Origin of the sequence: Rufibacter hautae (assembly GCF_008271695.1) — a bacterium.
Classification (GTDB): Bacteria; Bacteroidota; Bacteroidia; order Cytophagales; family Hymenobacteraceae; genus Nibribacter; species Nibribacter hautae.
Map to the genome: position 1 here is coordinate 634,386 of NZ_VKKY01000001.1, position 42,109 is coordinate 676,494.

Annotated in this window: 27 protein-coding genes (1 of these 27 running past the window's edge); 13 read left to right on the forward strand and 14 right to left on the reverse strand. The window is 48.9% G+C overall.

The window, feature by feature from the left end; translation table 11 throughout:
• The 10 genes from FOA19_RS02545 to FOA19_RS02590 form a co-directional block, all read right to left on the reverse strand.
• Positions 1 to 892 carry the 5' portion of a glycoside hydrolase family 2 TIM barrel-domain containing protein gene (locus FOA19_RS02545; protein WP_149089224.1) on the reverse strand. Its footprint begins 2,264 nt before the window's first position, so the window shows 892 of its 3,156 coding nt (coding positions 1-892); it begins with the start codon at positions 890 to 892; its stop codon lies beyond the left edge, outside the window.
• A gap of 126 nt (positions 893 to 1,018) precedes the next feature.
• Positions 1,019 to 3,496, reverse strand: a complete 2,478-nt coding sequence (locus tag FOA19_RS02550; RefSeq protein WP_223808698.1) for a sugar-binding domain-containing protein — start codon at positions 3,494 to 3,496, stop codon at positions 1,019 to 1,021.
• Positions 3,497 to 3,611: 115 nt separating this feature from the next.
• Positions 3,612 to 5,180 (reverse strand): glycoside hydrolase, encoded by a 1,569-nt coding sequence (locus FOA19_RS02555; RefSeq protein ID WP_223808699.1) that lies wholly within the window; start codon positions 5,178 to 5,180, stop codon positions 3,612 to 3,614.
• Between the two features lie 124 nt (positions 5,181 to 5,304).
• Positions 5,305 to 6,990: a RagB/SusD family nutrient uptake outer membrane protein gene (locus tag FOA19_RS02560; RefSeq protein ID WP_149089226.1), complete on the reverse strand. Its 1,686-nt coding sequence runs from the start codon at positions 6,988 to 6,990 to the stop codon at positions 5,305 to 5,307.
• A 13-nt stretch (positions 6,991 to 7,003) separates the two neighbouring features.
• Positions 7,004 to 10,087: a SusC/RagA family TonB-linked outer membrane protein gene (locus FOA19_RS02565; RefSeq protein ID WP_149089227.1), complete on the reverse strand. Its 3,084-nt coding sequence runs from the start codon at positions 10,085 to 10,087 to the stop codon at positions 7,004 to 7,006.
• Positions 10,088 to 10,293: 206 nt separating this feature from the next.
• The gene (locus FOA19_RS02570) at positions 10,294 to 14,454 is read right to left on the reverse strand and encodes a hybrid sensor histidine kinase/response regulator transcription factor (RefSeq protein ID WP_190300258.1); all 4,161 of its coding nucleotides are present in this window, start codon (positions 14,452 to 14,454) and stop codon (positions 10,294 to 10,296) included.
• 313 nt (positions 14,455 to 14,767) lie between these two features.
• A complete protein-coding gene (locus FOA19_RS02575) occupies positions 14,768 to 15,907 on the reverse strand; it encodes a DUF2264 domain-containing protein (protein ID WP_239025649.1) in 1,140 nt (379 codons plus the stop codon).
• A gap of 789 nt (positions 15,908 to 16,696) precedes the next feature.
• Positions 16,697 to 17,911 carry a DUF4861 domain-containing protein gene (locus FOA19_RS02580; RefSeq protein ID WP_149089229.1) on the reverse strand — a complete coding sequence of 405 codons (1,215 nt, stop codon included), beginning with the start codon at positions 17,909 to 17,911 and terminating at the stop codon, positions 16,697 to 16,699.
• Between the two features lie 324 nt (positions 17,912 to 18,235).
• Positions 18,236 to 19,213, reverse strand: a complete 978-nt coding sequence (locus FOA19_RS02585) for a glycosyltransferase family 2 protein (RefSeq protein ID WP_149089230.1) — start codon at positions 19,211 to 19,213, stop codon at positions 18,236 to 18,238.
• Between the two features lie 43 nt (positions 19,214 to 19,256).
• Positions 19,257 to 20,267, reverse strand: coding sequence for a glycosyltransferase family 2 protein (locus FOA19_RS02590; RefSeq protein ID WP_149089231.1), 1,011 nt, complete (start codon positions 20,265 to 20,267; stop codon positions 19,257 to 19,259).
• Between the two features lie 968 nt (positions 20,268 to 21,235).
• On the opposite strand from FOA19_RS02590, the gene FOA19_RS02595 reads away from it, so the two are divergent.
• From FOA19_RS02595 to FOA19_RS02655, 13 genes are all read left to right on the forward strand, one after another.
• Complete coding sequence (locus FOA19_RS02595) at positions 21,236 to 22,045, forward strand: polysaccharide biosynthesis/export family protein (RefSeq protein WP_149089232.1); 810 nt, start codon at positions 21,236 to 21,238, stop codon at positions 22,043 to 22,045.
• Positions 22,046 to 22,377: 332 nt separating this feature from the next.
• On the forward strand, positions 22,378 to 24,441 hold the full coding sequence (locus tag FOA19_RS02600) for a GumC family protein (protein ID WP_223808700.1): 2,064 nt from the start codon (positions 22,378 to 22,380) through the stop codon (positions 24,439 to 24,441).
• Positions 24,442 to 24,681: 240 nt separating this feature from the next.
• Positions 24,682 to 25,614, forward strand: a complete 933-nt coding sequence (locus tag FOA19_RS02605; protein WP_223808701.1) for an exostosin domain-containing protein — start codon at positions 24,682 to 24,684, stop codon at positions 25,612 to 25,614.
• Between the two features lie 77 nt (positions 25,615 to 25,691).
• Positions 25,692 to 26,987, forward strand: coding sequence for an MATE family efflux transporter (locus FOA19_RS02610; RefSeq protein WP_149089235.1), 1,296 nt, complete (start codon positions 25,692 to 25,694; stop codon positions 26,985 to 26,987).
• A gap of 445 nt (positions 26,988 to 27,432) precedes the next feature.
• Complete coding sequence (locus FOA19_RS02615) at positions 27,433 to 27,852, forward strand: hypothetical protein (protein WP_149089236.1); 420 nt, start codon at positions 27,433 to 27,435, stop codon at positions 27,850 to 27,852.
• A 176-nt stretch (positions 27,853 to 28,028) separates the two neighbouring features.
• Complete coding sequence (locus FOA19_RS02620) at positions 28,029 to 29,111, forward strand: glycosyltransferase family protein (RefSeq protein WP_190300261.1); 1,083 nt, start codon at positions 28,029 to 28,031, stop codon at positions 29,109 to 29,111.
• Positions 29,112 to 29,166: 55 nt separating this feature from the next.
• Positions 29,167 to 30,027 carry a glycosyltransferase gene (locus tag FOA19_RS02625; RefSeq protein WP_190300262.1) on the forward strand — a complete coding sequence of 287 codons (861 nt, stop codon included), beginning with the start codon at positions 29,167 to 29,169 and terminating at the stop codon, positions 30,025 to 30,027.
• Positions 30,028 to 30,115: 88 nt separating this feature from the next.
• The gene (locus tag FOA19_RS02630) at positions 30,116 to 31,144 is read left to right on the forward strand and encodes a polysaccharide pyruvyl transferase family protein (RefSeq protein ID WP_149089239.1); all 1,029 of its coding nucleotides are present in this window, start codon (positions 30,116 to 30,118) and stop codon (positions 31,142 to 31,144) included.
• Between the two features lie 33 nt (positions 31,145 to 31,177).
• Positions 31,178 to 32,257: a glycosyltransferase family 4 protein gene (locus tag FOA19_RS02635; protein ID WP_149089240.1), complete on the forward strand. Its 1,080-nt coding sequence runs from the start codon at positions 31,178 to 31,180 to the stop codon at positions 32,255 to 32,257.
• An 84-nt stretch (positions 32,258 to 32,341) separates the two neighbouring features.
• Positions 32,342 to 33,508, forward strand: coding sequence for a glycosyltransferase family 4 protein (locus FOA19_RS02640; protein ID WP_149089241.1), 1,167 nt, complete (start codon positions 32,342 to 32,344; stop codon positions 33,506 to 33,508).
• A gap of 15 nt (positions 33,509 to 33,523) precedes the next feature.
• A complete protein-coding gene (locus tag FOA19_RS02645; protein WP_223808702.1) occupies positions 33,524 to 34,897 on the forward strand; it encodes a hypothetical protein in 1,374 nt (457 codons plus the stop codon).
• A 156-nt stretch (positions 34,898 to 35,053) separates the two neighbouring features.
• Positions 35,054 to 36,172: a glycosyltransferase family 4 protein gene (locus FOA19_RS02650; protein ID WP_223808703.1), complete on the forward strand. Its 1,119-nt coding sequence runs from the start codon at positions 35,054 to 35,056 to the stop codon at positions 36,170 to 36,172.
• 171 nt (positions 36,173 to 36,343) lie between these two features.
• Positions 36,344 to 37,624, forward strand: a complete 1,281-nt coding sequence (locus FOA19_RS02655; RefSeq protein ID WP_149089243.1) for a glycosyltransferase — start codon at positions 36,344 to 36,346, stop codon at positions 37,622 to 37,624.
• A gap of 158 nt (positions 37,625 to 37,782) precedes the next feature.
• Here the strand turns inward: FOA19_RS02655 and FOA19_RS02660 are convergent, their stop codons facing one another.
• From FOA19_RS02660 to FOA19_RS23265, 4 genes are all read right to left on the reverse strand, one after another.
• On the reverse strand, positions 37,783 to 39,102 hold the full coding sequence (locus FOA19_RS02660; RefSeq protein ID WP_149089244.1) for a WcaI family glycosyltransferase: 1,320 nt from the start codon (positions 39,100 to 39,102) through the stop codon (positions 37,783 to 37,785).
• 129 nt (positions 39,103 to 39,231) lie between these two features.
• The gene (locus FOA19_RS02665; RefSeq protein WP_149089245.1) at positions 39,232 to 40,143 is read right to left on the reverse strand and encodes a glycosyltransferase family 2 protein; all 912 of its coding nucleotides are present in this window, start codon (positions 40,141 to 40,143) and stop codon (positions 39,232 to 39,234) included.
• 46 nt (positions 40,144 to 40,189) lie between these two features.
• A complete protein-coding gene (locus tag FOA19_RS02670) occupies positions 40,190 to 40,768 on the reverse strand; it encodes a WcaF family extracellular polysaccharide biosynthesis acetyltransferase (protein WP_149089246.1) in 579 nt (192 codons plus the stop codon).
• Between the two features lie 623 nt (positions 40,769 to 41,391).
• A partial coding sequence (locus tag FOA19_RS23265) for a malectin domain-containing carbohydrate-binding protein (protein ID WP_190300263.1) occupies positions 41,392 to 42,109 on the reverse strand: 718 nt, incomplete at its 5' end.

Sequence of the window (42,109 nt, forward strand, 5' to 3'; positions counted from 1 at the left end):
CCTTCGTGCTGATGCTCTTTTCCTGGGAGAACGTTTTAGCGTTGTTTTTGTCAAACAGCTCCAAAAGCACGGTAGCCTTGTCAGCGGTTTTGCCGGAGAACTTGCGCAGGTCCACCTCGGCGGAGAACAGGCCGTTTTTGTAGGTGTTGTCCAGATCGGGCTTCAGGAAGAAATCCCAGACGGTGAGTTTGGGCAGGGCCTGCAGGTACACGTTCCGCTCTAGGCCGCTCAGGCGCCAGAAATCCTGGTCTTCCAGGTAGCTGCCGTCGTGCCAGCGGAACACCTGCACCGCCAGTTGGTTTTCACCGGGTTGCAGGAACCGGGTCACGTTGAACTCGGCCGGGGACTTGGCGGCTTTGGTCATACCCACCTCTTTGCCGTTCACAAACACGCGGGCGTAGCCAGAGATGGACCCGAAGTTCAGCATCACTTCCTGGCCGTTCCAGGCGGCGGGCACACTGAAGTTGCGGCGGTACGTGCCAACCGGATTATAGACCTGGTCTATGTACGGCGGCTTCGGAGGGAAAGGGTACCGCAGGTTGGTGTAGATGGGAATGTCAAACCCCTGCAGTTCCCAGTTGGAAGGCACCTGGATGTTGGCCCATTTGCTGTCATCGAAGCCTGGTTTATAGAAATCCATAGGCCGTTCGGCCACCGATTTCACCACCGAGAATTTCCAGGTTCCGTTGAGGGACTGATGGTAGGGAGACGTGCTATAATCGTTTTTACGGGCGTCTGCGGCGTTGGCGTACAGCATGAAATCCACGTGGGGTTTCTCCTTGTTCCGCTCGTACACCTTGGGGTTTTCCCATTCGTTGACCGCCTGCCGTGCCACCGCAAACTGTGACAGGAAGAGGAGACAAAGCGTGAGTAACTTTCGTGTGCGTATCATGGGCAATTTAGTAAAAATGAGTTGTAAATGGGTGCTTCTATGGTTGAGGCATCTCTTTTGCAGAGCCCCTCCCCGGCTGTTAAATGACAGACTTATTAGCCTCAATTTCGCAATCCTTCAAGGGGTTTATTTCACCGATGCTGAACCGGCTTCCCCTGCCATCCCGTTTTGGGCCTGTTTTACCGTAAACTCTACCGTTTGAGGCGTTAATCCGGGCGACTTGATGGTTACTTTGACCTTGCCGGGTTTCTGGTCTGCCTGCACGTAGGCCAGCAGTTTCCCGCGCAGCACTTTCCGCTTCTCAGACTGGTAATTCTCCAGGCCCGAATGGCTGCCGTTTTCCAGACCCAGAATCTTGGCAGGACCTTCCACCGTGAAGGTCAGTTCATTATCGGCGCCGTACACCAGGTTGCCTTTACTGTCTACCACGTTGATCTCCACGTGCGCCACTCCTTTGCCATTCAAGGTTTTCTTGTCGGCTTTGGCCTGGATGGCGGCGGGTGCTGCGGCGGTAACCAACACGTCCCGGCTTACCTCTTTCCCGTTTTTGTAGGCTTTGGCCATCAGCTCGCCGGGCGCATAGACCAGGTCCCAGTAAAGGGAGCGTTGCGGGCTTTGGGCCAAGGCCTTTCTCCCCAGCGATTTGCCATTCAGGAAGAGTTCTGCCTCCTCGGCGTTGGTGAAGCAGCTCACCCGTACGCTATCGTTGGCTTTCCAATTCCAGGTGGGGTCTGCCCTTCGGTGGCTCCAAATGCTTTTGTCCTCGGTCTTGGGCACGGGCGAGGTACCAATGTACACCATGGGTTTGTCTGCCCACAGGCTTTGTCGGAAGTAATACTCGGGTTTCTTGAACCCGGCCAGGTCCAGCAGACCGGCGCCGTTGCTGCGGCTGGGCCATTTGCCGGCCTCGCCCATGTAGTCGATGCCGGTCCAGAGGTACTGCGCCGAGATGTAGGCATTGGTGTCCACGGCGGCCCACGCATTCAGGCGCATGCCGTTCTCGCTGCCGTAAATGATCCGGTCCGGGTATTTGGCGTGGTCCTCTGCATAGCGTTGCTCCTGGTAGTTGTAGCCTACAATATCCAACACTTTGGGGTAATCTGTGTAATTAGACATCACCACCCCGGCCAGCGCCGCGGTGATAGGCCGGGAAGTATCATGTTTTTTCGCGACCTCCACCAAATGCCTAGACAACTCACTCAATCTGCTGGCGGGCGGATTATTGGGCTGGTAGCCTCTGCCGTAGATCTGCGGGTTGTTGCCCGTGCTGAGCACCTCATGGGAATACGGGTCATTGGGGTAATCAATCTCGTTCCCGATGCTCCACATGATGATGGATGGCCGGTTGCGGTTGCGCAGGATCATATCTGCTAAGTCACGGTCGGCCCATTCTTTGAAGTGCTGGTGGTACCCGTCTTTGCCTGGCGTGCCTACGTTCCAACCGGCAATCCACTTGTTTTTACCGGTCTCCCATTCGTCGAAAGCCTCGTCCTGCACCAGGAAGCCCAGTTTGTCGCAGAGGTCATAGATGTAGTCGGCGTGGGGGTTATGGCTCATGCGCAGGGAATTGACGCCCCCTTCTTTCAGGGTGATGAGCCTTCTTTCCCAAACTTCCTCGGGTACGGCCGTGCCCAGAGCTCCGGCATCGTCATGGATGCAGACGCCTTTCAGTTTCATGTTCTTCCCGTTCAGGAAGAAGCCTTTGTTCGCATCAAAAGCAACGCTTCTGAAGCCCACCTGCTCCACCGTTTCATCGGTCTTTTTGCCATTCACGAACAAAGACACCCGCAACTGATACAGATTAGGCTGCTCCACCGACCAAAGCTTGGGATTGTTCACCTGGAAGGACAAGGCTGCTTCGGCATCTTTTCCGCCGGTGACGCTTACCTGTTTCTGGGCCTGCTTTACCAGTTTGCCTCCCTTGTCCAGCAACTCGGCTTTGACCTGGATATCCGCGGCTTTAGCAGAAGCATTCGTCACCGATACTTTCACGTTAGACAAAGCCTTGGCCGCCGATACCTCCGGGGTGGTGAAGGCCACTCCCCACAGGCTGATGTGCACGGGCTCCACCGCCACGAGGTAGACATTCCGGTTGATGCCCGAGCCGGTATACCACCGGGAATCGGCGAACTGGGTATGGTCCACTTTCACCGCTACCACGTTGTTTCCGGTCTTGTTCAGGTGCTTGGTGATCTCGTACTGGAAGGGCGTGAACCCGTTGGGGCGTTTGCCCAAAGGTTGGCCGTTGATCCAGACCTCGCTGTTCTTGTAGACTCCGTCAAAGTACAGGAAAAGTTGTTTGTTCTGCTGGGCGGCGGGCACCTTGAAGGTCTTCCGGTACCAGCCTATGCCGCCTGGCAAGTAGCCGGTGGCACTCGCCCACTCCTGGCTGAAGGGGCCTTCAATGCTCCAGTCATGCGGCAGGTCCAAGGTGCGCCATTGGGCATCAGAGAAACTGACGGCATCGGCTTTGGCTACGTCGCCTTTTTGGAATTTCCAGTTATCGTTGAAAAGCGCCTTGCTGCGCGGCTGTTGCGCGAATACCTGCGAGGTATAGCCCAATAACAGCATGGTGAGGAAGGCGAGTAAACTTCTATTTCTCATTTATTAGGGGAATTAAATGATTCAATTGTTTTTAGTTATCTCTTTGGTTTTGAGCGATTTCTCAAGAGCCGTTTTGGGGCTGTTTTCCTGAAAAAAGGCCTAAAACCATTTCCTGTCAAAGTTGCACATCGGCCACGAAGGTGATGATGGAACGGGGGGCCAGGGTGATGTTGTCCTGCTTGTCAATGCTGGTTCCCGGGGTCAGGCTTTCCTTCTCAGAAGTGACATAGGGCTTGAGGTTAGTAAGGGTAGCGCCTTTCAGCTGCATGTTCATCTGCACCGGGAAAATGCTGGGGTTGATGGCCACCAGCACCAGTTTCTTTTGGTCGGTGTCCAGGTAGGCCGAAGCCATTAACGCGTCATTCCCTTTGCCGTTTCCGGCCACCTGCAGGTCCACACGCTCGGCTCCAGGGCGGATAAATCGGCTGTAATTGCCCAGGGCCCACAGCATCTTGCTCTGGTAGTAATTGCCGTCGGTTTTGTTCTGGTCAATGTAAATGAGGCCATCTTTGTAGTTGTAGGGCGAAATGGCCAGCCACCACTGCCAGGCTGTGGCATTGGCTACTACCAGATCGTTGTGGATGACGCGGGCCAGGTAAATGGCCGGATCAATGCCCAAGGCGCGTTTGTTGCCGTCTATCTCACCGGCATTATCGCCCAGGATGCAGTACTCAGACTGCCAGAACTCCAGACCCGGCACAGAGGCTACTTTGTCGGCCAATCGCTTCCGGTTGGCGATGGCCTGGTCATTGGGGGAAGTGGTAAAATAGCTGTGCCCGGAGATCACCTTGCTTACATGCGGCAAGTCTGCCACGTAATGCGGAGAGCTCTTGGAGAAGAAAGCGTCAATCTGGTTTCCCCGGTTGGGTTTATCGGCTTGCTGGTAGAGGTAATCTATTTTGCCGGCCTCAGCAATATCTATTTTAGTAGGCAGGTTTCTTCTGGCCAGCGAGGTGTTCAGCGCCCGGACAATGCCGGCTATCTCCTCGTTCATGAAGGGAGTTCCCTCCTGCCCGCCATCGCTCCAGTCCCACTGCGGCTCATTCACCGGGCTGATGTAATTCATGGTAATACCATGCACCCGTTGCACGCCCTGGATCACATCGGCGAGGTAATCAGAAAATGCCTCGAATTTGGTAGGGTCAAGATTAGGGGTACCGTTGGAGGCGTACGCCTTCCCGTTGCGGGTGAGGTTTACAGTAGGACTATTGGGAAACCCAAGGAACTTGCTGACACCGCGGGCCTGGGCGGCTTTCAAGAACCAGACCTGCCCGGCCTGGCGCTGCCAGTTATAGCTTCCGTCACTTTCCAGGAAAGACTCGGCGCGGCGCCACTCATCTTTGATTCCGCTTCCCTCTCCCTGCTGGGTGCTGCCGGCGCCCATGTTAAACCGCCACATAGACAAACCTATGCCTTTGGGCTGGCCGTTGGCGTCTGCGTCTGTACTGAACAGCAAGTCAGCGATGGCGTTCTTCTTGTTTTCGGGCCAATTTCCCACAAACTGGCAGGACCAGGCGTCTGACGCGGCAAAGTTGTCTATCTTCTGGAACCGCTTGGTCACGTCTATGGTGGCCGTTACTTTCACCGTGGCGGCAGTAGACGGGTCATCCCCGGCCCCGGTGGAACCATCGTCGGTGCAGCCCAGGAAGGCGAAGAGAGCGAAGAGGAAGCAAGATGTAGTCAAGGCAGATTTATTTAAGACCCGGGGTATAGCTTTCAGCATAGTAAATTCCTTTTGGTTTGCACCATGAGCGTAAAGACTCCCATGGCGCCACGCACGTGCACCATGGGAGATCTCTGCATAAGGCTTAGTAACCTGGGTTTTGTTCTAACTTGTTTCCAGAGGCTTGTATCTCTGCCCTTGGGATAGGCAGCCAGTAATGCTTGGCCTGGAAACTACGACCTTCCAGGGCTACCTTCCGGTTGTACACGAAATTGGTTCCCTGTCTGGTGATCTCCATTCCGTAGGCCGGAACATTCTCGGTTTGCTCCGCGATCATCCAGCGGCGCACATCGTAGAAGCGGTGCTCCTCAAACGCTAACTCCACCTGGCGCTCATTGCGGATGCGCTGGCGCATTTCAGCTTGGGAAAGCCCCGCGGGAAGAGGTGGCATGTTTACGGCCTGGCGCTGACGGATCATGTTGATGGCCGCATAAACCGTTGCATCCGGACCAACCGCTTCGTTTTGGGCCTCGGCGTAGTTCAGCAGGATTTCAGCGTAGCGGAAATAAATCCAGGGCTGTCTTCCGGCCACGTTCCAGGGGTTCTGGATAGGGTTTGTCTCATCCATGAACTTCTTGAGGTAATAACCGGTCTGGGACGTGTTCCAGTTAGACGGACCATCCTTGCTGTCTTTTCCGCCCGGGGTGAAAGTCTCTACCGCGCGTCCTCTGTACTGCGCTCCATTGTACAGGATGGTGGCATAGAAACGAGGGTCTCTGTCTGCATACGGGTTCTGCGGATTGTACCCAGAGGTTGGGTCTGTAATCATCATCCCGTTGGACATCTCATACGCGTCTACCAGGTTCTGCAGCGGCGCATTTCCTCCCCAACCGTCATACCCATTGGGTCCGTTAGCAATCTCCAGGGCCGTATGGCGCGAATTGAGGTTGTAATAACGGGCGAAGATGATTTCATCACTGTTCCCTGCCTCATCTATGAACATGTTGGCATACTTGGGGTCTATGGTGAACAGATTCAGATCCATCACGTCCTTAGCGGCATTCGCCGCCTGCTGCCAGGTTACCGTAGTTCCGTTCTGGGTATACAGGGGGCTGGCGGCGTAGAGCATCAAGCGGGATTTCAGGGCCAAGGCCGCGCCTTTGGTGGCTCTGCCTTTCTGCCAGCTGTTGCTGTACTCTGCCGGCAAGGCGGCGGCGGCCTCGTCTAACTGCGCCGCAGCATAAGCGATGCTCTCCTGAAGGGGAGCACGCTGGAACAGGGCCGGATCTGTGAAATCCTCGCCCAACTGCGATACCTTATCTCCTACCAGCACCACCTTGCCGTAATTACGGATCAGGTCATGGTACCGGAATGCCCTGATGAACTTCAGCTCCGCCACCAAAAGGTCCTTGTGCGACTGGCTCATGGGCACCTTGTCAATATTGGTCAGGGCATAATTCACTTCTCTTATGCTGCGGTAACTTCTACCCCATAAAGAAACTGTGATACCGGTATTCTCGGGGGCAAGCTGCCCGCGCTGCACCAGCCAGGTGTTGTCATCACTGCGGTAGATAGACTCATCGGTCAGCGAGGACCACAAGGCATATTCCCAGCCCCTTCCAAAGCCTGGAGGCGCTCCGTCTGCTTCTTTGTCCTGTAACCTGGCACCTAGATAGCGGTTGATCACGAAAGACTCAAAAAGCACCGAGTCCCCGATGATGGCTTCGTCAGATACCCTGTCTGTAGGCGTCACTTCCAGGAAATCTTCTTTACAAGAGGTAAAGCTCATTGCCAAGCCTAAGGCAACAGCCGTAAATATTTTCAGTTTCATACTATTGCTGGAATTAGAATTTGACATTTACCCCAAGGTTGATGATTCTTTGCTGCGGGTAGAATTGCGCGTTCCCTGAGCTGGTTTCGGGGTCAAAATCTTTCACCTTGGTGAAAGTGGCTAGGTTAAAGGCATTGGCATACACCCGCACCCCCTCAATCTTGATTTTGGACAGTAGCGTAGAAGGCAGGTTGTAGCCTAACTCCACGTTCTTGATCCGTAGGAAAGCAGTGTTGTACAGCCAGAAGTCACTTGGGAAAAGTCCGCCACTCACCGCAGAGCCGGTACGGGTGTCTACCCGGGGGTAAGATCCGTTTTGGTTGGTAGGGCTCCATCTGTTGTCTGCCCAGGTACTGAAGAAGTTACCGCTGAGTCCTACGTCTGGCAACACATACTGTCTCACTTTGGCCTGTCCCTGGAAGAGGATAGAGAAGTCAAAGGCTTTGTACTCTGCCCCTAGGTTCAAACCATAGGTGATCTGCGGAATATTGCCCAGATCGGTTCTTACCATATCATCGGCTGTGATCTTGCCATCTTGGTTATAATCTTCATAGATCAAATCGCCAAGTTTGGCTCCGGATGGATGCGGATATTTGTCTAGGTCTTCCTGCGTCCGGAAGATGCCAATGGAACGGTACAGTAAAGAGGTATTCAGCGGACCACCGGTTTGTCTCTGATAATCAAGGATGCTTGGCGCTTCGTCCATGAATACGATCTTATTCTTGGCGTAAGTGATGTTCCCGGAGATGTTGTATCTGAAGTCACCAGCGCCTTGGTCAAATCCTAAGGTGGCCTCTATCCCGTTGTTATTCACCTGCCCGATGTTCTCAGAAGGCACCAGCGCATCTGAACCCCAAGGGTTCACGATACCGGTTACAAAGGGCACCGAAGCGTTTCTGTTGGCCAGGATATCTTTCCGTTTCTGCTGGAAATAGATAAACTCAAAGTTGAAGTTGTTCAGGAAAATACCGCTCACCCCGATGTCTGTTTTCTGGGCAACCTCCCAGGTGATGTTCGGGTTAGCCAGTTTCACCAGGTTCAGGCCAGGGTACACCTCATTGCCAATCACGTACCGGTTATCAAAGGTGTAGTTGTTCATGAACTGGTTAGAGCCCACGTTGTCGTTTCCTAGTTCACCGTAAGAAGCTCTTAGCTTCAATTCATTCATGAACGGCAAGCTGTTCTTGAACCAATTTTCTTCAGAGATTCTCCAGCCCACGGAAATACCTGGGAAATAACCCCAGCGGCTGTTGGTTGGGAAGTTAGCGGAGCCATCGGCGCGCATCTGCACTTCTGCCAGGTACTTCTCTTTGTAGTTGTAGGCAATCCGGCCCAGGTAACTTCTTCTGGAAAATACCCAGCTCCAGCCGGCGTTGCTTCTGTCATTAGGTCCGGTACCGCCTTGAGAAAGTTCAGGAGTCAGGATAGTAGGGAAGTTTCTACGGCCGGCCTCTAAATGCTCCAGGGTGTTCTTGCTTTGCTCATAGCCCACAAAGGCGTTGATGCCGTGGTCGCCGAAGTGGCGCTCAAAATTCAGTTTGATGTTGGCCGTAAGCAGGTTCGTATTCTCCTGGATTTGGGACAGGGAAGCTTTAGGCTCACCCACGGTGACAGGCTTGTACGTGTCGTTGCCTTCATAAGAATACACCAGGTAAGGCTTCACAAAAGATTTGGTAAAGCTCTGGCCTCTGTCTGCAGAGTAGAAACCGTCTACTGATAGTCCCTCCAGGAAGCCGAAGTCATAACGGCCTCTCAGGATTCCGTTGAAGATAAGACGCTGGTTTTTGTTTAGGCCAGCGGCATCGGTCACAATCATGACCGGGTTTATACCGCCTTCTACCCCTTGCGAGGGCAAACCGTTAGGGTAGCGGGCCGGGATGAACGGATAGGCGCGGTACGTCTGCCAGAAGATTCCGCCGGCGCCAAACTGAGGAAATTGTCTGTCTTCCTGACGGCCTGACAAAGACAACCCCACACTGAACCGGTCTGTGATGTTGGCATCCAGGTTGGTTCTGAAGTTGTACTGGTTGTATTTGGTAGCTCCGTCTTTGTAAAGGGCATCCTGGTACAGGGTACCCAAAGAAGCGAAGTACTTCACATTCTCGGTTCCGCCGTTTACAGAAAGACTCTGTCTGTTTTGCAGGGCATAAGGATCTAGGACCTCATCTAACCAGTTGGTGTTAGGGTAATTCAACGGATCTGATCCATTCCGGAAAAGCTCAATCTCCTCGGGCGTGTAGCGTTGGTTCAACCCACCGGCAGTGTTGTTGTAGTAGTCAATCTCATTCAGGATAGAGGCATACGTAGCGGCATCGGCGAACTTAGGCAACCGGGTTGGGGAGGAGAATCCTTGGTTGAAGCTGTAAGAAACGGTTGGTTTGCCGGTGGTTCCTCTTTTGGTAGTTACCAGGATAACGCCGTTTGCAGCCCGGTTTCCGTAAACTGCCGCCGAAGCGTCTTTCAGCACCGTGATGCTTTCAATGTCATTCGGGTCCAGGCGGTCCAAACCGCCAATCTGGCCAGGAACGCCGTCTACCACAATCAGTACATCGTTGTTACCAGTGGTGGCCAAGCCCCTTACCCTAACTTCGGCACCATCGTACCCGGGCTCACCGCCCCTGTTGTTGATGACCACCCCAGAAACGCGACCTGCCAGTGCGTTGGACACGTTTGGCTGAGGGCTTTTGTTGATGGCGGCTCCGCCTACCTCAGAAATGGAACCGGTCACGGTGGCTTTCTTCTGCACGCCATAGCCTACTACCACTACCTCGTCCAGCGCCTTCGCATCGGTACTCAGAGAAACATCAATGGTTGTGCGGTTGTTGATGGCTACCTCTTGCGTCTGGTAGCTGATGAAGGAGAAAACGAGCGTTCCCTCGCCGGATGGAGTCTGGATGGTGTACGTTCCGTCTGCACTGGTGGGGGCAGCGGTAGAAGTCCCCTTCAGCAATACGGTCACGCCCGGCATGCCTGCACCGGTCTCATCTGTTACCTTGCCTTTCACGGTATGGCCTTGCGCCAGGGCCACCCCAATCTGAAAGAGCAGAAGAGGTAGCACCAGGAGGTACCTCTTTGTTTTGAGTAATGTTTGTTGCATTTGAAAGAGTGGGTTAGTTTGACAATTCCTTAAGCGAATTCCAGAATTGCAGAGGGAAACGGCAGCACTTTCTGGCCTACCAGGCAGCGCGCCTTTCCGCTTGCTTTTCTATGTCAAAGGAACACCATCCTTCCTCAACAAAGAGGTGACAAACTATTATTTAAACAGGGGCATATGTGTATTTTTATTAAAAACACCCCTGTGTATCAGTAGATATCTGCTGTTTTTACAAATTCAGAAGGGGTACACCCAAATTCCTTGGTGAAGCACTGCCTGAAATACTTGTCATCATTGAAGCCCACCTGGCAGGCCACTTCAAACACCTTGTACTTGCCGGTCTTCAGAAGTTTGGCCGACTCTTGGAGCCTGAGGGTGCGGAGGTACTCCACGGGTGAGGCCCCGGTCAAAAGTTTGATTTTCTTATAAGCCAGTGACCGGCTCATGTTCAGGGCCGCCGCCAAGTCATTGACGTTGAATTCAGAATTGTCCAGGTTTTCTTTCAAGACCTCATAGATGCGTTTCAGGAATTGCTCATCTACGGTGTTGGCTTCTTTCTCTGGCTGCGGGCTGTTGATGTTGAACAGGTTGAGGTAAAATTTCTTGAGCTTCTCCTGAGACTCCAGCAGGTTCTTGATCTTAATCTGCAGCAGCTCCGGACTGAAAGGCTTGGTCAGGTAGGCATCGGCGCCGGTGTCTAAGCCCTCTTTGTGGTGGGCGAAAGCGGTTCGGGCCGTCAGCAGCACCACGGGGATATGGCTGGTTCTGATGTTGGTCTTCAGTTCGCGGCACAGTTGTATCCCGTCCATCACGGGCATCTTCACGTCACTGATGATGATATTGGGGTGATGCGCCAGCGCCAGCTCCAACCCTTCTTTGCCGTTTGCCGCCTCCAAAATGTGGAATTGCTCGCTCAGGTAGTATTTCAGCAGCTTTCTGATGTCTTCCTCGTCTTCCACGATCAAGATCTTCCGTTGGCCTTTTTTGGGGTGATTTCCAGAATCCAGGCTTAAAACGTCGGGGAGAGCAGAAACCACTGGCTTGCTTTCGGGCAACAGCGCCGTCTCCTCGGTACTCACCATGGAAGCGGCATCCAGGTGCTCCACGCCCAAAGGAATCTTGAACCCGAAGGTAGCGCCGGTTCCCTGCTCACTTTGGACATAGATATCGCCTTTGTGCAGCAACACCAGCCTTTTGGCCAGCGCCAAGCCCAGCCCCGAACTCATGGGCGTGACAGGGTCTCCCTGGAAGAACCAGTCAAAGATGTGTTTCTGCTGGTTCGCCGGCACACCCCGGCCGTTGTCTTTCACCTCTACGGTGGCGGAGGCGTTGTCAAGGGTAAGCGCCACCGTGATGCTGTTCCCCTCTCCCAGGTATTTGAAGGCATTGGAAAGCAGGTTACTCAAGACCATCTCCAGCTTCTCGCGGTCAAACCACACCTGCACCGGCGCTTCCGGCACCTCTAATTGGTACTGGATGTGCTTTTTACTGGCCATGTCCTGGAAAGAAATGTAAATCTCTTTCACAAAGCTCACCATGTCTTCTTCCTGCACCTTGAGAACCAGGCTACCCGCTTCCGCTTTCCGGTAATCCAGCAGCTTGTTGATCAGGGTTAGAAGCTTATGGGCATTCCGGTACACCATCTGCAGTTTCTTGCCTGCCTCAGAGGTAGTTTCCTTGTTGACCAAATCCTCCAGTGGTCCCAGCATCAAGGTGAGCGGGGTCCGGAACTCATGCGATACTTCGGTGAAGAAACTCAGCCTTTCGCGGGCAATGCGGCGCTCTTTCCGGCTCTGGGCCTTGGCCAGCATCAACTTCCGCCGAAGCTTCTTTTGCCGGGCCAGGAAGGTGTACACCCCAAAGGCAGTGGCGACGATTAAAATCAGATACAGACAATAGGCCCAGTACGTCCGCCAGAAAGGAGGCGACACCACTATTTTCAAAGATGTGTACTCCTGGTCCCAGGCGTTCTCCTGGTTAGAGGCTTTCACCTGGAACGTGTAGGTGCCGGGGCTCAGGTAGCGGTACGTGGCCGAACGCTGCTGCCCCACGTAGTTCCAGTCTTTGTCAAAGCCCTCCAGTTTGTACGCGTAGTTGTTCTTGGCTGGGAGCGCATAGTCCAGGGCCCCGAACTCAATCATGAACACCGACTGGTCTGGCCTTAAGGTAAGGGTTTGGTTTTCCTGGATGAGCTGCTCCTGCTGCTGGCTGCCCGGTTTGTTGAACAACTGCAGACCGGTGATGAGGACCTGCGGGGAAGAGACGGTCTCCTTTATCTGGCCGGGGTAGAAAAGATTGAGGCCCTTGGTACCACCAAACCCCAGAAGCCCTTCCTGCCTGTTCACCAACACAGATCCTGGGTTGAATTTTCCGCTCTGCAGCCCATCTGAGAGGCCGTAGTTGTACAGTTTGCCGGTCTGCACGTCTATTTTGGTCAGGCCCCGGTTCGTACTCACCCAAATGTTCCCGATGACGTCTGCCTGGATGGCGTACACGGTATTGTTGCCCAGGCCGTCTTTCTCTCTGTACTGCTGAATCTTGTTTGTAGCCAGGCTGTACCTGAACAGGCCATCTTCCTCGGTCCCGATCCATAAATTTTGCTTTTGGTCCACGAAAAGCGCCAACACCACCTCACTGGAGGGATTCCGGCCATTCCCTTCAGCATAAGGATACTTCTTGAAGGTTTGGGTACCCGGCGAGTAACAGCTTAGCCCTCCGCCATAGGTGCCTATCCACAGCCGGCCGGCTTTGTCCTCGGCGAGGGCCCGCACATCATTAGAGGTGATGCCGCTGTTGGCCGTGTGAAAGTTCTTGAAACCTTGTCCTCCAGGCATTAGGAGGCTCAGACCGCCGCCGTTCGTACCCACCCACAGGTTTCTCTTTGAATCCTCAAAAAGGGCGCGGACATCATTTCCGCTTAAGGTATTGGCCTTGGTTGGGTCATGTTGGAAGTTCTGGAAAGAATCGGTCTCTTTTCTATAGAGGTACAAGCCCTTGGCGTAAGACCCGAACCACAGGTTTTGCCTGGAGTCCTTGAGCGCACTGAGAATGGCATTGTCAGTTAACCCTTTGCCGGCCTGAGAACTAGCGTAATGGTTGAGGACCCTGCCCGTTTTGTCGCATTTGTAAATTCCGTTGCCATCCGTGCCCAGCCATAGATTGCCTTCCACATCGGTACAGATACCGTAATACCGGATCTCATTTGGGGCCGATTTTCCGAAAACGTCCTGAGAAAGGCGGAATTTGATGAACTTCTCGTTTTCCCGGGCTACCATCTTGATGCCGTCGCCGTAGGTGCCTACCCACAGGTTCTGGTCTTTGTCCTCAAAAATGGCTTGGACCGAGCGCTGGGTGAGCGGTCGCCCGTCTTTGCCCTGCACCTCGGTGAAAACGGCCTTTTCTAGGCTGTTTTTTTTCAATTGCCGCAAATCCAGTTGGTACACGCCGCCGTCTTGCAGCCCCACCCACAGCATGCCTTTGCTGTCCTCCAAAACAGAAAGGACAATGTTGCTCTGCCTGAAGTACTCCTTGCCCGGGAACGAGGTAAGGCTTGCCTGATTTCTATCATAGAGGTACAGGCCCGTTGACGCCCCCAGCCACACATGTCCGGATCGGTCTTCATAGATGCAGGACACGCTGGCCCCGGCTAAGCCCACGCCAGCGGGAAGCGAAACTTTGCCCAGCACTGCGCCCTCTTTCAATTGGTACACGTGCACGCCAGCATCCTGGGTGCCAATCCAGAGCCATCCCTGGCTGTCTTCAAAAAGGCTGATGATTTTGTCGCTGGGCAAACCCGGCAAGTCTTTTTTCCGGTAGGCCTTGAACTGGTTTTTACCCCGAAGGTAGAAGGAGACGCCGGCTCTGTAGGAAGCCACCCACAGGTTCCCAGCCCTGGACTCCGCAATGTCGCTGATGTCATCGCCCGCGAGCGCGCCTATGATGCCTGGGCGGTAACTGTAATGCACGAAGGCCTCTCCTTTGGCATTGAAGCGGTTCAGGCCGTGCCGCGAGGAAACCCAGACCATTCCTTTGGAGTCGGTGAAGACCTTACGGATGAAGTTTCCGGTTAAGCTGTTTTCCCTGGCCGGGTCGTATTTGAAGACTTTGAACGAGTAGCCGTCAAAGCGGTTCAGCCCGTCTTCGGTGGCAAACCACATGAGGCCGCGCTGGTCCTGGCTGATGCTGGTGACGATGCCCAGGGAAAGTCCTTCTTCCACGCCAAACTGGCGGATGATGTTTCTGGGCTGGTTTGGTAAAAAGGAGGCCAAAGGAATAGCCATTCCTACCAAGATGCTGAGTTGGAGTACCTTTAAACACAGAGACAGCCGTACGTTGTGCCTCCGGATGACAAGCTCAATTCTGTTTCTCAATGCTTCAATTCCCACCTTACATACCTAAATCTACTCCGTTCGCCATCCATCCTGACCCCTCCCTAAGAAATAGCCTCCTGCTTCTTTGTACATGGAAGTTTGCCAAAATAAACGTGCCCTGCAAGCCATACGCTACATGCAGCGCATAATCATTTCCATCGCTTTTAGTTCGTTTTCCTGAAAACAGGCCCAAAACCGTAGAACGCCGGTTTAACACCGAAATTAGCCCTAGCCATCTTGCTTGTACCGGGAGCATTGTTTTCAGGAATCTCAGTTGGGGCAGCATAAAGACGAGACTTCTGTATCAGAAACACTATTTCAACTCCAGGGCATGGTCTGCCGGCACCGGTTGGCCGCTCCAGGCTTTCACCGCAGTCCAGGGCTGGGCAGGGGAAGACCAGAACGCATCTGTCTCGGGCAAACCCAGTGGCAAGAACAGGGTGGCGCACAGGTACAGGCTCCCGGTGGTGATGTAGAAATCGGCCACATCTGGTTGGTGCCCATACAGCCCGATGTTCAGCCAACCTTCCTTGGTGAACGTGGACGGCGCTTCCAGGGTCTTGCTCAGCACCGCCGTAAGGGCGCTCCTTACCTGCGCAGGGCTCAAAGACTCGGGCAGTTGTTTCCGGAGGGCCATATCAGCAAGGTGATGGAAAGCCCCGCCCCTATAGGTGATGGACCTCCCGATGACCGGAAAACTGCCATCGGTGTGGATCATGCGTTCCTGGAGTTCGGCGTAGCGCTGGTTTATTTTGAGCAGGTTGGGCGCGTACCAGGCATAGCTTTTCTTCTTTTCGTTGGCCACGCGCACAATGGTGGCCAGGTAAGGCTGGATGACGTAGCTGTTGTAGTAGTCCTGGGCAAAATTCATCCCGTCTGAGTACATGCCGTCGCCTACGTACCAATGATTGGCAAACTCCCGTACGCCGTATTCAATCCGCACGGGGTCATATTCAAGGCCGTATTGGCAGAAGAAAGTCTCTATCATGCCGGTGAACAGCACCCAGTTAGAGAACACCGGCACGGTTTCGCGGGTGGTCTTGAAGGCTGTGATGACTTGCTCCTTCACCCCGGCATCCAGGTTCTCCCACAGCCAGGGACAGCGCACCAACCCTAAGGCCAGAAAGGAAGCGTCTACCAAGGGCTGCCCCCCGTTCCACTGCATATAGTCCTTTGCCGCGGGGTTCACGGCGTTGGCCACCGCTTTCAAGGCCCATTGCCGGTACTGGGCCCGGAGCGCCGCTTCCTCTTTTGAGCCGCCCTCAGAGTTGAGCCACGGCCCGATGCCACTCATCACTCGGCCAAAGGCCTCCAGGTAAGACACTTTTTCCCGAGCGCTCTTATTATCGATCTTGTTGGACAGGGCCACCGGCATTTTCTCCTTCAGCCGGTCCTCCGCCAGATTGGACAGCACCGGCCGCACGATCTTGTCCAGATGTCGGAGCCAAACCATTCTATCGGAGGCTTTCGCTGGTTTCTTTTTTTGCGCCTCCGCGGATATTGCTACCACAGACAGTAAGAGACAGGCTAGCACCAGCAACTTACGTTTCATCAGCAGAGAACCTTTTGGTGTATGTAACATTCTGGGGTACCGTTTAATATAAAAGTAGCGGATGCCCGCCTTGGCTCTTCAGCCGGTTCAGGCACCCGCCCCAGTTTTCACGCATGAAGGACGGTGTGTAGTTATTTGTTATATTTAACCAAGGCCCTTTCCAGGAGAGAGCCCCAACTACAGAAATCATATCAATCCCTAACTTAGACCTACGTTCCCGGACCCTATCCACAGTGAGCATTCAAGCCTCCTATAGATCATCCGGAAGAATAGGTTGAACTGAACCGGAGAACCAGCCTTTTAGAAAATTCAAGGTTCAAGAAACGTTTTTAGTAGAACTTTGAAATTTAAAAAAGCTTATCTACCCGCCTCGTTTCCTCATCACTTTTGATGAATCCTTGTAAAACTGTCTTTCTTTTACCAATTATACAATAGGTGTCTAAAAAACATTTATCATTCTAGAGGTTCTGAATTAGCTTAACTCTTTCTGGAACGAATAACCTCCAGTCCAAGAATCCTCGGTTACAATAGTCGCAAGACCTTCCTCCCATGGATTACAGAAGGGTTTTACAAGTAAAAACAAAGCCTCCGTTTTAGGGACCTTTTCTGTAAAAGGCCCCTAAAACGGAGGCTTATAGATTGACCTGCTTTCAGATTTTTATCGGAGGCAGGCGCATGGTTCTTGGGTTTCTAGAAAGTCACCTCCAGCGGGGAGGCCATCCGTTTTGCGAAATCAGACAGATAGGCATCCCATTCCTGCTCGGTTTTGAACTGGCCACTTTTCACCCAGGCAAACCCGGCAAAGTAAAGGACCTTGTCTTCTTTGGGTGTCGCCATCACATAAAGGTGGCTCATGTCTTTGGTTTCCACCCGATGGTCTTTGAAGGCCTGCACCGCCGCGGGTACCATGACAATGCCTGTGCCCAGGAAAGAGTCATCCATGGGTTCCCAGTAGCGGAACCAACCTGCTGCTTTGTCTCCCTTTACCTCGCCTTTCTTGTCATGCAGGGTAATTCCGGCGGTTACGTTAGGCAGCGGCTTATCGCTTTTCACGGCCACCTCAAACCGGGACAGGTTACTTCCCAGGTCCAGGCTGATAGTCTTTTTCTCGGTCACAGTTTTTCCGTTGGCTTGCCAGGGCGCATAGGTCAGCTCAAACATAGTTCGGATGGGGCCATCGGCTATTTTGCGGTAACTGACGAAGTTCCGGGAGACATACAACGAGTCGTTTTCCCAGACACCTAATCCGCCAATGCCTCTGCTGGGGCCCACGTGGTACGGGTCATACCCTTCGCCCCGATCTGTGTGGTAGAAGTTGGGGTTGCCCAGGTATCCTTTGTACCAGGCATCGATCACAGAGTAACTCACCCGTTTGAGCCAGGCATCCATCCCGCTGGTGAGGGTTCCGCCCGGCACTCCCTTCTCCACCATCTGCTGCGCCACCGGTCCGTAAGTCCGGAAAGCCACCCGGTCATTCTCCCAGGTATAGTCATCGGTGCGTTCTGGCACAAATCGGGAATAGGTTCTGACTTCAGTCTTGGGTTGGGAAGCGGCCCCATTGGCAGCACCTTGCACATAAAACTTCTTGGTAGCCTTGGCTTTGATGTCGGTCTGGAACAGGATTTCATCAATGGTGCCGTCCAGGTCTTTATCGAGCGGTTGGCTTACCAAAACCTGCTGGGTCTCGGCATCCCTGATCAAAAGGTTCTCCGCCCCAAATTGGTTTACCAAGGCTCTTACCCGGGCAACCGGAATTGTGATAGTTTCCGAGGATCGGTCCAGGTCCAGGCGGTTCTGTACGGTAATGGTATTCGCCCCTGGCACTTTCTGGCAGGAGGCCAGCAAACCGGCAGCCAGGAACAGGCCTGCCCAAGTGGTTCTCTTAAATTGAAATGATTTGACCATGGTACTTCTGAGGTGATGTTTTGCTTTGGTTTACCGGATGCCTTTGAAAAGCCGTTCTACAGAGAAAATTATCTGCGAAAGCTACGCCTTAGGACTTCCAAACTTCTGGTTAAGACAAAGCACTAGTTTTCTATTCCGAAAGATGCATAGATTTCCGGTTTTGAAGGGCGTTTCTTTAAAACACACCCGAAAAGATTCCTGGGTTAGCTGTTCAACCAGAAGAAATGGGGAAATAGAAGAATCTCGCACAAGGTTAAAGCCATAGAGTTTAAACGCCCCACTTCTTCTATAAAACATTCAGACGGTCCAGCACTTTATTACCCTTTAATCTACACCCATCACCACTTTCAAGTAAAATTTAGAAATGTGGTAGTAAAGGTTGGCAGATCTGTCTAAGCTCAAAGCTAGTTTTACCTGGTCTTTGGCCGCTGCCAGATTCCTTGACTGCTTCCAGATAACGTTCGCTTTGGCCATGCAGTAAAGCGCACAGCCTTTTTTGGCATTTGCCATGAGGTGTTTTTCCTCTATGGGCAACATCTCTGTTATGTGGTTGATGACGTACGCCAGATCTTTGGTGGTTTGCCCGTCTTCTACTTTAGGCCAAGAAATGGAGCCATTATGTTTACGGTACTCGGCAAGTGGTTCTGGGGAGTACGCTATTGGATATCTCTTGGCAATTTGGGCCCACATGATCCAATCCTCGCCATAGGTGACCCCATAAAAGCTTCCTATGGTTTCATATACCTCCCGGCGGACTACCATGGAAACGTACTGAATACGCTGCTGACCCGCTATAGTGAAAAGGGCGTTGTTCAGGATCCCGGCCTGTTCTAGTACAGGCGCATAGCTTCTGAGGTATTCCCCAGACTCATTTATATCATCATAATTGCAGAAGGCGGCCCCGGTCTGGGGGAATTGCTGGAAGAGCCCCTCCATCCTGGCGTAGAAGCCGGGCCTGACGCGGTCGTCGCCGTGCAGCAGGTGCACCAGCCGGCCCCGGGCGCGGTTGAGGCAGGTCTCGAAGTTGCGCAGGCTGCCCACGTTGCGGGGCTGGCGGTGGTAGCCCACCCGGCCCCGGCCCAGCTCCCGCACCAGCGGCTCCAGGTCCGCGTCGGTGCTCGCGTCGTCCACCACCTCGATCTGCATCAGCGCCGGGCCCGGGTCCTGGGCCAGCACGCCCCCCAGCGCCTCGGCCAGGAACCCGGCGCAGTTGTAGGCCGGGATCATCACCGACCACAGGGGCCTGTGCTCCCCAGGGGGAACGGGAGCGACCGGCGGGGGCGAGGACGGGATGCGGGACATGGCGGTGTAAAAATGGTTTAACCCCTAAGCGAATGTGAGTTTGCTACAGGAAGTGAAGCTGATGTCTCAGAAGGGCTAGCTTGACACAAAGCTTTAAAACCCGGACATAGACCAAGGGATGCTTACTTAACTGTAACGCCGATTTTATATACCCCATCGCTAACTTGCTATTTTGGGTTCTCTTGTAGATTCCTTTTGCTAAGGAAAGGCTATATAAGGCACAATGCAGCTTGCCCTTGGCTATGGCTTTGGCCTTTAAGCTCTCCGGTAGATCCGCCTTCTTGATATGCTCCTGGATCAGGGCGTGGCACTTGATCAGATAAGGAAAGCTTTGGCCAGAAGTGCCCATCCGGCTGGAGATAGAACTAGCATGCATCCGGCATTCGGCAAGGATTTCGGGGGTATAGGCCACCGGGTAAAATCGGGCAATGCGTACCCACATCTCCCAGTCCTCGCCGTAGGGCATTCCGAAGAAGCCACCTAACCTTTCATACACCTCACGCTGCACTACGATGGACACATACTGAATACGTTGCCTTTCCGCAATGCGAAGAAGCCAATTATCTAAGACAAGGTCTTTGTTGGCTTCAAGCGGAGTATCATGGGACCATACTCCGTCTTTATTAATAAAGCTGTTTCTGCAGAAGGCGGCCCCGGCCTGGGGGAACCGCTGGAAGAGGGACCCCATCCGGGCGTAGAAGCCGGGCCTGACGCGGTCGTCGCCGTGCAGCAGGTGCACCAGCCGGCCCCGGGCGCGGTTGAGGCAGGTCTCGAAGTTGCGCAGGCTGCCCACGTTGCGGGGCTGGCGGTGGTAGCCCACCCGGCCCCGGCCCAGCTCCCGCACCAGCGGCTCCAGGTCCGCGTCGGTGCTCGCGTCGTCCACCACCTCGATCTGCATCAGCGCCGGGCCCGGGTCCTGGGCCAGCACGCCCCCCAGCGCCTCGGCCAGGAACCCGGCGCAGTTGTAGGCCGGGATCATCACCGACCACAGGGGCCTGTGCTCCCCCGGGGGAACGGGCGGGACCTGCGGGGGAAAGGACGGGATGCGGGACATGGCGGTGTAAATGGGGGGAAAAATGCACAGCGGAAAACAACAACCAAAACCTAGGTCAAGCAACAATACATTACATCCTGCCATAAGAAGGACGCAAGGCACAGTGTAGCACTAAAGTAGCAAAGCCAAACGAAAACCACACTTTACCCAAAGGGTAATCTATTAACCTTTTGTCACTTAGTACAACACATTGGCTACAAAAGGACTCAACCTTCCTAGTTTTCCTATTCGGTTTATACTACTCCTTAGGTTTAAATAGCCTGTATTTTACGAATAACTACAAAAAGCTTACTAACAGTCAACTAATATAAAGTTTTTTATAATATTTATAATTAATAAAATGATATATTTTTACAGTTCCTTAAAATATTTTTATATTAAGTTTTAATTGCATAATTTAAGCTAACAATACCTACTTGCTCTTCCGTGGTCAGCTTAGGAAAGCCTACTGACAGTATTTTGTGCAACATTCAGTCTACTAGGAAATAACTCTGATCAAGAAATCAAAGAACTTGTATTTCCTAGAGTTCAATAAGGATAGTTGATCTAAGATTTACTCAGCAACTTTTAGAACTTCCCAATCTTAACAGGTGCTGAAAGTTTGAACCTTGTACAAACTAAGTGAAACAATGAAAACGCATTATATTCTTCTTCAATTCTGTCTTCTAAAAATAAACTAGAAACAGCTAAATCACCTTAAGTAATTACAGGTACATTTTAGTTTTACTTCAATTAAATAACACACATATTTTTAATTTGACAAGAAAACACATTAAGCCTTAATAACCACTTAACATATACTAAAATAAGAATCACTTTTTAAATACTTCAAACTTAAAAACCATAATATCCGCACTAAAACACGACCAAGCAACAGATGGTTATGAATTGATTTACAAATCCCAGATCAATCAATTCATAATTAAAGACACACAAACAGGAACCACAACTTTAATTAATAGAAGAGCATGGAGGTCAACATTAGATCATGGAAAATCAAATATCAAATCTTTCTTTATGCCATATTATTACTTTTAATTACTTCATGCAGTCCCTCAAAAAACCTGGTTTATTTTGAAGATTTAAAAAACACATCTTCCACTGAAACCAAAACAGGTATTTCTAACGCAAATGAACCCAAGATACAATCAGGTGATATTCTGGGGATACTAGTGAGCAGTTTGAATCCAGAATCTAATATTTTGTTCAACGGGGGCAGTTTAGTAACTCCGGGCATGACAAACGATGGAGTTAGAGCAGCTGGATCAACGGAGGGGTACCTGGTGGAAGAAAACGGCGACATCAATTTCCCGGTGTTGGGCAAGGTCAGGTTGGCAGGCCTAACAAAAGCCGAAGCCACCCTAAGAATGACCGATGAAATCAAAAAACATGTCAAAAACCCGATTGTCAATATTCGTTTTCTAAACTTCAAATACACGGTACTGGGTGAAGTAAATAAACCTTCTACCTATATAGCCCCCACCCAAAAAGTAAACATCGTAGAGGCATTAGGCCAGGCCGGCGATATGACCATTTATGGGAAAAGGGAAAACGTTTTAATTATAAGAGAAAGAGATGGAGTACGTAGCACCGCTCGGTTAGATTTAACCAAAAAAGAGGCATTGAATTCACCTTATTATTACCTACAGCAAAATGATATAGTTTATGTAGAACCAAGCAAAGCCCGTGATGCCCAACTGAGCAATACCAGAAGCAATATCTCTATTGGGCTTTCCATTATCTCGCTTATAAGCATCATTATCACCAGACTCATTTAAAGTTAAAGGATATGCAAAGGTTGGCAGGAACAGAGGAGTTGTTTCCATTAAAAGCGGAGAAAAAAGATAACAATGATATTAGAAACACCTTTATCCAGTACTCCAGATACTGGTATCTATTCTTGCTTGGGGCCCTCTTGAGCGTAGGTGCTGCGTTCATGTACTTACGCTACCACACCAGTGTCCAGTACAAGGTAGCAAGTAGGTTGCTTATAAAAGAAAACCAAAGGGGACAGGGTATTTCTGGGGCAGGGACTTTCAGTGACTTGGATATGTTTAACTCCACAAAGGTAGTAGATAATGAAATCTTAATACTAGATTCCAAAACCTTGATGGAAAGGGTGGTCCAGGATTTGGATTTATTCACCAACTACTACATTGAGGGGCAATTCCAAGATATAGAAATCTATGGAAAGGAGTTGCCTATAAAACTTGTTGTGGAGAGCCTGCATAACTCAGGCTACAACAAAGAACTTATTATCCACACTAAGGATAACAATAGTTTTGTACTTGAAGAACAGGACGGCAAAAGAAGCATCCATAGTTTTGGAAAAAGGATTCAAAAGCCCTATGCCACCTTTACCGTGCTGGCCACCTATAAGTTAAACTCCACCCCTACTTCTAATCTAAACCAAGTCAAGGTTCAGTTCCAGAACATTCAAGAAGTTGCCAGCCGCTATCACAACGCCATTGAGGTAATGCAAGCCGGCAAGACCTGGACAAACGTAATTAAGTTAGAACTTACAGACTCTAAGCCAGAAAGAGCAAAAGACATTCTCAATAAGCTGGTTGAAGTTTACAACAAAGAGTCAATTGAAGACAAAAACGTTTTGGCGACCAACACCCTCGCTTTCATAGACGAGAGGCTTAAATACTTAACTACTGAACTTACTGGCGTTGAGAAAAATGTAGAACAATATAAAAGCCAGAATGAAGTCACCGATGTGAATACCCAAGCGAGTGACTATCTGGCGCAGGCAAGCGATTATAATAAACAGCTTTCTGAGTGGGCCATTCAGATAGATATCCTCAGATCAATAGAGAAATACCTGAGCCAGGATAAGGGAGAATACCGGATGGTACCGAGTTCATTAGGCATACAGGACCAAACCCTTATGAGCCTTATTGGCAAATTCAATGAATTGCAACTAGAACGGGAGCGCATGCTTCGCACCACCAATCCTAATAACCCTTTAATTCAGAACATAAACGAACAACTTGCCAACCTTAGGGTAAACCTCCTGGAAAACCTCAGGAACATAAAAAGGAGCTTACTTATCACCAGCAACAAACTGCAAGCTACTTCAGGCCAATTCAAGTCAAAGATCAGGAAAGTGCCCTCCATGGAGCGGCAATTATTGGAGATTAACCGGCAGCAGAGCATAAAGCAGAACCTTTACCTATATCTTTTGCAGAAACGGGAGGAAACAGCCTTAACACTGGCCTCCTCCGTGTCCCACATCCGCATCATTGACCCCGCCCTTGTGGAAGGATTTTCCGTGCTGCCCAGTAAATCCACGGTCTACCTAATGTCGCTTTTACTGGGCTTGCTTATCCCGTTTGCAGGTATTTATTTGAAAAACATCTTCAAAAACAAAATCCAAACGAAGAAAGAGATTGAAGACGCCACAAACGCTCCCATCTTAGGTGAGTTATGCCAAAAGGATTCACCAGACTTTGTGGTGGTGAAGAAAGGAAGCCGAGCGCCCATTGTAGAGTTGTTCCGGCTTATAAGGGCAAAACTTCACTTTGCCGCGGTAGACAAAGAAAACAAGGTCATGCTTATCACCTCCAGCATGAGTGGAGAAGGAAAAACCTTTTTTGGGGTGAACCTGGCCGCCAGTCTGGTGCTAACCGGTAAAAAGGTATTAGTCATAGACCTTGACCTAAGATCTCCGCGCCTTTCAGCCGAACTAGGGCTGTCAACCGGGCTCGGGGTGAGCAATTACCTGGTTTCAGGTAAAACCCAGATTCATGATTTGATTAGATTGACAGATATGGTACCGGGGTTGTATGCTATCTCGGCGGGGCCAATCCCTCCAGACCCTGCAGAAATGTTACTTTCAAAGAAATTAAGCCATTTGATAAATGAAGTAAAGCAAAGCTTCGACCATATCATTATTGACACATCCCCAATTGGGCAGGTAGCAGATGCCTTGGTGTTAAGTCCCCTTGTAGACTCAACCATTTACTTGATGAGGTACAATTATACCTATAGGAAACAGATTGAGATGATTGATGAGATCTACAGAAACAGAACCCTGCCCCATCCAATGATTGTGCTGAATGATGCCAGAAAAGAAAACGGCAACGGATACGGCTATGGGTACGGATATGGCTACGGCTATGAAAACAAATACCAGGCGCCTACCCCTTCTAAAGAACTTTTAAGCTAGGGAGCAAGCTGCCTTTTATATTCTATCCTATATTCTTCAACCTGAAATTAATAGTACATCTTACGAATAAGAAACTACCCCATGCTTTTCTCTCCAAATGAGACTAAAGGAAGCATTAAGTTACCATAAGCATTCAAGATTAGATCATGGCATATATCCAAAAAGCGTCCGGAATAGATGAGATTGAAGTTATTATTCATAACCAGCGACTTGTCACTTCTAGCTGATCCTGACTCAAAAATGCTTACCAAAGTAAAGGAAGCGCTTTTGAAGACAGGATCAGTGGAGGAAGTCTTTTCGCCAGACACCGCAGATGCCCTCATAATTCAGGAAAAAGAGTCTTACAAAGATTTCAGATATATCAAGAGTTTGCAAAAAGATGCATTCATCAATGAATTTGCTTCCAAGGTTTACACCATTAATAGGGATGACTGCGCCACCGGGCTTTTAAGAGGACTCTACACCAGTTTACCCAAGGCGCGATTTGATCCTGCCATTCATGCCTCTGTTCCTTACATGGAGTACCCCAACAAACTAATCTTCTCACAGAACCTGGTAGATGAACCACCTTTTTTCCTGGCCAGTTGGAGAGGAAACACCAAGTCAAACAAAATACGATCAGAGTTAATCAAAAGCCTGAAATCAAATCCAGAACTCCAGATAGAAGCCACAGACAGTTGGTTAAACCACCAGAAAGAAGAAAAGGAACGATACATTCAGCTTATCCGGCACGCCAAGTTTTCGCTCTGCCCCGCGGGGTGGGCGCCCGTAAGTTTCAGGATATATGAAAGCATGGCCCTAGGCAGATGCCCTGTGATTATCGCCGACGAGTTTGTTCCGCCCCCAGGGCCAAACTGGAACGAGTTTGCGTTGTTTTACCCCCAGAACAAAACAGACCAACTTTATTCTTTTCTGAAAGAACATGAGGGTAGTTACAGCAGGTTAGGCCAGGCTGCCTACCAGTACTGGAAAGAATATTTCAGCCCAGATGTGGTGGCGGGTTATTTGGCTAACTCCCTCCTGAAACTCTTGTTTACTGCCCCTGAAACGACCAGGCAACATGAAATCAAAAGATGGAACTCCTTTCAAGTACACTGGACCAATCATTGGACTCTTCCCCAGAGAATCCACCTCAAAGTGAACAAAGTATTCAAAATGGCATTGCCGTTTTAAGCTGAAATCTTCAAAAAACCCTCAAAAACAGGAGATTGGTTTTAGGGCAGAAGATCAGCGTCTAAATCAAATAGGTCATGAGAGCAGTTGCCCAGCACATATACAAGAAGTCATACTATTCTAAAGCTATTGAGTGGGGGAAGCTGATTACCCTTACCGGGTCGGCTCAGTTACTGGTGCAAATCACGGGGTTTCTGAGTGGTATCTTGGTTATACGGCTGCTCCCCACCCATGAGTATGCCCTTTATACACTGGCAAATACCATGCTGGGCACAATGACCATTTTAGCGGATGGGGGCATCTCTGCCGGCGTGATGGCCCAAGGAGGAAAGGTGTGGCAGAACCCTCAGCAACTGGGCATTGTCATCAACACAGGACTGGAGCTAAGAAGAAAGTTTGCGATTGGCAGCTTGGCTATCGCCGTACCCCTCCTGCTCTACCTGCTAAGGCACCACCAGGCAAGCTGGCTGATGGCGGCGTTGATCACAGCTAGTTTGATCCCTGCGTTTCTATCGGCGTTATCAGGTACCCTGCTTGAAACGGCCTTGAAGCTACGCCAGGATATTGCGCCCCTGCAGAAAAACCACATCCAGGTGAATTTAGGGAGGCTCGCCCTTATTGGCTTAACCATGTTTGCTTTTCCCTGGGCTTTTGTAGCCGTGCTAGCCGCTGGTGTACCTCAAATCTGGGCGAACTTGAAGCTGCGTAGGCTATCTGCCCGTTACGCCGATTTGGGGCAAGAACCAGACCCAGCAACAAGGAAAGAGATCCTAACCTTCGTCTCCAGAATCCTTCCTGGTTCTATCTACTACTGTTTATCTGGTCAGTTAACGTTGTGGCTCATCTCCAGCTTTGGCACCACCGAAGCCGTTGCGCAGGTAGGTGCCATGAGCAGGTTATCATTGGTTTTGGTAGTAGTCCGGGTATTATTCAGTACGCTTACGTTCCCACGGTTTGCCCGGCTGCAACAAAACGCCAGACTACTTTTCAGCCGTTATGTCCAGCTTCAGCTCATGGTCACGCTGTTGAGCACCATGATACTGAGTGTAGTGTGGTTGTTTCCTTCTGAAGTGTTATGGATTTTAGGTAAAAACTACACCAATCTGCAAGATGAGGTCTTTTTACAGATGACAGGAAGCTGCCTTGGCTTGATCTCTACCATATCGTATGGTTTATACACAAGCAGGGGCTGGGCAATCAATCCTTTTCTTTCCATCCCTCTCAATGTCCTTTCTCTGGTAGCAGGAGCTTTCCTTTTCGATGTGGCTTCTCTGCATGGTATTTTGTTATTCAACATTTTCGTTGCCTTTGTTCAGGTACTCATCAACACCGTTTTCAGCATCTTGAAAATCTCCCAAGCTAACCCTACATAACCCGCCCAACCAATTACTTTTAGCTCTCCACTATTGTATAAACCTATACAAGGCAGCCCATAGCTCACCCGCTTGATTCATAAAATTACTTCTAATTGACATGAATAAAGATACCCAAATCATCATGCCTGTGGCCCCTTCCAAAGTGCTATCGTTTTTGATAAAAACTACTTTGGTGCTAGTGGCATTAAACCTTGTTGCCTGCTATCTGAGAAATGTACTGGGCTACGAGTCTGTTTTCACTTTCATTCAAAAGTTTTACATGGACAGTGAGGGAAACGTACCTGCTTTCTTTTCAACTTCCATCTTATTCTTTTCCGCCTTCTTATTCTTTTTGATTTCCAAAGCGAAGAAATCAACCGGAGACCCTTTCTACAAACATTGGGCAGGACTCTCCTTTATATTTTGCCTTCTGGCGTGTGACGAGGGTTTTCAACTTCATGAAATGCTCTCTATTCCGTTGAACACGCTAAAGCTCACCGGCATTTTCTTATTTTCCTGGGTACTGGGAGCTGGCGTGTTAGTGGCCATTTTCAGCATAGCCTACATCAAGTTTCTGTTGTCTCTCCCCCTCAAGTATAGCCGTAACTTCTTTCTGGCCGGTCTTATTTTTATTTCAGGCACCCTGGGGATGGAAATGTTGGGCGGCTGGATTGTAGAAAACTACGGAAGAGAAGGCATCACCTATTCCATCGTATTCACCATTGAGGAGACGCTGGAGATAACCGGCATCATTCTTCTGATCAATACGCTGCTGCAATACACCCAGGAACATCTGCAATCCCTTTCCTTCACTTTTGACAAAAAGACCCCTGAAACAGAGCGAGCCAAAACAGAGACCGCTGTACTAGAACCGGCCCTGTAAACAAGCAAAGCATCAGGTCCTGGATGCAGACCAGGCTTTCTGCCAAACAACCTTATTCGCTTTTAAGGGAATTGTATGCTTCCTCACCAAAATGAGCCCAAAGGCTAACCCAATTTTATAGTACTAAGATGAGAGTAGTTTTCCTTTGCGGCTCCCTGGAACCAGACTGCGATGGTGTGGGCGATTACACCCGTCGTCTTGCCGGAGAATTGATTCGGCAGGCCCACCAGGTAACAGTTATTGCACTAAACGATAAGTATTGCTCCGCACCGCTACTAGAAACACAAATAGCCAGCGGCATCTCGATACAGGTTGTGCGACTACCCACAGGCCTTTCAAACCAAACCCGGTTCTCTATCGCAAGAGAGCATCTGGAGGAGTTTGCGCCCGATTGTATAAGCCTACAATACGTGCCCTTTGCTTTTCATGACAAAGGATTACCCTTTTTCATGAATCTATTTTTAAAAGAACTGACAAAAGGAAGCAAACTCCATATCATGTTCCATGAACTATGGGTAGGGGTTGACGGTGAAGTGGGTTTTAAAAGGAGTTTGCTAAAACAAGCCCAAAAACTCCTGATCAAGGATCTGCTCAGAAGGACAACTCCTGATCACATTACCACCACCATTGACATCTACAAAAAACAGCTTCCGCAGCCTAAAACCAGACTTCTCCCCTTGTTTGGGAACATACCCATTGTTCCTGTAGATGGCTATGCCAGAAAGCAGGAAGACCACTTGAGAATAGCCCATTTTGGAAGTTTCACCGGTTTGCTGGATGATTTCAGATCTCAGGTTTTGTTTTTGTCTAAAGCAGCCCACTCCAAAGGATTGAAGGCAGAATTGGTCGCCTTTGGTGAGGGAGGTCCTCACGCAGAAGCCGCCCTAACTGCTGCCTCCCTTGTTCTGGGGAAGGGCAACGTACATGAACTAGGCCGTTTACCGCCCCCTGAAATCTCCTTGCAACTGCAGTTAGCGGACGTGGGCATTTCCAGGTCTGACTTTATCCTATCAGGTAAAAGCGGCGCAACCTTGGCAATGCTGGAGCATGGGCTCCCGGTTTTACTTAGAGGGAAAATGCCCCTGGAAATCCTGGACCCCGCTTCCACCGGCTTGTTCACAGACCAACTGCTTTTCTGTGATTCGGGATTTGAAGCTGTTTTCGCAAAAAAAGCCCCAAAACCCAGATTACAGGTAGTAGCCCAGAAATATATTGAATTCTTAAATCAGGCGGAGTTTGCCCGTAAGGTTAGCTCTTGAAATATAGTAAGCCATGCTTGGTCAACCCTTAAAAGAGAATGCGATTGCCATTGTAGTGAATCAGGATTTTGCACGCTATGCGAAGACGTTAATCAACTCCATTAATAAGAATTGGGTGAATCACCCACCAATTCTTTTATTTCTAACCCCAGATGTGGATAGGGAGTTGGAGGACTTTTTCTCTCTTCTTCCAAAAGTAACTCCAAAACGCTTCAACCCTCAAGAGTTTGAATACCGTGAACTGCTTGTAGATAAGAATGAAAAGTTTGAATCTAAATCTTTCAATGATGCCGGCTTCTTCATCGTGAATTTCTGGAGCAATCTGTTCTCAGAATACAACAACATCTTGGTGTTGGATGCAGACATGTTGGTACTGAAAGATTTGAGTGCCCTCATGGAGGATGATTCCTTTCTGGGGATAAGCGCTGCCAATGAACGGATTCTACCTGTATTCTCTTTCAACCGCCCCCTGCTGAAGAAGTCTTTTGGCCTGGCAAATGCCTATTTCAAGGCATTGACCATGGGTATCTTCTTACCTCCGTTCGCCTCCATGAACTCAGGCGTATTAAGGATTGGCCCTAAAGACAGAACCCCAGATAAATACCGGGCGCTGCTAAAGATCTTAAAGGAGTTCAGGGCCAGCACCGCCAGTGACCAGGAAATTATTTACCTCTGGATGCAGAAATTCAACAAGCCCCTATCCTTTGATTTTAGGATGAATTTTCAGGCAAGGTTTTTTAATGCCATAGAAAATAACGATATTCCAATAAGATTTAGGAGAAAAATAATAGAAGCCTCCCAAGACGTACACATCCTACACTTCAACGGGGCAAAACCAGACAACCCAGACTTCCTACACCACCCTTGGACCAAAGACCGGCATGATTTGGTAGCGTTATTTAACAGTTATTCTTAAAACAAGCCAAAAACACCCTTCCCCTATTCTATCCATAGAAGTAAGTTCTTACTTATATCAAATTCTATCCTTTTATAAATTATTCCTTATGAAGTATTACTACCAGATTGAGGGAGACCTCAGGAATAATATTGGAGATGTCTTACAAGGCATGGTGGCTAAGAATTTCTTACCTACAAATGCTTTGGTGGTAAACCGAGAAGCTATGGCAGAAATTGATGCTGCAGAACCGGGGCTACTGGTGGCCAATGGCTGGTACATGCATTCCTTTGACAAGTTTCCTCCTCCAGAGAACATACAACCGGTCTACGTTTCTGTTCACATTGCCCAATCAGAATTATTATCAAATAGAAAAGTCAGAGACCATTTCAAGAAACATGCCCCCATTGGGTGCCGGGATGCGAAAACCCTGAAACTGTTTCTGGGATGGGGCATTCCCGCTTACTACTCCAGTTGCTTAACAATCACCACCGCTAAAAGAGCCCCCATTAATACCACCGGGAAAGGCGAAGTTCTGCTCGTTGACAACATTGACCACCCCATTCCTGAGAAGGTAAAACAGAAGTTAGAGGGTTTGCTAGGCACTTCTATGGTTAGGGTTTCCCATGACCCGCCAGATGTAAGCGGAACCATCCAGGAATTCATGCAAAAATCAGAACCCCACATGAATTCGCTTCTTGAAAGATATTGCAGGGCAGCCCTGGTGGTAACCACCAAAATACATTGCGCATTGCCCTGCCTTGGAATGGGCGCTAATGTGATGCTGATCCATCCTAATCCTTCAGACCCAAGGTTGGCCACCGTAGCAGAGTTCCTGGATATTGTTTCCTATGAAGAGGTGCTGGCCGCTGACTCCTTCTCCAAACCAGTTGTCAACCTGGCAGCCTTGACCAAAAAGAAAGAGTTTCTTTCTTCCATTGTAACTAAGTCTGTGGCTATGGGAGGCAATGTCATGCAAAGCCCAGATACGGCAGAACTCCAGAAAATAAAGCAGAGGGCTTCATTGATGGCTCGGCTTTACAGAATGGGTGTTAAGGCGGCGTGTACATCAGGGTTAGCGAACGAGCAAATGAAAAGGGTTTTCAGTGAAAGAGCCCTTGAGCATATTAACTCATAGCTCTTTTAGAGAAGGGGCAATAATAGGAGGACCATGAAAAAGATAGTTGTTTATTCCACTCAGCTTTTACCCACCGGCGGAATAGAAAGCCATCTTCTTGAATTCTGCCAGAAAATGAGCGACAAGTCTGTCATCATTGACCTGATTGTCCTAAACTCCAGGATACCTCCAGCCACTGAGGAACTATACCGTGCCAAATGCCGGAACGTTTTTCTGGGCCAGAACAAATCTTCGGCAGAAAGACTCATCTGGCTGGTCTCCGTGGCTCTTAAATTGAAGTCTAACCAGTATGATGCCCTTTACACCAACGGTCAGGGAGAAAGCATTGGTGTTTTACCTAAACTGTTGAGAATAAAAGGAACCTGGGTTCACCACCATCATACTGCGGGAGACAAAGAAGACCAGGCCACTTGGGGAAACCAGTATGTAAGCACCCTCAAGAAAGCCGATACCGTGATCGCCTGCTCGAACAGGAATGCCATGGAGATGTCGGCCGCTTTAAGCCGGACCATTGACACTATCCCTTGCCTATCCCGGGAGATTAAGGTAGAACCGCTTCCGCTGGCCAAAAACGGAAAGATAAAACTAGGCTACTATGGCCGCCTGATTCCGGAAAAAGGCATTGACCTGTTGTGCAAGCTAAGTGAAGAACCTGCTTTAGGGGATGTTGAATTTCATATATGGGGAAAAGGAGAAGCCTATCCGTTCTCCTACTTTGAAAATTTCCCAAGAGTGCGGTACCACGGCCCTTTCTCTGGTGTAACAGAACTTAAAAAGGTCTTGAGTTTACTGGATGGCTTTTTGCTGCTTTCCGTGCACCCCGAGGGATTGCCAATAAGCCTTTTGGAAGTGATGAGTGCCGGCACTCCCTGGTTAGCGACAGACCGTGGCGGGGTTCCTGATATTGCCTGTGATCCTGTTTCAACCAGAGTGATCCCGGCAAGTTCAGATTATCAACAGATCAAGAAATCGGTGGAGCTGTTCGCAGCCGATCTTGCGGCAGGCAAAATCTCAAAAGAAACCCAGAAACGGCTCTACGCTGAAAAGTTTTCCGCCCCTGCGGTCGTGCAGAGATGGAAGGAAGCATTGAAACTGAATTTAACCCCTAATTAGCGCTCAGGTCCCGTGGTTATTCTATCCCATCCAACAGGTAATGCAAACGTACGGGCAGCGGCGCTCGGCTTTCAGGAAGCGGGCATGCTTTCTGAATTCAGAACCTCTATCGCTTCTTTTCCCGGGAGTGCCTTGGATAGCGTTGGCGGAATTGGCCCATTGAAGGAAATACGAAGAAGACGGTTTGACCTCAGCTTGAAAACGGTCACCAAAACCTGGCCGTGGATGGAAGCAGGTCGGCTTCTGGCTACAAAGGCAGGTCTTTCTCCTTTCACGCAACACGAGACCGGCCCGTTCTGCATTGATTCGGTTTACCGCAAATTTGATAACCACGTAGCGTCCAAAATAACCTCCGGCCTGAAAAAGGGAGCAAAGGCGGTCTATGCCTTTGAAGACGGGGCTTTGGATTCGTTTAAAAAGGCAAAGAACCTACACCTCCACTGCCTATACGATCTGCCCATTGGGTATTGGAGAACCGCCAGAAGACTGTTGGAAAACGAGCGGCTCCAAAAACCTGAATGGGCCTCTACCCTAAAAGGCCTTCAGGACTCAGAAGAAAAGCTTGCCCGAAAAGACGAAGAACTACGGTTGGCCGACCGGATTTTTGTAGCCAGCCAATTTACCGCCAAAACGTTACAAGACTATCCTGGCCCTCTCGCCCCCATAGAAATCATCCCCTACGGTTTTCCTCCAGTCGTAAACGGCAGGGATTATCGCTCTGGCTCCGGAAGCAAACGGTTGAAGTTGCTGTTTGTAGGTGGACTTTCCCAGCGGAAGGGCATCGCTGATTTGTTTGCCGCCGTGGCCCCTCTAGAAAAGCATGTGGAATTGACCATTGTAGGGCGAAAACCCAGCACAAACTGCCCTGCGTTAGATGCCGCTTTGGCAAAACACCGCTGGATTCCCAGTTTATCGCATCCAGATGTCTTGTCCCTTATGCGCACCCAAGACGCCCTTGTTTTCCCCTCTCTTTTCGAAGGGTTTGGTCTGGTAATTTCAGAAGCCATGTCTCAGGGTACCCCAGTTATCACCACTGAAAGAACGGCTGGCCCTGATCTTATCACCCATGATCATTCTGGCTGGCTGGTGGCGGCAGGTTCTGCAGATGCCCTAAGAGCATCTATTGAAAAACTCATCGGGCACCCAAACACCATCCAATCTGCGGGGAGGGCAGCCATGGAAACCGCTCGCAAACGACCTTGGGAGGTTTACGGCAGAGAACTGGCTAAGGCAGTCTTGAATTACAATTAGGTTTATCTCAGCAATATGCGTGCTTATACCAGAAATCCGCGGGGCCTTCTAGATACCCAGGCTGCAACCCTAGAGAGCCTTCCCTTTAGAGCAAACCCGGCGTTGCCAGCATCAGACCAACTGCTGAAGAAGGCAATATGGCTTTACTTCATTCTGCTCATCTTTGAAGGTGCCATTCGTAAATGGGTGTTCCCGGGTTTGGCAACTCCCCTGTTGATTGTTCGGGATCCTATTGCGCTTCTGATAGTGGCAAAGACCCTGCACCGGGGCCTGTTTCCCTTTCACCCTTACTTGATTGTCCCCGTGCTGATTGGCATTACTAGCATATTCACCGCTACCTTTCTGGGTCATGGAAATATGATGGTCGCCTTGTACGGAGCCCGTATTTTCCTGCTGCATTTTCCAATGATGTTTGCCATTGGACGGCTCTTCAACCAGGACGATGTGATTAAAATTGGGAAAGTGACTCTGTGGATGGCCATTCCCATGGCGTTTTTGATTGCTTTACAGTTTTATAGCCCACAAACGGCCTGGGTAAACAGAGGCGTGGGAGGAGATGTAGCGGGTGCGGGCTTTAGCGGCGCATTAGGGTATCTCCGGCCACCGGGCACTTTCTCGTTTACCAACGGACTCACCCTCTTTTACGGCTTTGTGGCCTCCTTTATTATTTACTTCTGGTTCAATACCGATAAGATAAATAAACTCATTTTGATTGGGGCTACCTCTGCTCTTCTTGCTGCTATTCCGCTTTCTATCAGCCGAGGCTTATTTTTTCAGATTGGGGTAAGTCTGATTTTTGCCATTACAGCGGTTTCACGCAAACCTAAATATGCAGGCAAGTTTGTCCTTGCCAGTATTGGTATTGGCATCACCCTCTTGTTGCTAAGCCAGACCAGCTTTTTTGAAACAGCCACAGTGGCATTCACCACCCGCTTTGAGCTTGCTACAACCAATGAAGATGGCTTGGAAGGCGTATTGCTAGACCGGTATTTGGGTGGCCTGATTGGCTCCTTCAAAGACAATCAAGATCTACCCTTCTTTGGGTATGGGGTTGGAATGGGCACCAACGTAGGAAGTATGCTTCTTTCAGGAAGCAAAACCTTCCTGATCTCAGAAGGGGAATGGGGAAGATTAATTGGAGAGTTAGGGCTTTTCTTGGGCTTGGCTGTTATTCTGATCAGATTGGGGTTTTCACTTAAAATCGCGATAGCTGCCTATAGAAAGTTGGTGGCAGGAGACTTACTGCCTTGGATGCTTTTGAGCTTCGGCTTATTGATCGTACCCCAGGGGCAGTGGGCCCAGCCTTCTGCCCTCGGCTTCTCTACCCTTATCGGAGGTTTGATGATAGCCTCCCTTAGGCCTTCAAAAAGCAAAGCTCTCCTTCCTTAAGAGCCCCATAAAAGGGAGCATGTTTATTCTTGGCTGCTCTGGATAGTAAAGACTTACTCCAAGTTGGCTATAAAAGAAGCCAGCACTCACCTTAACTAGAAGAATATGGCTAAGTTCATATTGATAGGCAATTACCCCCGGGATAGGCAGGAGAGCATGGAAAGGTTTGCCCAGATGCTGTACCATGGCTTTCAGGAGGCCGGGCATGCCTCTGAGATTTGGCGGCCAGTCGTCTTTTTTGGGGTATTCTTCAAGAACACCACTTCTGGATTAGGGAAATGGATGGGGTATCTGGATAAATATATTCTCTTCTGTCTTCTGCTGCAGTGGCGGGTATTTCAGATCAAGGCAAAAAACAAGGAAGTCCGATTTCACATTTGCGATCATTCCAATGCCCCTTATCTGCAATTCCTGCCTTCTTCTAAAACCAGTATCACCTGTCATGATGTGATTGCCATCAGGGCAGCAAAAGGCTACCCAGGCACTCATGTTGCCGTGTCCTTTTTCGGGAAGATTTTACAGAAATGGATTCATAAGCACCTAAGTTCCGCGGTTTCCGTTGCGTGTGTCTCCGAACTAACACTTACGCAATTAAGGGAGATCACTTCAGCTGAAAAGCCGGAAGAGAGAGATTGGCGGATAATCTACAATGCATTCAATGCCGACTTCAAACAAATCCCTCCCGATGTAGCCTTTGAAAGGTTGAAGAAAAGTGGCCTTCCCCTTGATGCTCCTTTCATTCTTCATGTAGGTTCTGCGCATCCCCGGAAAAACCGAAAATTGCTGCTTGACATGGTCTCCGAGCTTGGAGACAACTGGAAAGGTAACATCTGCTTAGCCGCTAAACCCCTTGACCCAGCCTTAAGGGAGCATGCGCATCGGCTTGGTTTACAAGAAAGGGTTTTCTCCATCGTCAATCCTACCCATGCCACCTTAGAGGCACTGTACAATACCTGCCAGGCTTTTGTTTTCCCCTCTTACTCTGAGGGGTTTGGCTGGCCGGTTATTGAAGCGCAGGCTTGCGGTGCTCCTGTGATCGCTAGCAATACAGAACCTATGCCTGAGGTGAGCGGTGGTGCCGGTCTCCATTGTGACCCAAACAAAGCAGATGAGTTTTCGGTGGCTCTCCTCTCCTTGGATGATTCTTCCATCTTATCAGATTTGGTGCAGCGAGGCCTTGACAATTGCAGCCGGTTTTCAAGAAAACATATGATAAACGCTTACCTGGAGCTTCACGGAATTAAGCAGAAAGAACCTCAACTTGTATGTGTTTGAAGGCCTTACCTCCTTCCTTGATTTCTCCTCCTGGAAGCTTAGAAGGAAGAATGTTTATTTAACGAATATTTTTCAGGCAATGGCCTTAGTGAGGCAGGCTAAGACCCAAAGTATCCCACCAGAACAGAAGGCTTGATTAATAGGTGGAGAACAACTAATAACTGATCCCTGATGAAGATTTTACGAGTAATTGGGAGTATGAATCCTGCAAGTGGCGGTCCCTGCCAAGGAATCCGGAATTCCATTCCTGAACTTGAAAAGCTGGGAGTATCAAATGAGGTAGTTTGTTTAGATTCTCCCGAGGCGGCGTTTCTGGGCAAGGATGAGTTTACCATCCATGCCTTGGGCCCGGGCAAAGGACCATGGAACTACTCCCCAAAACTATCCCCTTGGCTCCTTGAAAACCTTCCCCGGTTTGATGCGGTCATTGTGCACGGCCTTTGGCTTCATCATGGTTATGCCGTGAGGAGTGCCTTGAATAAGTTGAGACTGAAAACAACGGCCACAAAACCCGGAGGCCACAAACTCCCTGGCTTTTTTGTCATGCCCCATGGAATGCTTGATCCTTATTTTCAGAAAGCGGCAGGCAGGAAACTAAAGGCCCTTAGGAACTGGGTTTATTGGAAACTCATTGAAGGCCGTATCATCAATGAAGCGGCAGGAGTTCTATTTACCTGCGAGGCAGAGCTTAGCCTGGCACGCGAGCCTTTTACGCCTTATTTTCCAAAAAGGGAAATAAACGTAGGATATGGTATCCCAGAGCCACCCCAACTTACCTCAAGCATGGAGGAATCTTTCTTTGCGCTTTGCCCTGACTTGCGGACCCGTCCTTACCTCCTCTTTCTAAGCCGCATACATGAAAAAAAAGGCATTGATCTTCTCCTTAAGGCTTATGCTGAGTTGACCATGCGCCACCACCTCCATAAACCGGTTCCTGAGTTAGCCGAAGCAAATGATTCATCTCCCAACAGCACACTTGCAATTACCAGGGAATGGCCAGCCCTGGTAATTGCTGGCCCAGGTTTGGATACACCTTACGGAAAAACGCTACAGAAACAAGCCGAAGAAACTACCCTGCTGGGAAATAGATCTATCTACTTTCCTGGCATGTTGACCGGCGAAACCAAATGGGGGGCTTTTTATGGTTGTGAGGCTTTTATCTTGCCAAGCCATCAAGAGAATTTTGGCATTGCCGTGGCAGAGGCACTTGCTTGCAGCAAACCCGTTTTAATCTCTGATCAAGTAAACATTTGGAGAGAAATTGCCCAGACTGGAGGCGGCTTGTTAGCAAAAGACACACAGGAAGGCACAAAAGAGCTGCTAAGCACCTGGACGGATTTATCAGAAGAAGAGAGAGGCCAAATGAGAAGTAATGCAAGAACTACTTACGAGGCATTTTTTGCCATCAAGCCTCATGCATTGAGGGTGTGGGAAGCACTAAAACAATCATAGTAGGGAGAAAAAGGTAGACTAAACTTTCTAGTTAACCAACCTTTGCTTTAAGAGAGCCGATTCCTTCAACCTAGTACCATTGCCAGCTTTTGCCTTTTTAAGCTATTTTCTTAAAACGAAGGTAAAAACAGGTAACATCTGTGAATCTATTATCTGGCCTAACCATTCACCTCCACGAAGTCTTTTTCATTGCGGGCCAATTTATCTGCTCCTTTAAGCATAGAATTCATGGAAGTTGAAAACACATGTTCTTCAAAGGATTGCATGATGCTTTCAATTGAAAGATACTTTTCTGCATAAGCGCAAGCCGCAGACTTGATACTTTCATTACTGGCACCAACTAAAGCATTCCAAATTCCAGTATTCAAGGCCTCCTGGTTTTCAGCTTCCACAAGAATACCCATGTTATGCTTATGCACAAGCGCATACAAACCAGTTCCGGGGTTAGCGGTGATCAACGCCAAGCCACCAACGGCCAATATAGTAGTCAGTTTTGAAGGCATGACCAAATCACTGGCAATACCTTTCTGTATAACTAAATGCAGGTCGGCCATATTCAAGAACTGGTTGAACTTCTCAAAAGGCTGTAAGGGAAAGAAAATCAAGTTCTGCAGGTCTAAGCGTTCTGCCAAGTCAATAAGCCGTGCCTTGTAAGGCCCTGAACCGCAGATAACAAATTTCCAGTTTTCCTGATTTCTGAATCTGTCTGCAGCCTGGATGATGGCTTCTAAGCCTTGCTTCTCTCCTATAGCTCCAGAATACAGGATTACCTTGTCTGTGGACTTAAACCCAAACAATTCTTTCAGGCTCTCTTGATCTTTGATGGGATAGAATTGAGAAGTATCGGTCCAGTTTGGGTGCAGAAACACGTGCTTCTCTGCTTTGCTCTGGATTCTGTCTACCATACTTTCTGAAATACTGCTCACCACATCACTTCTGTTGAAAATAGCTTTCTCCAGTTTAAACAGTATCTCTATCACTCTTTTGTTTTGGATCATCTGCAAATCTCTGGCCGCTTCAATTTGCAGGTCTTGTATATGATACAAAAGCTTTGCTCCTCTCAACCCCTTATATAGTACCCCCAGAAACCCAATCAGAAAGGAAGGGGCTACTGTAATAACTACATCAAACTTTTGAGAGAAAACCAAACCAAGCACTCTTAAACCAGCCGATAAGAGAAAGGTAAAGTCCAGGATAATTCTCTTTAGACCTGACGGATTTGCGGGCACGTAGATAGGACATCGTAAGGTCCTGATCTTACCTCCAGATTCAAATTGCTGGACTTCTGAAGAAAACCTGAACCTCTTATGGTAGTAAGGTTCCTGCACCTTCCAGTAAGGATAATACGGGTAAGTGGTGACAACTGTACAATCATACCCTCTATTTGCCAGCCAATGGATTTGCTCTCCACAATATTTCCCGATACCAGTTGGTTCTGGTTTGAAATTATAACTTATGAGCAAAATTCTTTTTTTCACAACTTATATCCCGTTTAACAAACCAACTTTAAAATCTGTGGTGAGTATTTAAAAAGACGCCTATTTTATTAAAACAGCCCTTAAACCTAATTGAATAGCAGCAGTAATTTTAGATACAGAGAAGAAAATTCAATTTTCACCTAAAGAGATCAATCTATCTGGGAGAATGGAATCATTACTTAGGGTATCAACCTGTTTTACCAAGTGCTCCTTTCTCATATTCTCCTTTAATTTACAATAGATCTGCATAAAATAAGACATCTTTAGAATAGCATATGCAAAGCCTCTTGCACCGTCTTTGAAACCACCTAAAAAGATGTAACTCCCCATAAAGAAAACAGGACCAATTAAGACACTTTGCATCAATTGATATTTAACCCGCTGTTTCCAAGTCAAGGTAGCCACCCAAGAAGAATTGGTAAAAGATTTCAGAAAACGGGCAGCTTCCCATTCTGCATAATCATTATGCTTTATCACAAAATTTGATATTCCTCTAAAGTCTTGGTGGTCTATTTTACTTTTAATAACACCTACTTTTCCTTGTAGAATGGGATGCTCATGCACCTCCATATCCAGCTGTGTCCATTTATCTTCATCAATCTGCTCGTATTCACCAGCACCAACCTGAAACAAGGCCAGCTTCTTTAATGGGTAGCCTCCTTTTAGCTGCTTTCCTAAAAAATAGACCGAATAATTAAGCCAGTAACCTACCTTATCATTGTCATTTAGAGCAACTCTAAGCTCAGATTTGAAATCCTCGGTCAGATATTCATCAGCATCCAGAAAAAGAACCCATTTGGTTTTAGGAGTATGGTTTCTCAAAAACCAATTACGCTTTTTAGGGTATCTACCATCCCAAGAAAAATCTATGACTTCTATTCCGTAGGCTTTTGCAATTTCTTTCGTGCTGTCTGTGCTTCCTGAGTCAATAATCACAACGTGCTGTGCCAGATTTTGCCCGATAGCTTTTAAGCAATCAGGTAAATTTCTTTCTTCGTTTTTTACTGGGATAGCAATTGTAAGATCAAGTTTACGTGCCATTTCAATCAAACTCTATAAAAAGAAAGCTACTGTTGTAAAACTATCATCAAGAAACAGGCTCTAAGAACCTCTCTTTCTGTATCTTCTCTTCCATCCTGTCTTTGATGGGTTTGCACGGATGACCTGAGCAAACCATCCAGGCCGGCATATCCTTTGTCACAACGGCTCTAGCCCCAATAACACATCCTTCTCCTATGGTTACCCCAGGATGTACAAATGCCTCTGCGGCAACCCAGGCAAAGTCACCCACCTGTATCGGTTTGGTGACCAAAGGAAAACCCAACTCTGTATAATCATGGGTTCCTGTACACAGATGTGCTCCTTGAGAAACAACCGCCCTTCTCCCTATGATGATTTTGCCCTGAGAATATAGAATAACTCCATTGGCTATCCCGCATTGGTCTTCTAATTGAAGATTCCAAGGGGCCCAAATCTTTACTTTAGGATAAACATGTACACCTCTTCCCACTTTAGCGCCAAACAACCTTAACAGAAAAGACCTCCAGCCATGCAGTTGTTTAGGAGAATAGGTAAAGAACAAGGTGGCTGTTAGTTGCCAAACTAATCTAAAAAAGCGGTTGTAAAAAGAAAAAGAAGGGCCAGTAACTGTATCTTTATTATACATACCTATTTAGAATCTAAAACCTTTATACCACTCAAGAAACTTGCCTCTTCAGAACCAATAAAGTTCTTACAATCTCCAAATTCTATTAAACAATAACTCTACCCTACAAGCCCAAACAATTCACATATACAATTTGAAGCTAAGCTACTTTAAGACTATGAAACAGTTCAACAAACTAGAACAACATATATTTATAAAATATTAAATAATACTTCAATTTATTTTATCAAAAACAAGCCCTAAAACGGCCGTTCTTCCTAAAAATCCCAAATAATATCCCAAAATATACTTAGGAGTTAATACACTATAGTACAAAAAATTAATTCAAAACACAACATAACATTACACACATATTCTACTTACTTCATATTCCTATATACATACCTTATTAATACAAAATTCAACTGGCACCAAACGCAGCAACGCACATATAATTAAAAATAATCACATAAAAGCATTTCCTTTTAAAGGGCAAAAATAAATCGGTGCAAAATCTTCATGCACCGATTTATTTAACAACCAATTTAATTATCATGAAATTTACTTCTCATCTATTTTAGGCTTCCAGTTTGCAACCATGAGGGCACTACACTATTTAAGCAATAAATTAACCTAACTATCTATCAAGGCTTTTTCAGGACCTTGAACATTCTACTGAAGCTTTTGTCTTTACTTACGACATAAAGTAAGTAAACACCAGGGCTTAATTGAGCGTCTTGCAATGAAATCTTAAACTCGTTTTCACCCATAAATTTAGGCTTGAAAGATTCTTTATAAAAGGTATTCCCTAAAACATCATACACCTTTACTTCATACTCTTCACCTTCTTTTTCTGAGTTGAGATGCAAATAAATATTCTCATCAAAAGGATTTGGATGAACATTCGCCTCAAGATTTTTAGGAGAGGAAGGCTCTAATACCACTTTGCTAGAAGATGAAGCGATACTACTAGTACCTATTCCGCCGGTTGCTATAACCTCCACGGCGGAGACCAGGGCGTTGTCCACAAGGCGGGCGAAGGCGATGTTGAGCGTGCCGTCGGTGACGGTCACCGTGAAGGTCTCCGTGGCGGCCGTCTTGGCCGCCCCCGCCCTGCCCACGATGTCGTAGGCGCTGAGCACCTTCGTCCCCTCGATGCTCACGTCGAACACCCGCTTGCCGGCCGCCGTCCAGTACAGGTCGGCGAAGTGCAGCACCACCTGGTACTCCCCACCCTTGACGGGGATGTTGTAGGAGAAGCCCGTCCCGAACCGGTTCGAGCGGTAGATCGCGTCGTCCGTGGTCCCGGCGATAGCATCCGTGGTGGGGGACTTCTTGGACCCGCCCGAGGCGAAGGCGTCC

Excerpts from the sequence above, each read along its gene's own strand:
- FOA19_RS02550 (WP_223808698.1), bottom strand. The coding sequence starts at position 3,496 with ATGAGAAATAGAAGTTTACTCGCCTTCCTCACCATGCTGTTATTGGGC.
- FOA19_RS02560 (WP_149089226.1), bottom strand. The coding sequence starts at position 6,990 with ATGAAACTGAAAATATTTACGGCTGTTGCCTTAGGCTTGGCAATGAGC.
- FOA19_RS02565 (WP_149089227.1), bottom strand. The coding sequence starts at position 10,087 with ATGCAACAAACATTACTCAAAACAAAGAGGTACCTCCTGGTGCTACCT.
- FOA19_RS02575 (WP_239025649.1), bottom strand. The coding sequence starts at position 15,907 with ATGGTTTGGCTCCGACATCTGGACAAGATCGTGCGGCCGGTGCTGTCC.
- FOA19_RS02580 (WP_149089229.1), bottom strand. The coding sequence starts at position 17,911 with ATGGTCAAATCATTTCAATTTAAGAGAACCACTTGGGCAGGCCTGTTC.
- FOA19_RS02585 (WP_149089230.1), bottom strand. The coding sequence starts at position 19,213 with ATGTCCCGCATCCCGTCCTCGCCCCCGCCGGTCGCTCCCGTTCCCCCT.
- FOA19_RS02590 (WP_149089231.1), bottom strand. The coding sequence starts at position 20,267 with ATGTCCCGCATCCCGTCCTTTCCCCCGCAGGTCCCGCCCGTTCCCCCG.
- FOA19_RS02595 (WP_149089232.1), top strand. The coding sequence starts at position 21,236 with ATGGAGGTCAACATTAGATCATGGAAAATCAAATATCAAATCTTTCTT.
- FOA19_RS02600 (WP_223808700.1), top strand. The coding sequence starts at position 22,378 with ATGGAAAGGGTGGTCCAGGATTTGGATTTATTCACCAACTACTACATT.
- FOA19_RS02605 (WP_223808701.1), top strand. The coding sequence starts at position 24,682 with ATGCTTACCAAAGTAAAGGAAGCGCTTTTGAAGACAGGATCAGTGGAG.
- FOA19_RS02610 (WP_149089235.1), top strand. The coding sequence starts at position 25,692 with ATGAGAGCAGTTGCCCAGCACATATACAAGAAGTCATACTATTCTAAA.
- FOA19_RS02615 (WP_149089236.1), top strand. The coding sequence starts at position 27,433 with ATGCTCTCTATTCCGTTGAACACGCTAAAGCTCACCGGCATTTTCTTA.
- FOA19_RS02630 (WP_149089239.1), top strand. The coding sequence starts at position 30,116 with ATGAAGTATTACTACCAGATTGAGGGAGACCTCAGGAATAATATTGGA.
- FOA19_RS02635 (WP_149089240.1), top strand. The coding sequence starts at position 31,178 with ATGAAAAAGATAGTTGTTTATTCCACTCAGCTTTTACCCACCGGCGGA.
- FOA19_RS02640 (WP_149089241.1), top strand. The coding sequence starts at position 32,342 with ATGCTTTCTGAATTCAGAACCTCTATCGCTTCTTTTCCCGGGAGTGCC.
- FOA19_RS02645 (WP_223808702.1), top strand. The coding sequence starts at position 33,524 with ATGCGTGCTTATACCAGAAATCCGCGGGGCCTTCTAGATACCCAGGCT.
- FOA19_RS02650 (WP_223808703.1), top strand. The coding sequence starts at position 35,054 with ATGGAAAGGTTTGCCCAGATGCTGTACCATGGCTTTCAGGAGGCCGGG.
- FOA19_RS02655 (WP_149089243.1), top strand. The coding sequence starts at position 36,344 with ATGAAGATTTTACGAGTAATTGGGAGTATGAATCCTGCAAGTGGCGGT.
- FOA19_RS02665 (WP_149089245.1), bottom strand. The coding sequence starts at position 40,143 with ATGGCACGTAAACTTGATCTTACAATTGCTATCCCAGTAAAAAACGAA.
- FOA19_RS02670 (WP_149089246.1), bottom strand. The coding sequence starts at position 40,768 with ATGTATAATAAAGATACAGTTACTGGCCCTTCTTTTTCTTTTTACAAC.